General features: G+C 58.8%; 50 protein-coding genes (2 of these 50 cut by a window edge). 25 read left to right on the top strand and 25 right to left on the bottom strand.

From position 1 onward, the window contains the following. Positions 1 to 514, bottom strand: the start of a protein-coding gene (locus ACN0WV_RS04000) for a tetratricopeptide repeat-containing sulfotransferase family protein (RefSeq protein WP_417603953.1). The gene continues 947 nt to the left of window position 1, outside the view; 514 of the gene's 1,461 nt are visible here — the first part of the coding sequence; its start codon is at positions 512 to 514; the stop codon falls past the left edge of the window. A gap of 100 nt (positions 515 to 614) precedes the next feature. Further along, positions 615 to 1,595 (bottom strand): porin, encoded by a 981-nt coding sequence (locus tag ACN0WV_RS03995; RefSeq protein ID WP_417603952.1) that lies wholly within the window; start codon positions 1,593 to 1,595, stop codon positions 615 to 617. A 283-nt stretch (positions 1,596 to 1,878) separates the two neighbouring features. Here ACN0WV_RS03995 and ACN0WV_RS03990 point away from each other — a divergent pair, with 283 nt between their 5' ends. Further along, positions 1,879 to 2,376, top strand: a complete 498-nt coding sequence (locus ACN0WV_RS03990; protein WP_084350511.1) for a DUF3576 domain-containing protein — start codon at positions 1,879 to 1,881, stop codon at positions 2,374 to 2,376. A 67-nt stretch (positions 2,377 to 2,443) separates the two neighbouring features. On the opposite strand, the gene ACN0WV_RS03985 is transcribed toward ACN0WV_RS03990, so the two are convergent. Together ACN0WV_RS03985 and ACN0WV_RS03980 are read right to left on the bottom strand one after the other, a co-directional pair. After that, positions 2,444 to 3,847: an aspartate aminotransferase family protein gene (locus tag ACN0WV_RS03985; protein ID WP_417603951.1), complete on the bottom strand. Its 1,404-nt coding sequence runs from the start codon at positions 3,845 to 3,847 to the stop codon at positions 2,444 to 2,446. Between the two features lie 70 nt (positions 3,848 to 3,917). Further along, complete coding sequence (locus ACN0WV_RS03980; RefSeq protein ID WP_417603950.1) at positions 3,918 to 4,580, bottom strand: GntR family transcriptional regulator; 663 nt, start codon at positions 4,578 to 4,580, stop codon at positions 3,918 to 3,920. 162 nt (positions 4,581 to 4,742) lie between these two features. On the opposite strand from ACN0WV_RS03980, the gene ACN0WV_RS03975 reads away from it, so the two are divergent. The 5 genes from ACN0WV_RS03975 to ACN0WV_RS03955 all read left to right on the top strand — a co-directional run bounded on the left by ACN0WV_RS03975 (position 4,743) and on the right by ACN0WV_RS03955 (position 10,131). After that, entirely contained in the window at positions 4,743 to 5,825 is a 1,083-nt protein-coding gene (locus tag ACN0WV_RS03975) for a polyamine ABC transporter substrate-binding protein (protein ID WP_417603949.1), read from the top strand. Between the two features lie 63 nt (positions 5,826 to 5,888). After that, positions 5,889 to 7,013, top strand: a complete 1,125-nt coding sequence (locus ACN0WV_RS03970) for an ABC transporter ATP-binding protein (RefSeq protein WP_417603948.1) — start codon at positions 5,889 to 5,891, stop codon at positions 7,011 to 7,013. Between the two features lies 1 nt (position 7,014). After that, the gene (locus tag ACN0WV_RS03965) at positions 7,015 to 7,905 is read left to right on the top strand and encodes an ABC transporter permease subunit (protein WP_417603947.1); all 891 of its coding nucleotides are present in this window, start codon (positions 7,015 to 7,017) and stop codon (positions 7,903 to 7,905) included. Positions 7,906 to 7,987: 82 nt separating this feature from the next. Continuing rightward, positions 7,988 to 8,803 carry an ABC transporter permease gene (locus tag ACN0WV_RS03960; RefSeq protein ID WP_417603946.1) on the top strand — a complete coding sequence of 272 codons (816 nt, stop codon included), beginning with the start codon at positions 7,988 to 7,990 and terminating at the stop codon, positions 8,801 to 8,803. Then, positions 8,800 to 10,131: an NAD(P)/FAD-dependent oxidoreductase gene (locus ACN0WV_RS03955; protein WP_417603945.1), complete on the top strand. Its 1,332-nt coding sequence runs from the start codon at positions 8,800 to 8,802 to the stop codon at positions 10,129 to 10,131. Before ACN0WV_RS03960 ends, ACN0WV_RS03955 begins: the two co-directional genes overlap by 4 nt. A 4-nt stretch (positions 10,132 to 10,135) precedes the next feature. On the opposite strand, the gene ACN0WV_RS03950 is transcribed toward ACN0WV_RS03955, so the two are convergent. The 5 genes from ACN0WV_RS03950 to ilvD all read right to left on the bottom strand — a co-directional run bounded on the left by ACN0WV_RS03950 (position 10,136) and on the right by ilvD (position 14,906). After that, positions 10,136 to 11,056, bottom strand: a complete 921-nt coding sequence (locus ACN0WV_RS03950; protein ID WP_417603944.1) for a DMT family transporter — start codon at positions 11,054 to 11,056, stop codon at positions 10,136 to 10,138. Between the two features lie 78 nt (positions 11,057 to 11,134). After that, complete coding sequence (locus tag ACN0WV_RS03945; RefSeq protein ID WP_084350525.1) at positions 11,135 to 11,512, bottom strand: hypothetical protein; 378 nt, start codon at positions 11,510 to 11,512, stop codon at positions 11,135 to 11,137. A 19-nt stretch (positions 11,513 to 11,531) separates the two neighbouring features. Then, complete coding sequence (locus ACN0WV_RS03940; RefSeq protein ID WP_417603943.1) at positions 11,532 to 12,302, bottom strand: DUF6478 family protein; 771 nt, start codon at positions 12,300 to 12,302, stop codon at positions 11,532 to 11,534. Positions 12,303 to 12,367: 65 nt separating this feature from the next. Then, positions 12,368 to 13,192 (bottom strand): dihydroxy-acid dehydratase, encoded by an 825-nt coding sequence (locus ACN0WV_RS03935; RefSeq protein WP_417603942.1) that lies wholly within the window; start codon positions 13,190 to 13,192, stop codon positions 12,368 to 12,370. After that, entirely contained in the window at positions 13,173 to 14,906 is a 1,734-nt protein-coding gene (ilvD, locus tag ACN0WV_RS03930) for a dihydroxy-acid dehydratase (RefSeq protein ID WP_417603941.1), read from the bottom strand. The genes ACN0WV_RS03935 and ilvD overlap by 20 nt, the downstream gene beginning before the upstream one ends. Positions 14,907 to 15,397: 491 nt before the next feature. Here ilvD and accD point away from each other — a divergent pair, with 491 nt between their 5' ends. Both accD and ACN0WV_RS03920 read left to right on the top strand, forming a co-directional pair. Continuing rightward, positions 15,398 to 16,321, top strand: a complete 924-nt coding sequence (accD, locus tag ACN0WV_RS03925; RefSeq protein ID WP_417603940.1) for an acetyl-CoA carboxylase, carboxyltransferase subunit beta — start codon at positions 15,398 to 15,400, stop codon at positions 16,319 to 16,321. Then, positions 16,318 to 17,628, top strand: a complete 1,311-nt coding sequence (locus tag ACN0WV_RS03920) for a bifunctional folylpolyglutamate synthase/dihydrofolate synthase (protein ID WP_417603939.1) — start codon at positions 16,318 to 16,320, stop codon at positions 17,626 to 17,628. The genes accD and ACN0WV_RS03920 overlap by 4 nt, the downstream gene beginning before the upstream one ends. A 353-nt stretch (positions 17,629 to 17,981) precedes the next feature. Here ACN0WV_RS03920 and zapE read toward each other — a convergent pair whose 3' ends face one another. The 4 genes from zapE to mbfA form a co-directional block, all read right to left on the bottom strand. Further along, complete coding sequence (gene zapE / locus ACN0WV_RS03915) at positions 17,982 to 19,046, bottom strand: cell division protein ZapE (RefSeq protein ID WP_417603938.1); 1,065 nt, start codon at positions 19,044 to 19,046, stop codon at positions 17,982 to 17,984. A 152-nt stretch (positions 19,047 to 19,198) separates the two neighbouring features. Continuing rightward, complete coding sequence (locus ACN0WV_RS03910) at positions 19,199 to 19,669, bottom strand: YaiI/YqxD family protein (RefSeq protein ID WP_417603937.1); 471 nt, start codon at positions 19,667 to 19,669, stop codon at positions 19,199 to 19,201. Between the two features lie 88 nt (positions 19,670 to 19,757). Further along, positions 19,758 to 20,687 carry an AEC family transporter gene (locus ACN0WV_RS03905; protein WP_417603936.1) on the bottom strand — a complete coding sequence of 310 codons (930 nt, stop codon included), beginning with the start codon at positions 20,685 to 20,687 and terminating at the stop codon, positions 19,758 to 19,760. Positions 20,688 to 20,822: 135 nt separating this feature from the next. Next, on the bottom strand, positions 20,823 to 21,797 hold the full coding sequence (mbfA, locus tag ACN0WV_RS03900; protein ID WP_143514485.1) for an iron exporter MbfA: 975 nt from the start codon (positions 21,795 to 21,797) through the stop codon (positions 20,823 to 20,825). 152 nt (positions 21,798 to 21,949) lie between these two features. Between mbfA and ACN0WV_RS03895 the strand changes: the two genes are divergently transcribed. Together ACN0WV_RS03895 and ACN0WV_RS03890 are read left to right on the top strand one after the other, a co-directional pair. Beyond that, the gene (locus ACN0WV_RS03895) at positions 21,950 to 22,117 is read left to right on the top strand and encodes a hypothetical protein (protein WP_179141422.1); all 168 of its coding nucleotides are present in this window, start codon (positions 21,950 to 21,952) and stop codon (positions 22,115 to 22,117) included. A gap of 63 nt (positions 22,118 to 22,180) precedes the next feature. Then, on the top strand, positions 22,181 to 22,795 hold the full coding sequence (locus ACN0WV_RS03890) for a TetR/AcrR family transcriptional regulator (protein ID WP_084350546.1): 615 nt from the start codon (positions 22,181 to 22,183) through the stop codon (positions 22,793 to 22,795). A 27-nt stretch (positions 22,796 to 22,822) separates the two neighbouring features. On the opposite strand, the gene ACN0WV_RS03885 is transcribed toward ACN0WV_RS03890, so the two are convergent. From ACN0WV_RS03885 to ACN0WV_RS03875, 3 genes are read right to left on the bottom strand one after another with little or no spacing between them, the layout of a single operon-like run. Further along, complete coding sequence (locus ACN0WV_RS03885) at positions 22,823 to 23,536, bottom strand: NYN domain-containing protein (RefSeq protein ID WP_084350548.1); 714 nt, start codon at positions 23,534 to 23,536, stop codon at positions 22,823 to 22,825. 45 nt (positions 23,537 to 23,581) lie between these two features. After that, positions 23,582 to 24,073 carry a GNAT family N-acetyltransferase gene (locus tag ACN0WV_RS03880; RefSeq protein ID WP_417603935.1) on the bottom strand — a complete coding sequence of 164 codons (492 nt, stop codon included), beginning with the start codon at positions 24,071 to 24,073 and terminating at the stop codon, positions 23,582 to 23,584. Then, positions 24,070 to 24,834: a potassium channel family protein gene (locus ACN0WV_RS03875; RefSeq protein ID WP_417603934.1), complete on the bottom strand. Its 765-nt coding sequence runs from the start codon at positions 24,832 to 24,834 to the stop codon at positions 24,070 to 24,072. The genes ACN0WV_RS03880 and ACN0WV_RS03875 overlap by 4 nt, the downstream gene beginning before the upstream one ends. A 361-nt stretch (positions 24,835 to 25,195) precedes the next feature. Between ACN0WV_RS03875 and ACN0WV_RS03870 the strand changes: the two genes are divergently transcribed. After that, a complete protein-coding gene (locus tag ACN0WV_RS03870; protein ID WP_417603933.1) occupies positions 25,196 to 25,534 on the top strand; it encodes a DUF2794 domain-containing protein in 339 nt (112 codons plus the stop codon). Between the two features lie 39 nt (positions 25,535 to 25,573). Here ACN0WV_RS03870 and ACN0WV_RS03865 read toward each other — a convergent pair whose 3' ends face one another. The 3 genes from ACN0WV_RS03865 to ACN0WV_RS03855 form a co-directional block, all read right to left on the bottom strand. Then, positions 25,574 to 26,443, bottom strand: coding sequence for a C40 family peptidase (locus ACN0WV_RS03865; protein ID WP_417603932.1), 870 nt, complete (start codon positions 26,441 to 26,443; stop codon positions 25,574 to 25,576). Further along, positions 26,440 to 27,822, bottom strand: a complete 1,383-nt coding sequence (locus ACN0WV_RS03860) for a leucyl aminopeptidase family protein (protein ID WP_417603931.1) — start codon at positions 27,820 to 27,822, stop codon at positions 26,440 to 26,442. The genes ACN0WV_RS03865 and ACN0WV_RS03860 overlap by 4 nt, the downstream gene beginning before the upstream one ends. A 67-nt stretch (positions 27,823 to 27,889) precedes the next feature. Then, entirely contained in the window at positions 27,890 to 28,228 is a 339-nt protein-coding gene (locus tag ACN0WV_RS03855) for a hypothetical protein (RefSeq protein ID WP_417603930.1), read from the bottom strand. Positions 28,229 to 28,417: 189 nt separating this feature from the next. Here ACN0WV_RS03855 and ACN0WV_RS03850 point away from each other — a divergent pair, with 189 nt between their 5' ends. Further along, entirely contained in the window at positions 28,418 to 29,068 is a 651-nt protein-coding gene (locus tag ACN0WV_RS03850; RefSeq protein ID WP_084350563.1) for a carbonic anhydrase, read from the top strand. Here ACN0WV_RS03850 and ACN0WV_RS03845 read toward each other — a convergent pair. Then, the gene (locus ACN0WV_RS03845) at positions 29,065 to 29,208 is read right to left on the bottom strand and encodes a hypothetical protein (protein ID WP_417603929.1); all 144 of its coding nucleotides are present in this window, start codon (positions 29,206 to 29,208) and stop codon (positions 29,065 to 29,067) included. The two genes, ACN0WV_RS03850 and ACN0WV_RS03845, sit on opposite strands and share 4 nt — an antisense overlap. 363 nt (positions 29,209 to 29,571) lie before the next feature. Next, complete coding sequence (locus ACN0WV_RS03840; RefSeq protein WP_417603928.1) at positions 29,572 to 30,594, bottom strand: aspartate-semialdehyde dehydrogenase; 1,023 nt, start codon at positions 30,592 to 30,594, stop codon at positions 29,572 to 29,574. Between the two features lie 576 nt (positions 30,595 to 31,170). On the opposite strand from ACN0WV_RS03840, the gene ACN0WV_RS03835 reads away from it, so the two are divergent. Together ACN0WV_RS03835 and ACN0WV_RS03830 are read left to right on the top strand one after the other, a co-directional pair. Further along, positions 31,171 to 32,979 (top strand): polysaccharide biosynthesis protein, encoded by a 1,809-nt coding sequence (locus ACN0WV_RS03835; RefSeq protein ID WP_417603927.1) that lies wholly within the window; start codon positions 31,171 to 31,173, stop codon positions 32,977 to 32,979. A 204-nt stretch (positions 32,980 to 33,183) separates the two neighbouring features. Next, a complete protein-coding gene (locus tag ACN0WV_RS03830; RefSeq protein WP_417603926.1) occupies positions 33,184 to 34,626 on the top strand; it encodes a calcium-binding protein in 1,443 nt (480 codons plus the stop codon). Positions 34,627 to 34,881: 255 nt separating this feature from the next. Here the strand turns inward: ACN0WV_RS03830 and ACN0WV_RS03825 are convergent, their stop codons facing one another. Continuing rightward, positions 34,882 to 36,294 (bottom strand): nidogen-like domain-containing protein, encoded by a 1,413-nt coding sequence (locus tag ACN0WV_RS03825; RefSeq protein ID WP_417603924.1) that lies wholly within the window; start codon positions 36,292 to 36,294, stop codon positions 34,882 to 34,884. Between the two features lie 207 nt (positions 36,295 to 36,501). Next, positions 36,502 to 40,599 (bottom strand): beta strand repeat-containing protein, encoded by a 4,098-nt coding sequence (locus ACN0WV_RS03820; RefSeq protein WP_417603923.1) that lies wholly within the window; start codon positions 40,597 to 40,599, stop codon positions 36,502 to 36,504. Between the two features lie 360 nt (positions 40,600 to 40,959). Here ACN0WV_RS03820 and ACN0WV_RS03815 point away from each other — a divergent pair, with 360 nt between their 5' ends. From ACN0WV_RS03815 to ACN0WV_RS03770, 10 genes are all read left to right on the top strand, one after another. After that, positions 40,960 to 42,063 (top strand): DegT/DnrJ/EryC1/StrS family aminotransferase, encoded by a 1,104-nt coding sequence (locus ACN0WV_RS03815; RefSeq protein ID WP_417603921.1) that lies wholly within the window; start codon positions 40,960 to 40,962, stop codon positions 42,061 to 42,063. Then, complete coding sequence (locus tag ACN0WV_RS03810; protein ID WP_417603919.1) at positions 42,060 to 43,040, top strand: NAD-dependent epimerase/dehydratase family protein; 981 nt, start codon at positions 42,060 to 42,062, stop codon at positions 43,038 to 43,040. Before ACN0WV_RS03815 ends, ACN0WV_RS03810 begins: the two co-directional genes overlap by 4 nt. A gap of 55 nt (positions 43,041 to 43,095) precedes the next feature. Next, positions 43,096 to 43,920: a sulfotransferase family 2 domain-containing protein gene (locus tag ACN0WV_RS03805; RefSeq protein WP_417603917.1), complete on the top strand. Its 825-nt coding sequence runs from the start codon at positions 43,096 to 43,098 to the stop codon at positions 43,918 to 43,920. 16 nt (positions 43,921 to 43,936) lie between these two features. Beyond that, positions 43,937 to 47,650 (top strand): glycosyltransferase family protein, encoded by a 3,714-nt coding sequence (locus ACN0WV_RS03800; RefSeq protein WP_417603916.1) that lies wholly within the window; start codon positions 43,937 to 43,939, stop codon positions 47,648 to 47,650. 64 nt (positions 47,651 to 47,714) lie between these two features. Continuing rightward, a complete protein-coding gene (locus ACN0WV_RS03795; RefSeq protein WP_417603915.1) occupies positions 47,715 to 49,649 on the top strand; it encodes an O-linked N-acetylglucosamine transferase family protein in 1,935 nt (644 codons plus the stop codon). Positions 49,650 to 49,745: 96 nt separating this feature from the next. Then, positions 49,746 to 50,492, top strand: coding sequence for a hypothetical protein (locus ACN0WV_RS03790; protein WP_417603914.1), 747 nt, complete (start codon positions 49,746 to 49,748; stop codon positions 50,490 to 50,492). 26 nt (positions 50,493 to 50,518) lie between these two features. Beyond that, positions 50,519 to 50,758 (top strand): hypothetical protein, encoded by a 240-nt coding sequence (locus ACN0WV_RS03785; protein WP_417603913.1) that lies wholly within the window; start codon positions 50,519 to 50,521, stop codon positions 50,756 to 50,758. 3 nt (positions 50,759 to 50,761) lie between these two features. Next, complete coding sequence (locus ACN0WV_RS03780) at positions 50,762 to 52,021, top strand: AMP-binding protein (RefSeq protein WP_417603912.1); 1,260 nt, start codon at positions 50,762 to 50,764, stop codon at positions 52,019 to 52,021. Between the two features lie 16 nt (positions 52,022 to 52,037). Then, on the top strand, positions 52,038 to 52,772 hold the full coding sequence (locus ACN0WV_RS03775) for an SDR family NAD(P)-dependent oxidoreductase (RefSeq protein ID WP_084350589.1): 735 nt from the start codon (positions 52,038 to 52,040) through the stop codon (positions 52,770 to 52,772). Further along, positions 52,753 to 53,172 (top strand): hypothetical protein, encoded by a 420-nt coding sequence (locus tag ACN0WV_RS03770; protein WP_417603911.1) that lies wholly within the window; start codon positions 52,753 to 52,755, stop codon positions 53,170 to 53,172. Before ACN0WV_RS03775 ends, ACN0WV_RS03770 begins: the two co-directional genes overlap by 20 nt. A 65-nt stretch (positions 53,173 to 53,237) precedes the next feature. Here the strand turns inward: ACN0WV_RS03770 and ACN0WV_RS03765 are convergent, their stop codons facing one another. Together ACN0WV_RS03765 and ACN0WV_RS03760 are read right to left on the bottom strand one after the other, a co-directional pair. Beyond that, positions 53,238 to 55,457, bottom strand: a complete 2,220-nt coding sequence (locus tag ACN0WV_RS03765; RefSeq protein ID WP_417603910.1) for a glycoside hydrolase family 99-like domain-containing protein — start codon at positions 55,455 to 55,457, stop codon at positions 53,238 to 53,240. A 78-nt stretch (positions 55,458 to 55,535) separates the two neighbouring features. After that, positions 55,536 to 56,336 (bottom strand): ABC transporter permease, encoded by an 801-nt coding sequence (locus ACN0WV_RS03760; RefSeq protein WP_084350595.1) that lies wholly within the window; start codon positions 56,334 to 56,336, stop codon positions 55,536 to 55,538. Between the two features lie 533 nt (positions 56,337 to 56,869). Between ACN0WV_RS03760 and ACN0WV_RS03755 the strand changes: the two genes are divergently transcribed. Then, positions 56,870 to 57,671: the 5' portion of a KpsE/RkpR family capsule polysaccharide export protein gene (locus ACN0WV_RS03755; protein ID WP_417604119.1), read on the top strand. 329 nt of this gene lie beyond the right edge of the window; only the first 802 of its 1,131 coding nucleotides appear in the window; it begins with the start codon at positions 56,870 to 56,872; the stop codon falls past the right edge of the window.

Genomic DNA, 57,671 nt, shown 5'->3' with positions numbered 1-57,671 from the left:
TCCAAGCGTTTTGCATATCGCGCAGCAGCTTGTCGCCACGGGTCAGTTTTTTGGTGCCCAGGAACACGCGGTAGAGTTCGCCGTCCAAAGGATGCGCTTTCAGCAGGCGGCGGTAGATTTTTTCTGCCGCGTCGAATTCCCCCAAGCGTTGCAGATAGGCGGCCTTTTCGGCCTGTGGCTTTATCGCCTTGGGGGTCAGCGCGATCAGCCTGTCCAGCGCCGACAGCGCGCCCTTGAGGTCACCGGCGGCCTGACTGGCCTGTGACAGTGCTTGCAGGATCATCGGCTCGCCCGGTTTCAGCGCATCGGCCTCGGCGTAAAGGTCCGCGGCTTGCGTCTGGGCGCCGGTTGCTTCGGCGATCCGGGCCAGTTGAAAGGGCAGTTCCGCCATTTTCGGCGCGGCAACGCGCAAGGATTGGTACAGCGCCTTGGCCTCTGCCAACCGTCCCGCTGCGTGGAATTGCTTGGCCCGCTTGTACTGTTCGGAAATCTGCGCGCGGTTGATCGGGAACATCGGGGCCTCTCTTGCTGGCCCATGTGCTACTGCGCTGCGGCACAAAAGAAAAGAGCGGACACCAAGGCCCGCTCTCTCCGTAACCAAGATTGGCTTGAGCTTAGAAGCTCATTGCCAGACCCAGCGAGTAGGTGTCGCCTTCGAGGTCAACACCACCGATTTCGGCTTCGGAGTCGCCATAGCCGAACTGAGCTTCGATACCGCCGCCCAGGTCGTAGTTGGCGATCAGGCCCCAGCCTTTGGATGTGTCGCCGTCAACGCCAGCAAGGTTGTCGAACTCACCGTAGTTCACAGCAACGGTCAGAGCGTTCATCGTGTAGCCGAACGCAACACCCCAATGCTCCATGTCTTTCGCGCCAGGTGCAGTGAAGTTCATCGACGAGTAGTTGGCGATGGCAACGATGCCGTTGGCGAATGTGGTGTCAAGACTGATACCCCAAACTTCGTCAGCAGGGTTGTCTTCGTCTGTGGTCTGGTAACCAAGACCAACACCGATGGTCAGGCCAGCAAGCTCACCCGAGTAGCGACCACCCAGACCCCAGACAGGATCCCTGCTGCCGGTGTCGTCGATTTCGGCCGACAGGTAACCGGTGAAGGCGTCAAAGCTGTAATCGAAACGTGCGATCTGGCCGTCATACATACCGTCGAGACCGGCACCGTCGTTATAGCCTGCATGCTCGTGGTTGTCGCCCAGCGAGTCGCCGATGATCGCTTCGTTCATTGCTGCGTCGAACGCACCGTCGGTGTCGCCCATGGTCAGCTTGGCGCCGCCATATGCAACAAACATTGTCGCGCCGCCATGGGCGGTGTCGTCACGAGTTGCGCCGGATTCGGCACCACCGCCATAAGTGGCGTTGGTGTCGCCGATTTCTTCGTCCAGATCAACGGATGCACCGAAGGACAGACCGTTGTCTGCTTCGCCGGACATGCCGAAAGTCACGTCGATATCTGTGTGGAACTGGTCAGCGATACCGTCGCCGCCCATGATGCCCATTTCAGCGGAACCGGTCAGGTTGACGTCTGCAGCGGCGATGCCGGCAGTTGCGACCAGTGCCGTGGTAGCGAAAAGAATAGATTTCATAGTTTTCCCTCATGTGTTCGAAAGGCACGCATCAAACCGGCTTTCCGGTCTCGATGGATGATCTATGCTCCCGAGCGGGCCTCGTTTGCAAGACATCCGGTTGGGGCCGCGCCAACAAGCGTTTTAGTGATGCGCTTTTGTCACAAGAATTGCACCGACCGTCGGTCCGGCTCGGCAAAGCCCGTCCAAGCCCCCCCGCCTTATAAACAATCTGCGCCTTGTCGTGACGGGCGGCGGCAGGTATGGAAAGGTACAAGACGCCACGCGGGCAGGAGCACACTATATGGCATTCACGCGCTACGGACTGGCCATCGGCCTTATCGCCACGCTTGTTATGACAAGCGCGTGCAGCCGATCTGGCAGCCGCACCACTGTCGACACGCCTCCGGCAGATGAGATTCTGGATCAGAACATCTATGGGGATCGCGGGCGGCCACGCTCGACCATCTGGGATATTTTCAGGGGCCGCGACGATGTGGGTCAGGTTGGGGCCGTCAACAAATACATCTGGAATGCCTCGCTGGAGGTGCTGAACTTCCTGCCGGTGCAATCGGTCGATCCGTTCACCGGCGTGATCTCGACCGGGTATGGCACACCGCCGGGTGGCGGGCGCGCCTATCGCGCGACGATCTATGTCAGCGATCCCGCACTTGATGCGCGGTCGCTAAACGTGGCGCTGATGACGCGGTCCGGTCCGGCCAGCGCATCCACCGTGCGCGCGGTAGAGGATGCCATCCTGACCCGAGCGCGCCAGTTGCGCGGACGCGACAGCCGCCTGTAGGACCGCCACAACATTTACTGCGTTACGAATCGGCCCGCAAATCTGCGGGCCGTTGTCGTTGCGGGGCTCAGTCGCGGGTGCCTGCCTTCATCAAACCCTGCTCTTTCAGCGCAGCAAGGGTTTCATCCAGCGACCTGCGGGCGCGTTCAACCAGCGTGTCGATTTCCTGTTTCGAGATCACCAGCGGCGGCGAAATGATCATCCGGTCGCCGACATGGCGCATCACCAGATTATTGGCAAAGCACCGCTCGCGGCAGATATAGCCCACGGTCCCGGCCTCGGCGGCAAAGGGCGCACGGGCGGATTTGTCCGGGGTCAGCGCGATAGAGGCCATCATGCCAATGATCTTCGCCTCGCCCACCAATGGATGATCGGCCAGTGATTCCCAGGCGGCGCGCAGATGGGGGCCGGTATCCTCGGCCACGCGGGTCACGATACCTTCCTCATCAAGGATGCGCAGATTCTCCAACGCGACCGCTGCCGCGACGGGGTGGCCGGAATAGGTATAGCCGTGGTTGAATTCTTCGCCGCCAATGACAGACGCAACCTCGTCACAGACAATAGATCCGCCGATCGGCTGATAGCCGGAGGACAGCCCCTTGGCGATGGTCATGATATGCGGCCGCCATCCGGTGGTTTGCGAGCCAAACCAGTTGCCGGTGCGGCCAAATCCGCAGATCACCTCATCCGCGATCAGCAGGATGTCGTGGTCGTCGCAGATGCGCTGGATCTCGGGCCAGTAGGTCGCGGGCGGGATGATGACGCCGCCCGCGCCCTGCACCGGTTCGGCGATAAAGGCGGCAACCCGGTCGGCGCCCAGGGTTTCGATGGCCTGTTCCAACTCGCGTGCACGGGCGAGGCCAAACTCTTCGGGGCTTTGTTCGCCGCCCTCGGACCACCAGTCTGGCTGGTTGATGTGGTGAATATCCGGAATCGGCAAGCCGCCCTGTGCGTGCATACCCTTCATCCCGCCAAGGCTGCCCGACCCGACGGAGGACCCATGATAGCCGTTCCAGCGCGAAATGATGATATTTTTCTGCGGCTGGCCTTTGATCTGCCAATAGGTTCGCGCCATGCGGATATTGGTATCATTGGCCTCGGACCCCGATCCGGCAAAGAAGACGTGGTTCAAATCACCCGGAGCGAGCTCTGCCAGCCGCTGCGCCAGCGCGATGGCCGGTATATGCGTTGTCTGGAAAAACGTGTTGTAATAGGGCAATTCACGCATCTGGCGCGCGGCAACATCGGCCAGTTCGCTGCGGCCATAGCCGATATTCATGCACCAAAGCCCCGCCATCCCGTCAAGGATGCGGTTGCCGTCGCTATCGGTCAGCCAGACGCCATCGGCGCGTGTGATGATGCGCGCGCCCTTCTGCGTCAGCTCGTCATTGGTGGTGAAGGGATGCATGTGGTGCGCGGCGTCCAGCGCCTGCAATTCTGCGGTCGGCATATGGTTGGAAATCTGGGGCATGGGACACCTGCGGATAATGGAAAGGTTGGCTGGCCGTAAAATATGATCAAATTCTGCACTGTCAATCGAATCAAGCCTGCAAGGCGGCACGGACCTGATTCATTCCCTGTTCGACATCGCGCCTGATCGCCCCTGCGGCGGCATCGGCATCGGCTGATTTCAGCGCCTCGATCAGCTCTTTATGCCGGTCCGGCAGATTGAGCGTACCGAACTGTCCGCACACGACGCGCAGCGACGGTCCGAATCGCAGCCACAACCCATCGGCCAACGAGCGCAGGATCGGCGCGGCAGCCTGCGCGTAAAGCGCGTCGTGGAAACGGTAATTCTGTTCGAGATAGCCACGCACATCCCCCCCCGCGATTGCCCTGTCCAACTGCGCGTCAATCGTTTCAAGCTGACGCACTGCCCTGACGTCCGCACGCAATGCCGCACGTCTGGCAAGCTCTGGTTCCAACGCATTCCGGGCGATCACAAGCTCTTCAATCGCGGCCGCATCCAGTTGCGGCACGATAACGCGGCGATTGTCCTGAAACACCAGCGCGCTTTCGGCGATCAGCCGCCGGATGGCCTCGCGGACCGGGGTGATTCCGGCATTCAGTGTCTCGGCGATGCCCTGAATGGTCACGGCCTCCCCCGGTGCCATCTCTCCGAACAGGACGCGCGCGCGAAGCGCGCGGTAAACAATTTCATGCGCGGGCAGCTTGCTTTGACAGTGATTTGCATGGCCGTTCATCACAACATCCCTCCTATTCGCAGTTTTCGGATCTTGAGCCGCACCTTGCGTTGATTTTCCCGTCATGGAAACATCCAGTTGTTGCCAGACGGTAGAAAACTTGATCAAATCCACGCAGAGGCTGCCGACAAAAGGCGTCCCAGATCCAACAGGAGCAAATTTATGAAGACAGCGCTGCTGAGTTTCACCGCAACACTCGCCCTGACCGCCGCGGCACAGGCGCAAGAGGTGCGTGTCTATAACTGGTCCGATTATATCGACGAGGACCTTCTGTCGAAATTCGAGGAAGAGACCGCGATTGACCTGATCTACGACGTGTTCGACAGCAACGAGTTGCTGGAGACCAAGATGCTGTCCGGCGGATCGGGCTATGACGTGGTGGTGCCGACCGGCACATTCCTGCAACGTCAGATCATGGCCGGCGCTTTCCAGAAGCTCGACAAATCCAAGCTGCCCAATCTTGAGAACATGTGGAGCGTGATCTCGGACCGGACCGCGAAATACGACCCCGATAATGAATACTCGATCAACTACATGTGGGGCACCACAGGTATCGGCGTGAATGTCGCCAAGGTCCAGGAGGCGCTGGGGCCCGATGCGCCGATCGATTCCTGGGATCTGGTCTTCAAGCCCGAGAATATGGAAAAGCTGGCCGAATGCGGCGTGCATTTCCTTGACGCACCCGCCGAGATGATCCCCGCGGCGCTGAAATATATCGGCGAGGATCCCGACAGCCACGACCCCGAGGTGATCGCCAAGGTAGAACCGGTCTATGCGGCCGTGCGGCCCTATATCCAGAAGTTCCACTCGTCCGAATACATCAATGCGCTGGCAAATGGTGACATCTGCGTTGCCGTGGGCTGGTCCGGTGACATCCTGCAATCGCGTGACCGTGCGGCCGAAGCTGAAAACGGGGTCGAGGTCGCGTTTAACGCGCCCAAGGAAGGTGCCCAGATGTGGTTTGACCAGATGGCGATTCCGGTGGATGCCCCCAATGTGGACGCGGCGCACACTTTCCTGAATTTCATCATGGATGCGCAGAACGCGGCGGCGGCCTCGAACTACGTTTATTACGCCAATGGCAACAAGGAGTCGCAGGAATTTCTCAACGAGGATGTGATCGGCGATCCGGCGATCTATCCGTCCGAGGATGCGTTGAACAACCTGTTCACCACCACGCCCTTCGATCCGCGCGTGCAGCGGACGGTCACGCGGCTATGGACCAAGATCAAGTCGGGCACCTAGGCCTTTTGACGGCCCGCGCACCTGTTGCGCGGGCCTTACCCTGACAATTTGCTGGACGATTGCATGAACCAGACGGTCTTTGCCCCTTGGAACGACCCCGAAGCGAAACCTTTGATTCAGTTCAAGCAGGTGACAAAGAAATTCGGAGAGTTTGTCGCGATAGACTCGCTGTCGCTGGATATTTTCGAACAGGAATTCTTTGCGTTGCTGGGGCCATCCGGGTGCGGAAAGACCACGATGATGCGGATGCTGGCAGGGTTCGAATCGCCAAGTTCGGGCAGCATCCTTCTGGCTGGCAAGGACATTGCGCCCGTGCCGCCGAACAAACGCGCGGTGAACATGATGTTCCAAAGCTACGCGCTGTTTCCGCATCTGTCGGTCTGGGACAATATCGCCTTCGGTCTGCGCCGTGGTGGCGGCTCGAAAGAGGAAATCGCGGCACGGGTCGAGGAAATGCTGCGGCTGACACGGTTGACCAAGTTCGCCCGGCGCAAACCGCACCAGATTTCCGGCGGCCAAAGGCAGCGCGTGGCGCTTGCCCGCAGCCTTGCCAAGGCACCAAAGCTGCTGTTGCTGGATGAACCGCTTGGTGCGCTGGACAAAAAGCTGCGACAGGACACCCAGTTCGAGTTGATGGACATTCAGGAAAAGACCGGCACCACCTTCGTGATCGTCACCCATGATCAGGAAGAGGCGATGACCGTCGCCAGCCGCGTAGCGGTGATGGATGAAGGCAGGCTGATACAGGTTTCCACCCCGGATGTGATCTACGAGGCACCCAATTCGGTCTATGTCGCGGATTTCATCGGCGATGTGAACATCATCGAAGGTGCCGCCGCGCAGGAAGGCGATGCCGTCACGATCACCTGGGCGGAAGGGCAGCCACCGATCAGGGCGCGTAGCACGCAAAGCCTGGCACCGGGCCAGAGGGTGCATTTCGCCATTCGGCCCGAAAAGCTGACAATCTCTGCGGAACGCCCTGTTGATGCGGCCAATGCAGTAACCGGCAAGGTGCTGGACATCGCGTATCTGGGCAATATCTCGACCTATCACGTCGAACTTCCATCCGGTCAGGTGCTCAAGGCGCAATCTGCCAATACCCGCCGGATCGCCCGCCGGTCCTTCACCTGGGAGGACACTGTTTGGCTAAGCTGGACCGATACGGCCGGCGTGGTGCTGGAGCAATGACATGCGGCGTCTGATCCTCATCGGCCTGCCCTATCTGTGGCTGCTGGCGCTGTTTTTGGTACCGTTTCTCATCGTCCTGAAGATCTCGCTGTCCGATATTGCGCTGTCGATTCCGCCCTACACGCCGCAGCTTGACCTGTCCGAAGGCTGGACCGGGTTCCGCGCTTTTCTGGCCGCGCTGGATTTCGAGAATTTCACCTTCCTGACGACAGATGATCTTTACTGGAAAGCCTATCTCAGTTCGTTTCAGATCGCGCTGCTATCGACGCTGATGACGCTGGCCACCGGTTTTCCCATTGCCTACGCGCTGGCCCGCGCGCCGCGCGAATGGCGGCCAACGCTGCTGATGCTGGTGATCCTGCCGTTCTGGACAAGCTTTCTGATCCGCGTCTACGCGTGGATGGGCATCCTGAATACCGAAGGGCTGCTGAACCAGTTACTTCTGGCGCTTGGTCTGATTTCAGAACCGCTGACCATCCTCAACACCAATACGGCTGTCTATATCGGCATCGTCTACACCTATCTGCCGTTTATGATCCTGCCGATCTATGCCGCGCTGGAAAAGCTGGACGACAGCCTGCTGGAAGCCGCCGAGGATCTGGGCTGTTCGCGCATCTCTGCCTTCTGGCTGGTGACTGTGCCGCTGTCCAAGTCGGGCATCGTCGCCGGGTGCTTTCTTGTGTTCATCCCGGCCTTGGGTGAATTCGTGATCCCGTCGCTTCTGGGCGGATCGCAGACGCTGATGATCGGCAAGGTGCTGTGGGAAGAGTTCTTCTCCAATCGCGACTGGCCGGTTGCCTCCGCTGTGGCGATCATCCTTCTGCTGATCCTGATCGTGCCGATCATCCTGTTCCAGCGCAACCAGCAGAAACAACGCGAGGCCGAACGATGAGGGCGCAAACATTTTCACAGGGCCGTCGGCAGAGGATCTGTAACGCCACCTGGCTTCGTGCGTTCATGCCGGAGTGGGTCATATGAGACGTTTCAGTTGGTTCAACGCCACATCACTGACACTCGGGTTCGCGTTTCTCTACCTGCCGATGGTCATCCTGATCGTCTACAGCTTCAACGCGTCAAAGCTGGTCACCGTCTGGGCCGGCTTCTCGACCAAATGGTATGGCGAACTGATCCGGAACGAGGCGTTTCTGGATGCAGCCTGGGTCACTCTGCGCGTGGCATTTTTTAGTTCGACCCTCGCAGCGATTCTGGGAACGATGGCCGCCTATGTGCTGGTGCGCGCCAACCGCTTTCCGGGGCGTACGCTGTTTTCCGGCATGATCTACGCGCCACTTGTCATGCCGGAAGTCATCACCGGTCTGTCGTTGCTGCTCTTGTTCATCGGTATCGGGCTGGACAGGGGCATTCTGACTATTGTTCTGGCCCATACAACGTTTTCGATGTGCTACGTCTCGGTTGTCGTTTCGTCGAGGCTGGCAAGTTTTGACATTTCCCTCGAAGAGGCGGCGCTGGATCTAGGCTGCTCGCCGTTCGAGGCTTTCCGCCTTGTCACCCTGCCGATCATTGCGCCTGCGGTGATTTCCGGATGGCTTCTGGCCTTCACCCTGTCGCTGGATGATCTGGTGATCGCGTCCTTTGCCGCCGGTCCGTCTTCGACCACCTTGCCGATCAAGATCTTCTCGGCCGTGCGGCTTGGCGTCTCGCCCGAGATCAACGCATTGTCGACCATCATGATCGCAATTGTCACGGTCGGGGTGATTTCTGCCTCGCTCATCTCCAAACGCTCTGCCGTCCGGCAAGAGGCAGAAACCCGCGCCGCCGAACGCATATGAGGCATCTTTACGGGGCCTACGCCCTTTCCGACGAGCCGAACCGGCTGAACTACTGGGCGCGAGACGTGCCCGAAGACGCGCTGGCCGCTGCCTCGGCGCAGGGTGACATATCGGCCGATGTGCTTGTCATTGGTGGCGGGTACACCGGGCTGAACGCGGCATTGCATCTGGCCAAAGACGGCGTTTCTGTCTGCCTGATTGACGCCCGCCACCCCGGCTGGGGCGCGTCCGGGCGCAATGGTGGATTCTGCTGTGCGGGCGGCACGCGTGCGCCGGACAAGGTCCTGACGCGCCGTTTTGGCGAAGGCGCGACGCAAGAGGTCCGCGACGCAGAGCTTGCAGCAATCGACCATGTGGCGTCCCTGACGGAACGTCTGGGCGTTGCTATCGACCGGCATTCTGATGGCGAAACGATCCTCGCCCATTCCCGGAGTGCCCAAAAACATCTGCGCGCCCAACAGCCGGATCTGGACCACGCTTACAACACAAACACGCAGATCTATGACACAAGGCAGCTGAAAACGCTTGGCATGGCGTCATCCCATCACGGCGGGCTGACTTTGCCGGTCGGGTTCGCGCTGCACCCGCGTAAATACCTGTCGGGCCTCGCGCGAGCGGCGGCATCGGCAGGTGTCGCGCTCTACGGCGACAGCCTTGCGCTTGACGTCGCGCGGGATGGCAATGACTTTGTCGTGACCACGCCCCAGGCGCGCATCAAGGCCGACCGGCTGATCGTGGCCACTAATGGCTACACGACCGAGGATCTGATCCCCTGGCTGCGGGGGCGCACCCTGCCCGCGCAAAGTTCTGTCATCGCCACGGAACCGATGAACGCGGAAACGTTGAACGCGCAGGGTTGGACCAGCCACCAGATGGCCTATGAGGACCGGCGGTTGCTGCATTATTTTCACCTGACGCCGGATAACCGCATGGTCTTTGGCATGCGCGGCGGTCTGGTCAGCTCGGCCGCCAATGAACCACGCATACGCGCCCGCGTCCGCACGGATTTCGACCGGATCTTTCCGGCTTGGGCGCATGTTCCCACCCCCTACTACTGGTCCGGGATGGTTTGTCTGACGGCGTCGCTGACACCATATTGCGGCGAGATCCCGCAGATGCCCGGCGCTTTCACGGCCTTCGGTTATCACGGCAACGGCGTGGCGATGGGCAGCTATTGCGGCACGATCCTTGCCGATCTGGCACAGGGCAAGCCACCCCGCCACCTGCGCCCGCGCGCCTTTGCAGCACCGCCTCCGCGCTTCCCGCTTGGCCGCTATCGGCGGGGCTTCCTGGCCGCGGAATATGCCTGGGCGCGGCTGACCGACTGATCCCTCAGCCTTGCGGGGTCAGGCTGCGGCGGGCCTTGCCACGCTCCAGCCCCAACTGCCGTTCCCGCCAGATGATCAACGCGCCCGCAGACATCACGATGGCAACGCCGATCATCATTGTACCCGTCGGCACCTCGCCAAACAGGACATAGCCGAAAATCAGCGCGAAGAGCATCGAGGCATAGTCGAACGGCGCAAGAACCGATGCTTCGGCAAATCGGTAAGAGGATGTCAGGAAGATTTGGCCGACCCCGCCGATCAGCCCCGCGCTGATCAGCATCCACAGCACCGGCGTAGATGGCATCACCCAACCGAACGGAATGGTGAACAGCGAAAGCACTGTCGCGGTCAGTGAAAAGTAGAACACAACGGCAGAGGTCTGTTCGGACTGCACCATGCGGCGGATATGGATCTGGGCAACCGACCGCAGCGCGGCGCCCGTCAGCACCAGAACCACGCCCAAGGTCGCGGCCATTTCCATATCCTTTGGAGAGATCGACAACCGCGGCCAAAGGATGACCAGCACGCCGACCAACCCGATGCCAACCGCCGTCAGACGAAAGGCGCGCACCCGTTCGCCCAGCAAAACCGCCGCAAGCAGCACCGTAATCAGGGGCGAGGCAAAACCGATCGCCGTAACCTCGGGCAGTGGCAGAAGGCCCAACGCCGCAAATCCGCACCCCATCGCTGACGTGCCGATGATCCCGCGCCAGAAATGCGCGGCCGGGTTCCGGGTGCGCAGACCTGTCGAAAGTTCCTTACGGGCAGCCAGCCAGATCACAATGATCGGCAGGGCAAAGAAGGACCGGAAGAACACCGCCTGAAAACTGGGCACTTCGGCCGAGCTTGCCTTGATCAGCGAGGACATGGCCATGAACAGAAAAAGCGCAAACAGCTTCAGCGCCATGCCACGAGCGGGGGACATTCAAACCTCGGGAAAGTTCAGTGTCCGGCGACATTGGACCCGAGCGCCCGAAAGGTCAATCGCGCTGACACGAAAGCGTCAGCCTGTGTCCAGGCAATGCCGCCGGAACGCGCGTTTGAGCATGTCCAGTTCGTCGCGCAAAAGCTGAAGCTCGGCGTGCAGATCGTCAGCCAGCACCTCGCCTGCAATGATGGCGAAGCTGTCCAGCAAATCGCCCGAGGCGGCATCGTTTATCAGGAACACCTGCGCACCGTCTCCCAGCATATTTGCCGGGACCGGAACCGTCAGATCCCAATGCCCTCCATCCGGGCTTTCTGTAAGTTTCACCTCGGGAAGCGCGCGGCCCTGATGGGTGACCTCCACCCTGGGCGCGGGTGAATCGGCACGTTTGCGGGTCACGATCCCTTCCCACACACCCTCGACAAAGCGCCGCTTGGCAATGTGATAGTCGCTCATGCTCTGTATGGCCTCGTCATTAGAGTTCCGCCCGTGGTCTGCGGCTGAACGTCAGGTCCCTCAGGATGACCTGATTCATAGCTGGCTCTTCGAAGATCAGGTCAAGCCATAGACGCTCTACGCGCCTTTCGTTCAGCTTTGAATAGGCCAGATCAAACTCGACAAGGGCCGCCTTGTCCGTCAACGGCAGTTCCATGACCAGCTGTTCGACATTGGGCCCGTGCTTTATGTTCATGCGCGCAAAGATGCGGAGCGGATTTTCCAGCTCGACGATCGCTTCCATGCGCAACAGATGACGACGCCGGAGGTCTTTCACCGCACTGCCCGGCAGATCGATCGCAAGCGACAGGTAGCTGCCGTCAAAACCGAACACATCCATTTGCAGGCCAAATGGGGCAAGGTCGGCCACGCGGGTATTGCGCAACTGGCGCAGCGTCAGTTCCAACCGGGTACAATCGTGAAAGATCTTCACCTCTTCGCCCATCGTCGCGTTCGAAACCACCGAGGACAGGCCAGGATTACGCAGCGGGCCGCGCCACAATTGTGGCCTATAGGCCCAATCGGTATCGTTTGGTTTGGGAAAGCGAGTAGAGCCGATCCGCGGCAGTGCCAACCGACTCTCGGCAATTCGGATCAGCTTGTCGAGATGATGACGCAGGCGGCGGGCATGTTGGCGCTGCGCCCGCAACTCTTTCAGATCCGTTGCTTCTGCGCGTCGTGCCGCGCGCGCCCACCGGCGCAAGGCAGCGCGATTGGTCAACCGGTCGAGAAATCGGTTTTGCTCTGCCATGCCATCCCTCTTACCACACATCACGACGCGTGACCCAACCGCCAAACCCGGCCGCTGCGAGACCGTTAACGCAAGGCGTCGCCTTTGAACAAACTGCCGATTGCCGCGCCAAGTCCCTGCTGCCTCGGCGATGATCCTGCGGCAGCCACTTTGCCTGCTTCGCCAGCGCCCCGAAGCACCGCCGTACGACGCGGCGCGGTTGCCGCGTTGGCAGCATCGGTTCCGACGGGCAGTGCTTCTTGTTGCGCCGTGTCGTCCACATCCGGACTGGCGGAACGAATGGCCCGTGCTGTGGCCTGTAGGAACGCGCCGCCGTTGGCAGTCGCCATTTCGCTGCCCTTCGGCGCATAGAGTGCAAGGCCGACCTGTCGTCCCGCGACCAGAAAAGCGCCCCGCCAATACCGCTGATCGCCATTCGGCAACACGCCGGTTCCGCCTTTGGCGAGTTGCACCACAGAAACACCGTTCCGCGCGCCACTTCGCAACAAACCACCCCCGGCACTGGCGGCAATCTGCTCTGGTGAGGGGAGCTGCGCGCCCGGATCCTTACCGCCGACCGTCACGGTGACAAGCACCGGAGGTACGAGGGCACCCGAGGTATCGCCGCTCAGAATCTGACAGCTTGCGATGACCGCAAAGGCGCGCGTGCGCTTGCTTTCGACAGTTTCCAGATCAATGCAATAATCGTCAGGGGCGCTCAGGACGACCTCGCCGCCGACAACAGGTAAGGTCGTGATCGGGTTGGCGTCAACCGAAGCGGTTCCGCGCGCTGACGCCAGCAAGCCGCGCTGGCCAGCTGGTTCCGCTTCACATCCGGCCAACAACGACACGATTGCGCCCAGCAGAAATGCCGGGCGCATCATCATGCGATCATAGATCCATGTAGGCATGCTTTTCAGCCTTGCCGCCCGGATGGGTGACTGCGCCCTTGTAGATTTCACCAACAAGCTGTGAGTATTTCCACAGCGCACCGGAAGCATAGATCGTCTCGCGCGGGCCTTTCCAGTTGGCCTTGCGCTCTGCCAGCTCTTCATCGGTCAGTGCGACGTCGATTGTGCCTTCGATTGCATTCAGCGTGATCACGTCGCCGTCTTGCAGCAATGCAATCGGGCCCCCATGCGCGGCCTCCGGACCAACGTGCCCGACACAGAAACCGCGTGTCGCGCCAGAGAAACGGCCATCAGTGATCAGTGCCACCTTCTTGCCCATCCCTTGCCCCGACAGCGCCGCAGTGGTCGCCAGCATTTCACGCATACCCGGACCGCCTGCGGGGCCTTCGTTGCGGATCACGAACACGTCGCCTTCTTTGTAGCTGCGGCTTTGCACGGCCTCGAACGCGTCCTGTTCACATTCGAACACCCGCGCCGGGCCGGTGAACAGCTGATGCTGCGCTTCCATGCCTGCGACTTTCACAATCGCACCTTCGGGGGCAAGGTTGCCCTTCAGCCCGACAACACCGCCGGTTTTCGTCAAAGGCGTTTCAATCGGATAGATCACACGGCCATCGGCCTCACGCGTGATCTTGTCCAGCGATTCACCAATCGTACAGCCATCGGCGGTGATGCAGTCTTCGTGCAGCAGACCCGCTTTGCGCAGCTCTTTCATCACGACCGGGACGCCACCAACCTCATAGAGGTCTTTGGCGACGAACTGCCCACCGGGTTTCAGATCGACGAAATACGGGGTGTCGCGGAAAATATCGCAAACATCATCAAGGTAGAAGTCAATTCCCGCCTCATGCGCCATGGCTGGCAGATGAAGTCCGGCATTTGTCGACCCGCCCGTGCAGGCCACGACACGCGCGGCGTTTTCCAGCGATTTGCGCGTCACGATATCGCGCGCCCGGATGTTCTTTTCGATCAGGTTCATGACCGCCACACCCGATGCTTCGGCATAGGCATCGCGCGACTCGTAAGGTGCAGGCGCACCGGACGAGTTCATCAGCGCAAGGCCGATCGCCTCGGACACACAGGCCATGGTGTTGGCGGTAAACTGACCGCCACAGGCCCCCGCCGAAGGGCAGGCCACCGCTTCGAGCTTTTCCAGCTCGCATGTGGTCATGTTGCCGGCCTGATGCTGGCCCACGGCCTCGAACACGTCCTGAACCGTCACATCCTTGCCATTCAGACGACCCGGCAGGATCGACCCGCCATACAGGAACACAGACGGCACGTTCAGACGAATCATTGCCATCATCATGCCCGGCAAGGATTTGTCGCAGCCCGCCAGGCCGACAAGGGCGTCGTAGCAATGACCGCGCATCGTCAGCTCTACCGTATCGGCAATCGCTTCACGCGACGCCAGCGAGGACCGCATGCCTTCATGGCCCATTGCAATCCCGTCAGTCACGGTAATCGTTGTGAACTCGCGCGGGGTGCCGCTGCCCGATTTGACCCCCATCTTGACCGACTGCGCCTGACGGTTCAGCGCGATGTTGCACGGGGCGGCCTCGTTCCAGCAGGTCGCAACGCCGACAAGAGGTTGATGAATTTCCTCCTCGGTCATTCCCATCGCATAGTAATAGGACCGATGCGGCGCGCGCGCCGCACCTTCGGTGACATGACGGCTTGGCAACTTGGTTTTATCGAACTGGCGCTTGAGCATGGCGCTGGCCTCCCTTGATAAATGCGTTGCAGATGGAATACCCAACGCGTTGTGCCTTCACAAGGATCTTCCTGTTTGTTGCGCGCGCCGAGCGCTGCAATCAGCAGGCCGAAGTCCGCGCCGTTGAGTTTGGTCTTCTGGGATGGCCGTTATCTGACCTTTGCGATCCCATTGCCACAAGCCCGAATTGGACGGCGTCCCTTCTCACGCGACATTTCAAATGATTGGAACGGCACAAAATAAACCTTTGACAGAAGTCGACAGGCAGAATACAACCCTAGGTGTAGTCTCGTCACAACAGACATGGGCTTCCCCTCGCCGATAGTCCGGCGATCTGCGCCGGTGCCCCTCACTCCCCGGCCAGGCGCAACACCACTCCGGACAAGGCGCGCGCTTCGCACTCCCAGCGCGCGCCTCATCCGAAGGGGCGGATTGCAATTCCCTTCGCCGGCGACTATTTCACGGTGCACACAGGCTTCGGGAAATTGCAGATGAACTGGATCACTAACTACGTCCGACCGCGCATAAACTCTATCTTTTCGCGTCGTGAAATTCCCGAGAACCTGTGGACGAAATGCGACGAATGCGGAACCATGCTGTTTCACCGCGAATTGTCGGACAATCTGAACGTCTGCACCAATTGCAACCATCATATGGCAATTTCACCGCGCACGCGCTTTGAAGCGCTGTTTGACGCGGGCATCTTCACCGAGATTGCCGTGCCTGATCCAATCCCCGATCCGCTACAATTTCGGGACCAGAAACGCTACCCTGACCGGATGAAGGCGGCGCAGAAGACCACCGGCGAAAAAGAGGCGATGCTGGTTGTCGAAGGCGACATCGGACGCACGCCGATCGTCGCCGCGGCGCAGGACTTTCGCTTCATGGGCGGATCAATGGGCATGTATGTCGGCAACGCCATTATTGCCGCCGCCGAACGCGCGGTCGCACTGAACCGGCCGCTGATCCTGTTTTCAGCAGCGGGTGGCGCGCGCATGCAAGAGGGGATTCTATCCCTGATGCAGATGCCCCGCACCACCGTCGCCGTGCAGATGCTGAAAGAGGCCGGGCTGCCCTATATCGTCGTGCTGACCCACCCGACAACCGGCGGCGTGACCGCATCCTACGCGATGCTGGGCGACGTCCACATAGCCGAGCCCAATGCCCTGATCGGCTTTGCCGGAGCGCGGGTTATTGAACAGACAATTCGCGAAAAGCTGCCCGACGGCTTTCAGCGCGCGGAATATCTGCTGGAACACGGCATGCTTGACCGGGTCACCAACCGCACGAAGATGCGCGAAGAACTTATCACAATCACCCGGATGCTGATGGGTCTTCCGCCTGCCGTCATGGGCGACCTGCCTGCGCCAGACGGCAAGACGCCCTCTGAAACCGAAGCAGTTGACGCAAAATGACCGCTGGTTCTGACGTCATCCTTGACCGGATGATGGCGCTGCACCCGAAAATCATCGACCTGACGCTTGATCGTGTCTGGCGGCTGCTGGAGGCGCTTGGCAATCCCCAGGACTCGCTGCCGCCTGTGGTCCATATCGCGGGCACCAACGGCAAGGGGTCCACCCAGGCGATGATCCGCGCCGGGCTGGAGGCGTCGGGCCACCGCGTTCACGCCTATACCTCGCCGCATCTGGCCCGGTTCCACGAACGTATCCGTCTGGCAGGCACGCTGATTTCCGAAACCGCCCTGACGGCATATCTTGACGAATGCTATGCCGCCAATAATGGCGAAAGCATCACCTATTTCGAGATCACCACCTGCGCCGCCCTGCTGGCGATGGCGCGAACGCCGGCTGATTACACGCTGCTTGAGGTCGGGCTGGGCGGCAGGTTGGATGCGACAAATGTCGTCGCCTCTCCGGCGCTGACGGTCATTACCCCGGTATCGATGGATCACGAGGGCTTTCTGGGCGACACGTTGCCAAAGATCGCCGCCGAGAAGGCCGGCATCCTGAAGCGGCGCGTGCCCTGCATCGTGGGCCCGCAGCCTGAAGCCGCGCTGGAGGTCATCGAAGCGACCGCCGCCCGTCTGGGCGCGCCTGTATTGGCCCACGGCCAGCACTGGCACGCCTACCCGGAACATGGCCGCATGGTCTATCAGGACGAGACCGGCCTGCTGGATCTGCCTCTGCCCAACCTGCCCGGCGCGCATCAGATCGAAAACGCGGGCGCGGCGCTCGCTGCTCTGCGTCAGCTTGGCACCGGCAACGCCGAGGCCGCAGTCACGGCCGCCAACTGGCCCGCCCGCATGCAGCGCCTGCGCAAGGGCCTTCTGGTTTCGTCTGCTCCACAGATCGAGCTGTGGCTGGATGGCGGGCACAACCCCGCCGCGGGCGAGGCATTGGCGGCGCATCTGCGCAGCCTGCCCCAACGGCCGACGCATCTGATCTGCGGCATGCTGAACACCAAGGATGTCACCGGCTATCTGCGCCCCCTCGCGCGCGTCGCAGACAGCCTGACCGCAGTATCGATCCCCGGCGAAGCCAACACGCTGCCTGCCGAGACCACAGCCGAAATTGCCCAATCCGCAGGCTTTGATACGTCAAGCGCGGTTAGTGTGGCAGACGCCCTGCACGCCATTGCGGCGCGCGAGCCCGAGGCACGCGTTTTGATCTGCGGTTCGCTCTACCTTGCGGGGCATGTCCTGCGCGAGAACGCGCTGATCGCGCGCCTCCCCCAAAATGGCGAATCACAAGATGTTGACTGATTCGAAAAACTACGCCTATAAATAGATCCAAGAGACCGGTGCAAAACACACAGCCCGGCTCTTGGAAGCTAGATGAATGATCGACCGGCGCAACACCGTGTCTGACCTGTTGCGGTCGGGCACGCAGGCAGGATTTTTCCGAATGATCCGCAGGCCACGCCCGACATGCCGCGCTGCGCCTGGTGCGAACAGTTTGCGCAAGGACCGCGTAACGATCTGACAGGGCCGCGCGCCTGGACCGAACAAAAAAGGCAAGAACCAACGATAACAAGAGCAGATCTTGGGGGCCCTTCGGGGCCCCATTTTTTTGCCGCCAGTTGTGACGGGAACAAGGGTTCAGGCGGCGGCTGAAATCAACCGGCCTGCCCCCAGCCGTCGGATTGCATTTCGCGCAACCGACTTGCCGTGCGCTCGAACTCGAATGTGCCCTCACCTTCGACATACAGCATCTCCGGCTCTGCGGCGGCGCTGGCAATCAGGCGCACTTTCGCCTCGTACAGTGCGTCTATCAGCGTGACGAACCGCTTCGCCTCGTTGAAATTCTGTCGTGAAAGACGCGGAATATCCTCGACAATCAGGACACGCACCGCGTCAGCAATCGCCAGATAATCCGCCGGACCCAGCATATGTCCACAAAGCTGGTAGAAAGAGACCCTCGCGACACCGTTGTGATACCGTGGCAACTCTATCCGTCGGCCTTTGACAACAATCTCCAGCTCTTCAGAGCGACCACCTGTCAGATCCTGCCAGATTGCTTCAATCTCTTGCCGCGCAGCCGCATCCGGCGGGGTGAAGTATGTTTTCGACCCGCTCAACCGATCCTGCCGGTAATCCGTGTCAGAGCGCAACTCGTGAACCACCATCCGTTCGTTCAGAAGGTCTATGAAGGGCAGGAAAAGCTGGCGGTTCAATCCATCCTTGTAAAGGTCATTCGGTACCCGGTTTGATGTCGTCACAACCACGACACCGGCCTGAAACAGCATCTCGAACAGCCGACCTACCAGCATCGCATCGGTAATGTCGGTGATCTGCATCTCGTCAAAGGCCAGCACCTTGACGCTGTCGGCCACAGATTTTGCGACGGGTTTCAGCGCATCCTCAACGCCGTCCTGACGGGCCTTGTGCAGAGCCGTGTGGATTTCCTGCATAAATGCGTGGAAATGGACGCGCCGAACGGGAATGTCATCCAGGGCTTCGACAAACAGATCCATAAGCATCGACTTGCCACGCCCGACGCCCCCCCAAAGATAAAGCCCTTTTGGCGGTTCAGGTGCCCGCCGGAACAAACCGCGCTTCGGCGCATTCTCAAGGCTGTTCTGAATGCGTTCAAATTCCGCGAGCACAGAGCGCTGAGAGGCATCCTCTGTCAGTTCACCATCGGCGACGCGGCGCTCGTATATTGTGTTCACACTGGCCATGGTTCGGCATAGCGCGCCTGCGCACGGATGTGTAGATGCTATGAATCTCGAGGAGTGCTTCGGCACAGAGGCCCCGGCTCAGGGCCGGGGCAGGCGACGCGCGCCGCCACGGCATTTACAAACCCCCTGAGCGTTGGCTTGTGGTCTTAAGGTCAAGATGCGGCGGCGCGCAATTCTCGTTCCAACGCGTTCAGAAAGCGGGACCGGTCGGCCTTGGAGAACCCTTTCCCGCCGCCCTGCCGGAATGGATCGGCGGCTCTGAGATCCGTCATCAGATCGCGCATGGCAAGCTGTGCGCCTATATTTGCCTCCGTCAACGCCTCGCCATTGTGGCGTAGTACACGCGCGCCGTTGGCCACGCATTTGGCGGCCAATGGTATGTCGCCCGTCACCACCACATCACCTTTGCCCGCCCGGTCAGCGATCCACATATCGGCAATATCGGGGCCTTCGGAAACCACCACAAGTTCAACCAGCGGATTTGCGGGCGGGCGCAGACCACCGTTGCAGACCAGCTTCATCTCTACCCGGTGACGGCTGGCGACCTGTTCCGCCTCGGCTTTGACCGGGCAGGCATCTGCATCAACGTAGACCGTCACGCGCGCACCATCGTGGCAAACCATGATTGTTTTGGACTGATTTCCACGACACCCTCCAATTGTCCAATACCGCAAGGGGCTAGACCGGATTGCATTGTCAGGGCAAGCGCCATCAGGCCACCGTCACCCAGGCAATCACGGCCGAGACTGTCAGGATGCTCGCCGCTGTCGATATCAGGATCGCGGCAGACACACGCTGCGGTGCCACCCCGTAATGCTGTGCAAGGATAAAGACATTGCCCGCCACCGGCAGCGACGCGGCACTGATCACGACAGCAGCCTTATACGGCTCCACCGGGAACAGAAACAGCGCGCCAATGGCCACAAAGGCTGGATGCAGGATCAGTTTGCAGAAGCTGATCCAGGCAGCGATGCTCATCCGTTCAGCAGATTTCGTGGCCAGTGAAGCGCCGATTGCAAACAGGGCGCCCGGCGTCGCGGCAGCCCCAAGAATGGTCATGAAATCGTTGATCGGCGCGGGCAGGGCGACCCCGGTAGAGGACCAGCCAAGCCCCAGGACCATCGACACGATCATCGGGTTTTTCAGCAATCCCAGCCCGACGCTCCGCAAGATGCCCAACGACATCCGCCCATCCCGCGATCCGGTTATCAGGATCACGATCAGGGAGGAGAACACGATCAGGTCAATCGACAACACCAGGATGATCGGGCCGACCGCGTCCTGGCCCAGCAACACGGCCAGCATCGGCACGCCCAGAAACCCGGTATTTCCGATGCACGCGCATTGTGCCTCTACGGCCGTTGTCTGAACGTCCAGCCCGCGCAGAAACCCAACGACCGACGCAATGCCGTAGACGAAGGCCGTTCCCCAAAGGTAGGCCGCCGCAAGCCGCGCATCATAGATTTCGGCGAATGATAGATTTGCCGAAAACCGGAACAACATCGCCGACAGTGCAAAGTAGAAAACGAACTTTGTGAGGTAAGCTGTCGCCTCGGCGGAAAAGAACTTCGTACGCCCCGCCCCATAGCCCAGAGCAATGAGTGCAAAGAAGGGAAGCGTTCTGAAGAAAATCTCGACCATTGGGATCTGGTAGCACGCTCCCCGGTGCCGTCAATCAGTGATTGGCGAGACGAACGACACCCTGCGCCTGGTGCCCGGCACCTTTGGTTTCGGCACAAATCCGGCGGTCGGCCGCAAATCGGGCGATGGCGCGCCCTAGCCGCTGCCGATCAGCACACCGGCAGCAAACACCAACGCCCCGCCCAGCACCACCTGAAACGCAGCCCGGAAGAACGGCGTTTGCATATAGCGGTTCTGGATCCAGGCGATGGCCCATAGCTCTACAAAAACGATGATGATGGCGATGGTCGTCGCGGTCCAGAAGGAGGGAATAAGATAAGGCAGCGCGTGGCCCAAGCCGCCCAGCGTTGTCATCACCCCTGAGGCCACGCCGCGCTTGATCGGTGATCCGCGCCCCGATAACTCTCCATCATCCGAGGCCGCCTCGGTAAAGCCCATCGAGATACCAGCCCCGACGGACGCCGCAAGCCCGACAAGGAAGGTCGTCCAGGTGTCATGTGTGGCAAAGGCAACCGCGAAGATCGGCGCAAGCGTCGAGACAGAGCCATCCATCAGCCCCGCAAGGCCCGGCTGCACCCAGGTCAGGATGAATTTGCGATGCGCGCCACGGTCCTCTTCGGCGCGGGCATCATCATTCAGATGTTGTTCCACCAACCGATCGGCCGCGTGTTGGTGTCCGGCCTCGGCAGCGGCCAGATCGCCCAGCAACTTACGGGTTTCGGCATCGGTGCTGCGCTTTGCGGCGGTCAGGTAGAATTGTTCTGCGTCAGCTTCCATCGCTGCGGCTTCATCACGGATCCGATCCAAGCCAAGGTTTTCGATCAGCCAGACCGGGCGGCGTGCGTAATAACCTGCGACATGTTCGCGACGGATCAAGGGAATGACCTCGCCGAACCGTTTGCGATGCAGGGCAATCAACGACGCGCGATGGCCGTCCTCTTCGACGGCCATACCGTCAAAGACCTTGGCTGACTCCGGAAAATCCGCGCGCAACCGCTCTGCATAGCTTCGGTAAATCCGCGCATCATCCTCTTCCGACGAAATAGCAAGCGCCAGCACTTCCTGCTCGCTCAGGTCTTTGAAATGTCGCCGCTGAGTGAAATACCGCATCACTGACTCCGTTTAGAATGGTTCTAATGTAACTCCTTCCCAGAAGGCTGCAAGCGCAAAAACGTGAACGGAACCGTTTGCCGCACTCCTTGTGAACTGAACCACCTTGTTTAGATGCCAGTCAGAGATGACAGACCTGAAAGGACGTTCCGATGATCCGCTCGACATTTCTGCTGACGGCGCTTCTGACATTGCCGGTTGCCGCGCAGGCATCGCGGGGGCCCGTCGATCCACCAGTGGCGCTTTGCCCCGATACGACCGGCCCGACGCACCCGGTGCCGACAGAGTGTCTGACGACGTTTGATGCAGTGTGCAAGTGACGCCGTCTCTTGCCTGAACTGAACTGTCCGGTCTATAGTCCAGACGATCACGGGAGATTGGGAATGAATACGCAGACTTCGATCCGCAAGGGTCGGAAATTCGATCAAGTGCTCGAAGGTGCGCGCACGGTTTTCATGGCTGACGGGTTCGAAGGCGCAAGCGTCGACGACATCGCCCGCGCGGCCGGGGTGTCGAAGGCGACGCTTTACAGCTATTTCCCAGACAAGCGGCTGCTGTTCATGGAGGTGGCCACAACCGAATGCTGTCGGCAATCGGATCAGGCACCGCAGGACATCGACATGTCCGGGCCACCGCAGCTTGTTCTCGATCAGGTCGGACGCACCTTCCTGCGTTTTATCACGTCAAAATTCGGGCAGCAGATCTTTCGGCTCTGCGTGGCGGAAGGCGACCGGTTTCCCGATCTTGCCCACGCTTTCTACGAATCCGGCCCGATGGCGATGCAGCGCATGATCATCGAGTATTTTCGTCAATCCATCGCGCGCGGCGAGTTGCGGATAGACGACCTTGACCTTGCCGCCAGTCAGTTTGCAGAGCTGTGCAAAGCCGATCTGTGGACACAGCTTGTGTTTGGCATCGCGCAGGAACACTCGAATACGGATATCGACCGGGTGGTCACCGGGGCCGTGGACACGTTCATGGCGCGCTACGGCACCTGAAACAGCGCCGCTTTTGCATCCCCTGCGCTAGTCCAGTCGCCGTACCATGATCTGATTGCCAGCTCCGCGCTTTGTCTCGAACACCTTCAGATCCGCCACAAGGTCGCTGAGTTTGCGTTTGCCATAGGTCCGGGTGTCAAAATCGGGGTTGGAGGCGACGATGAACTGGCCAAGCTGACCCAGCGTGTACCAATCATCCTCCTGCTCAATCGAATCCATCGCTGTTGCGATCAGTCGGCGCGCCTCGTCCAGCTTGCCGGAACTTGCGCGCGGCGCGTTTTCAGCGCGTGCATCGTCACCGCCAAGGTTCTCAACAAAGATGAACCTTTTGCAGGCTTTACGGAACGCTTCCGGCGTCTTGGCCTGACCAATCCCGAACACGTCCAGCCCCTGTTCTCGGATGCGGCTGGCCAAACGGGTAAAATCGCTGTCCGAGGACACAAGCACAAACCCGTCGAACCGGCCTGAATGCAGCAGGTCCATCGCGTCAATCACCAACGCGATGTCGCTGGCATTCTTGCCGACGGTATTGGCGGGCTGGTGATGCGGCACCATGCCGAATTCCGACTGAACCTTCGACCAGCCATTCATCTGCGGGCTGGAAAAATCACCATAGCAGCGCCGCACACTTGCCTCCCCCAGCGCCGCGATCTCTTCGAAGATCGCCTTGGCATGTTTCGGAGACGTGTTGTCGCCGTCGATCAGCACCGCCAGAAGCGGGGTTTGTGCCTTGTCTGCCACGGAGGGCTCCTTGTGGATGGGTAATACGGGTTTGCCCCTAGCCTGTCACAGATGGCGGTACATAACCAGCGCATCCACAAGCCCATCATCCGGGTGGCGAAAAGCCCCCGGCAACCGGCCCACCACGGCGAACCCTGCGCGCTGCCAGACGTCGATGGCGCGGGTGTTGCTGGCCACGACAAAGTTGAACTGCATCGCAAGGAAGCCAACCGTCGCCGCCCGGTCCAGCGCATGATCCAGCATCCTACGCGCCACGCCGCGGCCCTGCGCGTCAAGCGAGGTGACGAAGCCGCAATTGCAGACATGCGCGCCACCGCCCTGCTGATTGGCTTTCAGATAGTAGCTGCCCAGTGGCACGTCGTCTTCCTCGACGATCCATGCTTCGCGCCCTGTCCCCGTCCAATAGGCCAGTGCATCCCGGCGCGAGATCTGGGGGTCGATGGCATAGGTGTCACCGGCCCGGAATACCGGTTTCAGCATCGCCCAAAGCACGCCTGCATCGACAGGGTCGGCCGTTCGAAAGACAAGATCGCTCATTTCATACCTTCGGTCTCAATCCGCATGGGTTCGCCGCAATGTTTGCAATGCACTGCATCCGCATCATGCAGCAAAAGTCCGCAAACCTTGCAGGGCTGGCGCACCTTTGTGGGCCGAAACAAGACCTGTGCAAGCCGCAGGAACAATGTGACGCCGCAGATCATCACCACGACCGAGATCAGCCGCCCCCACGTCCCGTTCAGAGTAATATCCCCGAACCCGGTCGTGGTCAGCGCCGTCACGGTGAAATACATCGCATCGGCATAATTTCCGATCTGCGAATTGCTTCGATATTGCGTGGCATAGACCAGCCCCGTCATCACGAACAGGAATACCACCAGATTGATCGCGGCGACCAGAAGCTCTTCGTTTTGCCGAAACAGGCGAAAATCCTGCCGGAGCCGCCTGAGCAATTGGTAAGTGTGCAACAGGCGCAAGGTGCGCAGGATACGAAGAAAGCCAAGTCCTTCTCCGGCGAGCGGGGCCAGAAACGAGATGATCGCCACGATGTCTGCCAAGGTCACGGGCAGGATCAGAAACTTCAAACGCCGCTCTGCAAGCGTCAGTCTGGCAACGAAATCCACCAGAAAGACGATGCCGAACACCGTATCGATTGTCTCGACCACCCTGCCATGATCGCCAAAAGACGTTGTTATCACATAGCCGATTGTGAACAGGTCAAACGCCAGTAGCGCATAACGGAAGGTATGGGCGCGATCACTCTCGCCTTCGTACAGATATCGCAACCAGCTCTTGACCATCCCGCCTCCTCGCCAACGTATCCCGCGGGCCGATCCGCGCCCGATCAAGCCACCTGGCACCCACACCAATAGGCCGTTCAGGCGGCACCCTTAGTCAGCACCGTTCCGACGGCCTGTCACCCACATTGTGCGATCATGGCCTTGGTTGCAACGCGCCTTGGGTTGGATGCCGTCAAACCATGCAAGGTTGGCCAAACACACTGCGCTTGGGTCCGGTTGCACCAGTTGCCACGCAGCGCCAATCAGGAATCGAGCATCGGCTAAGCCGATACCGCTGGATTACGGCATTGTTTTCTGAAGGGTGGTCAAATCCGTGCTCAAAACGCTTGCTTTGCCGTGCGCGCAGGGCAACTGTCGGGACATGAACAGTCTCACGCCATTTCCGGGCAATCAGGCCTCGGCTCAGATATCCTTTCACCGCACCGAACTGGGGGTGATCCTGTCGCTTTACGGCCGCATGGTCGCCGCCGGAGAATGGCGCGACTACGGCATTTCCAGCCTTCGTGACGTCGCGATCTTTTCGATCTTTCGCCGCGCCGCAGAACACCCTCTCTACCGGATCGAGAAACGCCCGAAACTGCGCAATCGACAGGGCCAGTATGCGGTGATCGGCATGGACGGGCAGATCCTGAAACGTGGCCACGACCTGCGCGCCGTGCTGCGCGTGCTGGAGCGTAAGCTCATTCGTTCGGTAGACTGACCGCGACCGATCCGCCCACGATACAGGCGGATGACGGTGTCAGATGTTCTGAGAAAGCCTGGCGTGCCGGGTGACCGGCCCCTCGCCCTGTGCTTCGATGCGGGCAATCGCATCGCTCAATGGCTCGAATGCCACGGCCATATGATGCGCATTTGCATGAAGGATCGTTTCAGGATCAGCCACCCAGGCGACATGCCCTTTCCAGAACAGCAGGTCCCCGCGCCGGTAACTGTCATCGGCTTCACCTTCGCCCAGTTCCGCCGCCTGCATGTCGCTGTCACCGGGGCACGCAATGCCACAAGCCAGCAGGCTTATCTGCACAAGTCCCGAACAATCGATCCCGAACGCGGAATTGCCCCCCCACAGGTAGGGCATGCCAAGAAACAGTTCAGCCACGGCAACCGGATCGTCGGGAAGCATATTGACTGGCTGAAGATGCGCAGTCGGCACAAAGACGCGCTGACCCTCCGGATAGTTGGGGCCGCGCAAGGCGATTTCTGACCAACGACCATCTTGACCGGTGACGCTCAGCAAGCTGCCGAACGAAAGATCCATGATCGGTTCGAACGCCTTGAAATCGGGGGTGGCCTTGGCATGGCTGCGCGCCGCGCTGACATAATGCGTGGGCGTCCACGGGGGCGATGCCAGCGCGGCGCTTTTGACATATCCGACATGCCCGTCGCGTTGCAGCCTGACAAAAGCCATGCCTTCAAAGTCGTCCAATACTAGAACCGACTCACCCATCAACACTTCTCTGTCACGCGCGCCATCCGGTGCGTTCAGCAAGTCCAGTCGCGGAGTGCAGACCTGACGCCACTCGCCCTCGGTAAAGCGTTCTGCCGCGACCTGCCCTTGCAGCGACACATGCGCCACGCGAGCATTGCACATCAGGCGGCGGCGGTCTGTCATAGGCCCAGCATTTCCGGTAGCGCAGTCAGAATGGCGCGTGCGCCCTGCATGGCACCGCCTTTGGGCCGGGCAGGCGCGGCATTGGGATTCCATCCGTAAATGTCAAAATGAACGTAAGGCGCGGCTTCGACAAAGCGGCGCAGGAACAAGGCAGCGGTAATTGATCCCGCCTGCCCGCCTGACGGCGCATTATCCAGATCAGCTATGCCCGGTTCGATCATCGGCTCATAGACGTCCCAGAATGGCAGTTCCCAAACCGGATCCGCAGTAGCCTTGCTAGAGGTTCGCAAGGCATTCGCAAGTCCCGGCTGGGTTGAATAAAATGGTGCCAGATCCGGCCCCACCGCCACGCGGGCAGCCCCGGTCAGCGTGGCCATGCTGATGATCAGATCGGGTGCGCCCTCATCCGCGAGCGCCAGCGCATCGGCCAGCACCAACCGGCCCTCTGCGTCGGTATTGTTGATCTCGACGGTCAGCCCCTTGCGGCTGGTCAGGATGTCCTGCGGGCGAAACGCATTCCCGTCGATTGCGTTTTCCACAGCCGGGATCAGCACCCGCAGCCGCAGGGGCAGATCCAGCGCCATAATCATCCGGGCCAGTCCCAGCACATTGGCAGCGCCGCCCATGTCTTTCTTCATCAACCCCATCGAGGCACCGGGTTTGAGGTTCAGCCCCCCGGTGTCAAAGCAAACCCCTTTGCCAACCAGAACCAACTGTGGGCCGCTTTGTCCCCAAGAGAAATCAATCAGTCTGGGCGCCTGCGACGCCGCGCGACCAACGGCGTGGATCATTGGAAAGTTCTGCTCCAGCAAAGCCTCGCCTACGGTGACGTCGCACTGCGCGCCGAACTCGTCGGCCAATCCACGCGCCGCGGCTTCAAGAGCTTCCGGCCCCATATCGGCAGCGGGTGTGTTGATCAGATCGCGGGTAAACGCCTCGGCAGCGGCCAGAACCTCTACCCGTCTTGCATCGACACCGTCCGGGGCAATCAACCGTGCCCTGGCGGGGGTCTGCGCCTTGTAACGGTCGAAAACATATCCGGCGAGCAACCATCCCAAAGCCTCTTCTTCGGCGTGATCCTCGGGCAGTCCCGCTACGATCCGGTAGGTGGCATTGCCAAGCGCGGGAACTGCGGCGGCCAGCGCATACCGACCCCGCTGCCGCTGTGCCTGTGTGCCATACCCGGCCAAGGCCGCCACCGGCGCGCCGTCCGGACCGGGGATCACAAGCGCCTGCCCGATTGCCCCGGCAAAGCTGCTGGCCTCCACCCAGGCGCGGGTCCTCACATCCTGCGTCTCGATCCAAACAGGCACTTCCTCCGGCACCAACAAGGTAAGGGGCAACGCCTTGGCGCTATGGTCAGCGAAACTCGGCTTCATGGGTCGGATCTTTCCTGATGCGGCGGTTTGGCGACAAAGTACCTGCGCACACCCCGCCTGCAAGGGGTCAGATCGAAATATCCCGAAGATCCCAGATTGCGGTCAAGGATCGCTCCCCCACCCGCAGAAACCGGTTCAGTACCGCAGACAAGGCGACATGATCGCCATCATCGATGCAGTGCGTCACGTCCCTTGCGGTCGTTGACAGCCCGCTCAGCCCGATCTGGTCCGCAATCGACACCACAGACCGCGCATTCTTACGCAGATCTTCCAACTCCCCATCGCCAAATTGCCGAACTGCCTTGTTCATCCGCAACGCGATCTCTTCCATCGCCCGGCAGACCACATCTTCGGCCCCCGAAACACCAAGCTGCGAATACAGCCCGTCCAATTGTTCCGATTCCATCCGAACTGGTTCGGAATATGCAAGCAAAGTCACCCGTTCCACAAAATCACCCTTCTAACTTAAACCCCCACGGCACGCGCAGCTTGCGTCGGAGGCGTTCTCAAAAGGTTGAGGCGAAAGTCATTTTCCTCTCGAATTCGAGACGAAATGCAATTATCCCTGCGTCGAAATAATCTCGGAGAGACGGGCATGGAACACGCCAAACCTTTGCCAAGCTATCTTGTACAGCGCTACCAGGGCTGGAAGGCAACGACCTATACCGAGAACCGCGCTTGGTACAAACGTCTGGCGACGGACGGGCAGCGCCCACGCGCGATGGTGATTTCCTGCTGTGACAGCCGCGTGCATGTGACGTCGATTTTCGGGGCGGATCAGGGTGAATTTTTCATCCACCGCAATATCGCCAACCTGGTGCCTCCCTATGAACCCGATGGCGATCATCACGGCACCTCTGCAACCGTGGAATATGCCGTGACCGCGCTGAAGGTGGCGCATCTGATCGTGCTTGGGCATTCCAATTGCGGCGGCGTGCAAGGCTGCATGAGCATGTGCAGCGGCGAGGCCCCCGAACTGGAAGAAAAATCCAGCTTTGTCGGACGCTGGATGGACATCCTGCGCCCCGGCTATGACCGGGTCAAAGACGAGAGCAACGCAGAATTGCGTCTGCAAATGCTTGAGAAAGAGGCGGTCATCGTCTCGCTTGAGAATCTGATGACTTTTCCTTTCGTGCGCGAAGCAGTCGAGCAGGGAAGCTTGTCCCTGCACGGGCTATGGACTGAAATCGGCGAGGGCGGGCTGGAATATCTCTGCCCGTCCGACCGTAGTTTCCAACCGGTCTAGGCGCTCAATTCGCCCGATGTACCACCCCGGTGCACCGCAACGCACGGCCGACCAAACCGCTCGACAAGCGAACGCAGCGGCGTACCAATATGCTGGCCGGTACACATCACCCGGTTGGTGTCCGATTCCACGATGACCATGTGGCCCTCCTGAAACGCGAGCGAATAGCCCCGCTGTGTCAGGGTGCCGCGCAGGTGGTGCCAATCTTTCGCCTGTTCGAGAATGGGGCAAAGGAATGACCGCAAAAGCGAGACAGTCTCGCTATCTGGTTGAGTGGGAAGATGACTTTCAAATTGGGACATAGGCTTACTCACAATCTGCCAAGCTATAGTTAAACAACACGCAATAAGTTTCATAATATACAAGTCGTCGGCATTCCTGACAAAGACGTAACGTAAATGTGGTAAATTTGACGAATTTAATGGCCGCAACGACACGAATTACAACCAAAGCGGGCGCCCGCGGTCACGGACGCCCTCATAGCAATACGGATGAAAGGCGACTCAGCCCTTCTTGAGGACCTCGCGACCCAGCAATTCGGCGATCTGCACCGCGTTCAATGCAGCGCCCTTGCGCAGGTTGTCGGACACGCACCAGAGGTTCAGGCCGTTGTCGATGGTCGAGTCCTGCCGGATACGGCTGATAAACGTGGCATAGTCGCCCACGCACTCCACCGGCGTGACGTAGCCGCCGTCTTCACGCTTGTCGATCACCATGATGCCGGGCGCTTCGCGCAGAATATCGCGGGCCTCGTCTTCATCAAGGAAGTCCTCGAACTCGATATTGATCGCCTCGGCATGGCCGACAAAGACAGGTACGCGGACGCAGGTTGCCGTGACCTTGATCGACGGATCAATGATCTTCTTGGTCTCAGCGACCATCTTCCATTCTTCCTTGGTGGACCCGTCGTCCAGGAAAACGTCGATATGCGGGATCACGTTGAAGGCGATCTGCTTGGTGAATTTTTTGGCCGGCTTGTCATCGACCGGATTAAAGATGCTCTTGGTCTGATCCCAAAGCTCGTCCATGCCATCCTTGCCCGCGCCCGAAACCGACTGATAAGTCGACACCACCACGCGCTTGATCCTTGCGCGCTCATGCAGGGGCTTGAGCACCACAACCATCTGCGCGGTCGAGCAGTTCGGGTTGGCGATGATGTTCTTCTTGGCATAATCGTGGATGGCTTGCGGGTTCACTTCAGGTACGATCAGCGGAATATCGCGATCATACCGATAAAGTGACGAGTTATCGATCACGACGCAGCCTGCCTTGGCAGCGAGCGGCGCATATTTCTGGGTCGCTTCGGAACCGACAGCGAACAACGCCATGTCCCAGCCCGTAAAATCAAAGGCATCGAGATCCTGCGTCTTGAGCGTGCGCTCGCCAAAGCTGACCTCTGTGCCCAGCGATCTGCGGCTGGCCAGAACGGCGATTTCATCAACAGGGAACTGGCGTTCTTCCAGTATGTTCAGCATCTCGCGGCCCACGTTCCCGGTGGCGCCAACGACTACGATCTTGTAGCCCATGAGGCTCTCCTTTCGGTTTTTCGACGAACCGGCAGTGCCGGTCCGGATCGGCCGGGTCATATCGCACAGGCAAGATGGGTGAAAGGCCCAATTCCCGCCTGACGTGCAGCCGATCTGGCCGGTGTCGTTGCGCTCAACCCTAGAACGACCACGTTTGTTGTCAGACGGCGTTATTCTTCACGTCTCTGGGGCGCCACGGAAACGGGCAATGAACCGGCTATGTCGCGCAACTTCCCAAAAGTTCTTTCGGATGATGTGATGACGACATTTGATTGAAGGCGCTTGAAACGGCACGAATATCAACAATATCGGTGGATTATCGCCTGTTTTCGCAGTCGCAGAAAATGAATACTTGTCTAACATTCCGGCAGGGGCTTAGAAGTGTCCGTGTTTCTCAGTTCGGGCGGGATTGACATCGGTGCCTGGGATAAGCTTTACAATTTTAACGCGATAGGTACATGACCGCATATGACTGTTGGTGGAATGTTTAGAAGGGTTGGGCCAGTGTTTTACTACTTGGCGACCACATTGACGCGCCTTCAGAAGAGAGCCATTTTCGTAATTCTCGACATTCTGATGATTCCGCTGGCATTGTTTGCCGCCCTCTTGCTCAACGGCTCCACCGAAGTACAACTTTCGCTTCTGACGAAGCTGGTGCCCTTGATGGGCGCGATGGCAGTGCTTGGCACCGGGGTTTCGATCTACCTGTCCATTCCGCGAATAAAGCTGAATGCCTACGAAACGCGCGGCATTATCCGAACAGCACTGCACGGTACAGCGCTGGGGATTATCGGTGCGGTTGTGAACATGCTGTTCACGCCCTCCATTCCCGGCGAGGTCTTCTTCATTTTCTCGCTGTTCTACCTGGTGGCAAGCGCCAGCTGGCGTATCGCTTTGCGGCAATTCTTGCTGAATTACGTCTATCGCAAGGGTCAACGACGGATGCGCGTGCTGGTTTATGGCGCGGGACGAACAGGTCAGCAGCTTGTCGCAGCTTTGCGAACAGACGACGCGATCTTGCCGGTTGTCTTCGTGGACGACAACCCGACATTGCAAACCAATGTGGTCGCGGGGCTTCAAGTCCACGCACCAAGCCAAATCAAGGAGCTGATCACGCGTTTGGCCATTGATCGGGTGGTTTTGGCGATGCCGTCCTTGCCACAGGCGCGTCAGTCGCGCATCGCCTTGGATCTTCGCGAACTGGGCTGCGAGGTCCACGCGTTGCCCTCCTTCGCCGAGCTGGTCGGCCAAGGCGAGATGAGCAAGCAGGTAACGCCGGTTTCACTGGACGATCTCCTTGGACGCAATCGGCTGGAGACAGAATTGCCGGGCGTCAGCCACGCCTATTCCGACCGCCGCATTCTGATCACCGGTGCCGGCGGGTCCATTGGGTCAGAACTGTGCCGACAACTGATTGCCTGCCGTCCGCATTGTATCGTGTTGCTGGATCATTCGGAGCTGGCGCTTTACAACATCGAAAAGGAAATGCGGGATCTGGCGGGCGATCTCACACTTGTGCCGGTGCTTGGCAGCATATGTGATGACGACACCGTGCGTCAGGTCTTGACCAAATACAAAATCGACGTCGTGCTGCACGCGGCGGCCTACAAGCATCTTCCGCTGGTCGAATGCAATGCGATCGCAGGCCTGCGCAACAACGTGATCGGCACGAAAGTCATCGCCGACGCTGCGCGCGACGTCGGTGTGGAGCGGTTCATCCTTGTGTCGTCCGACAAAGCCGTGCGGCCAACAAATGTCATGGGCGCGTCGAAACGGCTGGCCGAGCTGGTGGTGCAGGATCTTGCAACACGATCTGCGAATACGCGTTTTTCCATGGTTCGCTTTGGCAATGTTCTTGGCTCTTCCGGGTCTGTCATACCATTGTTCGAAGAACAGATCGGACGCGGTGGTCCCGTGACGCTGACGCACGGGTCTGTGACCCGCTACTTCATGACCATCGCAGAGGCTGCGCGTCTGGTCCTGCTCGCCGGGTCATTTGCACGCGGTGGCGATGTCTTCGTGCTCGATATGGGGGACCCTGTGCCGATCCACAAACTGGCGCGCCAGATGATCGAAGGGGCCGGTCACACCGTGCGCGACGCCGCGCATCCGGATGGCGAGATCGAAATCATGATCACTGGACTGCGTCCGGGCGAAAAGCTGCATGAAGAGTTGCTGATCTCTCCTGACATGCTGACCACGCCACACAACAAGATCCTGCGCGCTCAGGAAAGCTATCTGTCGGAAATCGAAATGGCAAACGCCATGAAGGACCTGCGCCGCGCCATCGACAGCCTGGATGAAGACGCCGCCAAAGCGGTGATCGCGCGCTGGGTGGAACGCTCTGCCGACGATGATCGCATCGAGGACGCGCAGATCAGTTGATATAAATAGCGTTTCTGTATCAACCAGGCCTCACAATCGGGGGCCTGTTGCATTTTAACGATGCTTCACAACTTTGCCGGAATTTCGCCCGAACACGACACCCTCCCTGCGCCACGCTGACCGCTCGTAGAAGTACGTTGTAGGTGGGTGGCTAAAATGAAGCTCGGGTTTGAAAAGGTGATGGCCTTCGGGTCAGCACACCAGATGGCATTGGTTTCCGCCTTCGGAGTGTTTGAAAACGCCGGTAGGACGTGGCTTTACGGCGCCTCATCTGCCACCGGCACAACAACTGTGTTCGAACTGCGTGAGGGTCAAGGCGCGGTGCGGCGCGGTGATACGGTCATCAATGGTCTGGGGCAGACATTTGCCACCAGCGACATGACGATCATTTCACATGGGAACCAGACCAATATGCTGTCTGTCGCCAATAACGGGGCGCGCGTCGACCTTCAGGCGCTCAGCCCGACCGCACAGATGTCTTCGGCAGGGGCATTACGTCTGCCGGAAGACGCGTCCGAGATCAGCCGCATCACCGCCTTCGATATCGGTGCGCGCCAGTTTTTCGCAACTGCCGCGCATGACGATAATGGCATTCAGCTGTGGGAAGTCGCAAAGAGCGGCACTGTTTTGCACCGGTCCACCCATACGGATACCCCCAAATCCACAGCCAAGGATGTGGTCGATCTGCTGCCGGTAACCGCTGGCGGCGACACCTTTCTCATCTCGGCTTCGGTTTCTGATAACGGGCTGTCCAGCTACAGCGTCGCCGGGAACGGGGTCAGCCGCTTCGTCGATACGCTGGGTGTCAAAGACGGGCTTTGGGTCACTGGCATAGATTCAATCGCCAGCGTCAGCGTGGGAGGTCAAACTTTCGTCATCACCGCGTCCACGACCAGCAACTCCCTGACATCGGTCCGGGTGAACGACATGGGCGTGTTTTTTATCGCCGACCACATGATCGACACCCCCCTCACCCGTTTCGCCGATGCGGACGCGCTGGCCAGTTTCGAGGTCGGGCAGCGCGGCTTTGTGCTGGCGGGAGGTTCTGATGATGGTATCAGCCTGTTGGAGGTCCTGCCGGGCGGAGAGTTGTTTCACCATCACGCGTTGGAAAACCACAATGGCTGGACGATCGAAAATGTTACGGCTATCGGGACCGCTCAGGTTGGCAACGACCAGCAGATCTTTGTCGCGGGGGCCGGGAGCGAAGGCATCACTCAACTGACGCTGGATCGGACCGAAATTGGCGGCCGGTATATCGGCACCGATGGCCGCGACATGATCACTGGTTCCGCACGCGACGATTTGCTGATCGGCAACGGTGGCATGGATTGGCTTGATGGCGGTGCGGGTGATGACGTGCTGATCGCCGGAACCGGCGAAGACCGTCTGACAGGCGGCGCAGGCGCGGATACGTTTGTTCTGACGCGCGACGGCGTGCGCAATACCATCACGGATTTCGAACACGGTCGCGACATTATCAATCTGGATGACTGGGGCATGATATACGACATATCGGATCTGTTCCTGCGCGAACGGCCCTATGGCGTCGATATCCATTGGCAGAATCAGCATTTACGCGTGCAAAGCATGGACGGCCAGCCCATCGACCCGGATACATGGGTCGACAGTGATTTCATTTTCTGACGCCGACATCCTGGGCGAAACACAAGGCCTGCCATACTCGTCCATCAGGTCAAACACATTCCGTCGATCTGTAGATTGATCTCGTCCTGATCTTCGCCACCCACAAGAATCGAATGATCTGACCGGTTGGCGTGGAAGGAACTTGAGGCTCTGGTCAATACTTAGCAACAACGTCGCGAAAGCAGCTGTTGGCAGGCCATATTATAGGGGCAGCTTTTTACGCGCTTAGGATGCAATATTCCAAAGGGCGATCGTTCACAGGAACAGTTCGTATTCCTGCCCGGTCATGAACAAGGTCACACTGCTTTGCGTTCCGCCATCAATCAGGGCCCAAAGAATCTGGCCGGTCGGGCGATAGACAACAAATGCTTCGGGTACACCGTCCTCACCGGCACCGGGTGTTTCGCCGACATTCACCCGGAACAACAGCGGCGACCTGTTCTTTAAGCCAAAAACCAGTATGTCGCCCTCCGCCTGAGAGTAATCGCGGATCCAGTCGCAGCGATGCTCCGTGGCTCCACCATGGTAGAAACGATCGGCACCGGCATTCCCTCTGAGCCGATCATAGCCTACGCCGCCATTGATGAAGTCGTCGCCTGCGCCACCGTACAGATAGTCAGATAATGCGCCCCCGGTTAAAGTATCGTTGCCGTCTTGCCCCATCAGCGTGTCAATGCCGTAGCTACCCCTGAGATCGTCATCGCCATTTCCACCGTAGACGAGATCATTGCCATAGCCTGCTTCTACCAGATCATTGCCGTCTCCTCCGAAAACCACGTCGTGAAGATCGGCAGAGGTGTCACCGGCGAAAATGAAATCATCTCCGCCACCACCAACCAGCGTGTCCGACCCGTCACCGCCGTACAGATAGTCGGACCCGTCTTCACCAAACAGCACGTCATCCCCACCCAGCGCGGTCAGCTTGTCATCAAACTCTGTGCCTTCCAAAACATCGTCCTGACCTGTTCCGGTTCGCTCGATCCCATCAACGGTTCCCAGGTCAGTCACTTTGCCGTCTCGCATTTCATAGACCCAAAGCCCGCGAACACCGGTGTTGCCCACGGTATCCGGCAGGTCCATCAACGCGGCGCTGCTGCCAAAAGGCGACAGCCACTGTGGTTTCGTAAAATTTCGCGCCGCGAGAAGCGCTCGGCCGCCATCATCATAAGTGCCGGTTCCCTGCGTCCACTCGATCCTTTCATAACGCATCGCCAGATCGAAATCGCCGCCGCCTCTGTCAAAAAGCTGTACTTGGAACAGGTTTGTCTGATCTGCATTCCTTCGGTAAGCACCAACATCGGCCCAAGTGATCGTCACCACATCACGAACTGCATCCAGATCGATCCATATGCTGCCGCTTTCAGTGCCTTCGCCGTCAATCCGTGTGTCCACATCCGACCAAAGCGGGGCAATCAGATTCCGAGCGACGCTGCGATTGCCGACGTCAGGATAAGACGCGAATGGGGTCCCAAAGGAAAGTGTGCCATTCGTGTTCACAAACAGACCCCAAACGCCGTACCGCGTTCCGAAATAATTGAACCCGTCGGGGAACACACTCGACAAGTCCAACCGCAGCGCCAAGTCATCACCGCGCTGCATTTCCATTTCCCCAAACCCGGCGGAGCCACCAAGCCCACGCACGACCTTACCGCTTCCAAATACCGGCATTTTCGCACCCTCAATCCAGACCTGCCCGCAAGATGAGTGCCGAGTATTAGCCTAGAGTGAATCAGCCATCTTCAAATGCTTGGCTTTTAGCTAAACTTCGGAATGGTCACTTGAGAAACCGATCGTACCAATCAGCTCACGCGTGACGCTTGACATGAAAAAGGCGCGGTCCCCCGCGCCCTTTTCAGTATTGATGCCCAACTCGGGTCAGAGCACAAAGTCGCCTGCAACCAGCGACGTCACGCCGTTCAGCTGGATGCTGAAATCGACATTCGTGTCGCCGTCAGTGTCGCCCTGCACCCAGGTCGTGGATCCGAAGGTGACCCAGTTCAACTGGCCAGCGATACCGCTGAACGCGCCGTTCCCGATATAGGTAAACGCCTGGTTTCCGCCAGCCGTGGTGTTGGCGTCGATGCCCGCAAGATTCAGTTCGTCAACACCGCTGACGAAGTCCTGAATGATGTCGCGAGTGGCGATCGTTGACTGGTTGGAATTCGTATAGATGAACACGTCAGCCTGCGTTCCACCGTAAAGCATGTCCGCTCCGGTGCCGCCATTGAGCCGGTCGGAACCTGCGCCACCGTAGATCGAGTCGTCACCGGCCCCACCAGCAAGGTTGTCATTGTCGTTACCGCCGCCAAGCAAGTCATTGCCGTAATCACCAAGCACGGTATCGTCGCCGTCACCGCCAAGTACGGTATCGTTCCAACTCCCGCCATTCAGGTAATCGTCGCCGCCCGCGCCGTCGATATTGTCGGCACCGGCATAGCCTTGAATGACGTTGGCATTGCCGTCGCCGTCCAGGTTGTCACCATTCGAAGACCCCAGAAGATTTTCGAAATTAGTGACATAATCCGTGCCCTGACTTGCGCTGACAAACTGGAACGCGCCTTGATTTGCGAGGCTGAAGTTAACGGCATCGGACGAGAAGTAGTAGTTCAGGAAGTCATTATTGCCTGCGCCACCATCCATCGTGTCGTTGCCACCACCACCGTAGATCCGGTCCTCGCCATCGCCTGCGGCGAAATAGTTTGCGGCATTGTTGCCGAACAACCGGTCATCGTGATTAGAACCGATCACACCTTCAATACCGAAGATCGTATCCGTTCCCTGGTTTGTCGAAATGAACTGAGCCGTGGTCACGGCCAAGCGCACCTGCACCCCGTCCGACGAGGTGCCGTAATGGGCCAAGTCAAATCCGTCCCCACCAGCCAATGTGTCGTTGCCAGTGCCACCAAGCAGGGTGTCGTTGTTGGCACCGCCGTAGACACCGTCATTGGCCGCACCGCCCTCAAGCCAGTCATTGCCGCCCTGACCGGACACCGTGTCGTTGCCACCCGACCCAAGGATCGAATCGTCGCCCAGACCGCCGTAAAGCTGATCCATGCCATTACCGCCGAACAGCGAGTCATTGCCGCCGCCAGCGTTCATGGTGTCATTGCCACCATAGCCATAGATCATGTTGGCGTTGTTATCGCCGGTCAGATTGTCCCCGTAGGTAGCACTGCCGAGCAGGTTCTCGATACCCGATAGAGTGTCAGTGCCGGAGGCTCCGGTAAACTGTGCTCCAAGATTTGCAAGGCTGACCGTGACGGCACCATCGGCGTTATAGTAGCTGGCCGCGTCGATGCCACTATCGCCGACGATCAGGTCATTGCCTTCGCCGCCTGCCAACGTATCCTCACCGATGCCACCGCGCAGCGTGTCGTTGTCATCGCCACCGTAAAGCGCGTCATCACCGTTTCCGCCGAGCAACGAGTCGTTGCCCTCTTGACCATTCAATACGTCATTATCGTTACCACCGCTCATGGTGTCGTCACCAAACCCACCAAACTGCGTATCGTCGCCAGTATACGAAACGATCGAGTCGTCACCGTACGACCCTGTAAGCGTCACGTCACTCGAAGTGCCGCTTTCGATGATGTAAAGTCGATCATCGTTGAGGAGTTGCCAGTCTTGGAACGTGAAGCCGGACGCATCAAAACCGCTCGTGCCGTTGGTGTAGATGACAAGCCAGTCGTCCCCGCCGCCGTTCGAACCGTCAATCCGAAGCGTGGTGCTAAGCCCGGCGGCCGAAAATTGATCGGCGTTGACGCGAACCTGTTGAATGTTCGTGCTATCGAAATTGCCAAACTCCACCTCTTCAATCGACACCAAACTGTCATCATAGAGCTGAAGAACGCCCAACCCTTGCCAATCCAAAGTGTCCGTGCCCGCGCCGCCGTCAAAGACGTTGGCACCGCTGACATCCGCAACGGCCGAGACGATCAGACGATCGTCGCCTAGGCCACCTTCCAGCGTATCCACGCCGGCAAGCCCGGTAAGCACATCGTTGCCTGCAAGGCCGATGATGTGGTTGGCACCGGCAGAGCCGGTCAGATTGTCGCCCGACGCGGAAATATTGGTCCCGGTGACGTTCTCGAAACCGCTAATCGTGTCGGGCCCCGAAATGGTGTTGGCCCCCAGATTGACGGTGACGCCGCTCGCGTAGCCGTCACTGGCAAGGTAGAGCGTGTCGGTGCCAGCCCCGCCGTTCATGGAATCAGCACCGGTGCCGCCGAGAATGGTGTCATCCCCACTGCCACCGTTCAGCGTGTCATCGCCAGAGCCGCCCCAAATCGAATCCTGGCCCGTGGTGCCGGTGATGTTCTCGTTCGACGGGTCGCCATAGATATAGGTGTAGTCCTGCGCGCCCTGATCCTGAATGATCACCCCGGACAGGTCGAGCGTGGTCATCGTCGACATATTAACGAAGAGGCGCTCAAACGTGTTGCTGTCGGAATCGAAATCGAACCTGCCGAACTGCGTAATCTGGGTGTCGTAGAAATACGCGTATCGGCTGATCGTCGGGTTCGACGCGGTGACAAATTCCAGTTCTTCGAAGTTCTGGACCGTCTCGCCGCGGAAGTCCCAAGTGCCGGACACGGCCTCAAGCACCAGTGCATCGGCCCCGGCACCTCCGTCAAACAGGACCGCCGGGTTCACCTCGGCTGGGCTGACGATTATGCGATCGTTTCCGCCATGCCCCAAAACGTACAGGGTGTCTGCCGTCGTGGTGATGGTGTTCGCTTCTTGCGTTCCAACCTGATAGCCATTGGCATCTGCGGGATCATTTGTCTCGTTGCTGTCGCGCGGATCCCAGATCGCGGTGAAAACATCATCGGCGCTGCCGTTGGAGAATTCCGCGGTCCAGGTGATCTGCACCCGGCCATCTTCCAGCCCGACGGCGGCGAGGTGGTCAAGGGTGGTACCGCCAAAGTTCTCGACGTCGAATTCAACACCGATCCGCGCGCCGGTATTGGAATAGCGTTGGCCGTGCAGGTCGAAGGTTTCGTCGTCAGACCAGAACACGACAAAACCATTGTCGCCCACCGCCGCGATGGCCGTGTTTTCCTGGTTGCCGGCGACGCTGGTGGCCGGCGTAAAGGCACCGGTGACGGGTGCCAATGTCGAGGTATAGATACGCGCGCGAACACCTGAATTGCTGCCACCGGACCCGTCGGTCGTCCAGCTGACCACAAGGTTGCCATTCGACAGCTCTGTCACATGGGTGTCACGCGCCGTGGCCAGCCCACTATCGACCAACACGGTAGAAATAGGTGCCCCGGAAGCGGAGCGGGTTTGCAGGTAGACCTGATCGTTGCCCGGATCGACATCGACATAACTGACCGCATAGCGGCTGCTTTGCTCCAGCGCGGCGATCTCGACCCCGGTCACGCCTTCGCCGCTGCCGGTCGCCAGGTTCGCGACAACGTATTCAGTGCCCAAAGCGCCGGTGGACGGGTTGTAGGTGCGCCCCATGATGTCACCATTGGTCGTGTTCAGCCAGGTCACCATGGAATTGGTGGCCGACAGAGAGGCAATCTGCGGCGTCAACTGGAACTCGTTGTTGGTGTTGTTGTGCACGGTGGTACCGCGCACATAGCCGCCGGTGGCGTTGTAGGTTTCGGCGATGATATCGTAGTTGAAGACGACTGGCGGCCCACCGATGACTTCGGCATCGAGATAGGTGATGACGAAACCGCCACCGTCGATTGCCGTGATCGAGGGACTGCCTTCATTGTCGGCGTTGCGAAGCGTGTTGACGCGAAATTCGCCGCCGACCTCATTGCCCAGCGGGTCGAATATCTGGCCAACAATGTCGGTCCCGTTCGGCGAGCCGGCACCGGCATCGTCGCCGGTCGTCCAGGTGATCAGAACGTTTCCGTTGCTTAGCTGCGTAATGTCGCTGTCGTAATACTGATCGGTCGTGGAGCCATTGTTGACCTGAAACTCGGAGAGCCATTCAAGTGGAGTGGTGACCATAATCTGGTTCCTTTCAAAGTTGCGCCGCCCTTAAGTCAGGGCCTCAAAAAAATTACTGCCCAAAATGAGCCGAGCGCGAAATTTTGTTAAAAAACTGGCCCGATCCGGACAGCATCTATTCTGACAGAATGCTACACCACATAGGCAACCGATCACAGTAATGAATTGCTTACCTTCCGACTTGCCGCCCTCTTAGCCACGGCTCTCGGCCAGCACTGTGCCTATGGTTGTGGTGCAAAGTCCTTGATGCTCTTTTGCGGGCGCTCTCAGACAGCAGAATATCGCGTTGCAAAGATGGCTCAACCTGCGATAACGCGACCACACTGGGACGTAATCAACTATCTACGCTGCGAGGCCGCCTTGAAAAACATCAAGTTTAATGAGCTGAAGGGCCAACATGCGTATTTTGGCCAAAGCATAGAGGACGCCGTAAAACGGGTTCTGGAGTCGGGCTGGTATATCCTGGGCCCAGAGCTGGAAGGGTTTGAGCAAGATTTTGCCAAATTCAACGGCAACAAACACGCGATCGGCGTGGCCAACGGTACGGACGCGATAGAGATTGCCCTGAATGCGCTTGGAATCGGTCAGGGGGATGAGGTCATCACCGTCGCGCATACGGCCATCGCATCGGCGGTCGGCGTGTGTCAGTCAGGTGCCACACCGGTCTTCGCCGATATCGATCCCGAGACATACCTCATCGATCCTGCACATGTCGAAAGCCTGGTGACCCCGCGCACGCGCGCGATCATGCCGGTGCATCTGTACGGCCATCCAGTTGATCTGGCCGCGATGAAGGCGATCTGCACCAAGCACGGGCTGGCGCTGGTCGAGGATTGCAGCCAGGCCCATGGTGCTCTGTTCGATGGGCGCAAAGTCGGAACGCATGGCGATGTCGCGGTATTCAGCCTGTATCCAACCAAGAACCTTGGCGCTTATGGCGATGCGGGCGTGATCACCACGGACGATAGCGATCTGGCGGACAAGTGCATCAAGACCCGCAACTACGGGCAGCGTGCTACATACTATTCGGTGATGATGGGCCGCAACAGCCGGATGGACGAGATCCAGGCCGCAATCCTGCGCGAAAAGGTCAAGCGTCTGGATGACATGACGGAATATCGTCAGCGCATCGGTGCCAGCTACAAGACCAATATCAACGGTTTGGCCCTGCCCGTCACGAGTGACAATTGCAGCCACGTCTACCACCTGTTTGTTGTCCGCTCCGAGCGCCGCGATTGGTTGAAGGAACAGATGGCAGAACGCGGCGTCGGCACGCTGGTGCATTACCCGCTGCCGGTTCACATGCAGGAAAGCTTTGAATTCCTCGGCCTTAAGAAAGGCGACCTGCCCGAGACCGAGCGCGCCGCCAATCAGGTCCTGTCGCTGCCCCTGCACTTCTCGCTAGACGATGATGACATCAAATATGTGGCCGATATGGTGAACGAGGTCGTTGCAAGCTCATGAGTAACTGGGACGGCAAAAAAGCGCTCGTCACGGGCGGGCTTGGCTTCACGGGAAGCAATCTTGTACACGGGCTGGTCAATGCAGGCGTGCAGGTCACGGCAGTCGATAACATGCTGCCTGACTATGGTGCCAACCTGTTCAACCTCAAGGGCATTGAAAACAAGGTCGAGGTTCACAAAACCTCTGTCACCAATGCCGAAGCGATGAACCAACTGGTGCAGGGGCAGGATTTCGTCTTCCACCTTGCCGGGCAGGTCGACCATATTCTCAGCCAGACCAACCCTTTTATCGACATCGACTTCAACGTCGTCGGCACCACCGTGGTGCTGGAGGCCGTGCGCAAGTTCAACCCCGAAGCCCGTTTCGTCTATACCGGGACGCGCGGGCAATACGGCTCGGTCACCGATCTGCCAGTGACCGAGGATGCGCCGACCAATCCCAAGGGCGTGTACGAGCTGACCAATCTGACGGCGGAAAAGCTGGCGTCGATCTACAATGACAATTACGGCGTGAAGTCGATCATGCTGCGGATCTCGAACCTGTACGGCGAACGGGCGCAGATGAAACATCCGCGCTACGGCGTGGTGAACTGGTTCGTGCGCCAGATCATCGACGGCGATACCGTCAAGATTTTCGGCCCCTCGATCCTGCGCGACTTCCTCTATGTCGGCGATTGCGTGGACGCGATCATGCAATGCGCCCAGACCGAAGCCGCATATGGCGAGGCGTTCAACCTTGGCGGCGACAGGCCGTTCAGCTTTGGCCAGCTTGCCGACACGATCGTCGAAGCCGGTGGGACTGGTCGCTGGGAACCTGCCGAATTCTCGAAAGAGCGCAAGATCCAGGAACCCGGCGACTTCTACCCCAGCCTTGAAAAGATCAAGCGGATCTCCGGCTGGGCACCGCAGACAACCCTGTTGGATGGGCTCAGCCGTACCTTTGATTATTACCGAGAAAACAAGAGCCACTACTGGTAAGCGCTGCGTAGCAGGCCGCAGTTGGCACGAGAAAATACGAGGAAACATTCCGCCAATGTCACAGAACCGCAACCTGTTCCTGCACCCCCCGTTGCCGATGATCAATGGCACCAAGCGCTATGCCATCATCTGGACACCGAAGGTTGCCAGCAACATCGTTCTGACGTGGTATTTGCGCGACATTGGCCTGCTTTACGCTGCGAACTTCTACAGCGAGTGGTCGCACAGGTTTCGCGGCGACGTATTGGTCAAATCGCAAACATACAAAGCGTGGCTCGCCGACGCCGCTGCCAACTACCTAGAGTATAAATACGTCAAGGTGATGCGCGATCCGTTCCGGCGGTCTGTCAGCTCTTATCGTCATGCGCTGCGCTTCGATGACACTCGGGTGCAGGTGGAACAGAAGATGGGCATCGACGCGTCGGAAGGGTTTTCCTACAACACGTTCCTGAACTTTCTCAGCCAATTGGATATTCGCAACTGCGATATTCATTTCCGCCAGCAACACCACCCCGTCGAGGATGTGGTCGGACGTGAACGCATTGACTACATCCTGCTGGACGCGATGGAAGGCGAGCTGATCGAGCACCTGGATCAGCGTCTTGGTGATGCGGGAAATGCCGACACGTCGGCAGATGAAGATGCAGAACTAAAGGCCCGCGTGGCGCATAATCTTACCCATATCAGCGCGCTGCATCACGCCAGCTATGACGGCGACGCGTTTGATGGCGAAAACTATGCTGACCACAAGTTCGCCTGCATCGACCACAAGGAATTTCCGGGTTTCGAGAAATTTGTCACGCCCCAAACTGAACAACTGGTACGACAAATCTATGCGGCGGACTTCGCCGACATGGAACATGTGCTGAGCAAAAGCTGACGGCGGACCGGCCCCAATGGCACCGAATTTGAAAGAACAGCGCGACCTGCTTTACCTGGCCGCGCTATACGAGCGTTACGGCCATGACGACGCAGCCGCGCGATGTATCGCCCGCGCGATGCGGACGATGACGCCCGATCCTGAATACGTCGAGGGCGATCAGGTCAACCGGCTGGCAAGTTTCGGCGATCAGCTGTGTCGCCGCCTGTCCAAACGTGACGCCTACATCCTGCCCGAGCAGCGTCCGGACGACAAAACAGTGATGTTGCTTGCCACGCAACTTTACCCGACCGGCGGGCACACCGCACTTGTCTCCAATTTCGTGCGCGCCAATGGGGACCGGCGTGTGATCATTCTGGTGACCCAGTTCGACGGCGGCGAAACTGACTTGAATACAGTCAACTGGAAATATCCCGGCCTGACGGACAGCAACGTCGAGGTGATCCTTCTGGATCCGGCGAAAACCCTGCCAGAAGCCATCGGCGATGTGCTTTGGGTCGCCAGGGAGAATCGTCCGTCAGAAATTCACCTGTTCAACCATCCGCATGACGTGGCAGCCGTAACAGCCGTCGCCGCGATCAACCGGGGACGCAAAGAACCCAAAAAAACAATACTCAAGCGCATGCAGCGGCGCACTTCTCCGGATGTATTTTTCTACCACCACGCAGACATTCGGCCAACTTTGGGGCTTGCTCAACCCGGCTGCATCTACCTCGCGCATAAACGTTCGATGGTGGATGATTTCGCGCTGCCGGGGTCGCGCGGCAAACATTACATACCGCTGTCTCCTGCGACATTTACCCACGAGATGCCCGCGCTGACCGCCGTGCAGGAAACCGCGCTTGCGGATGCCGGGTTCATTTCTGTCTCGATCGGCAACAGGATAAAGTTCTTCCCGCCGTTCAGCTATCCGGTGAAGTACAAGGAAATCGTCAGCCAGTTGCTGTTGCGCGATGACTCTGTGCATGTGCATATCGGCGATCTTTACCCTGCCGATCTGATTGCGATACGCGAAGAGTTGCGCCGCCACACAATCGACGAAGATCGCTTCCTGCACATCGCATTCTATCCTTCTCTGGCAACTTTCCTGAAAAAATACGCCGCCGACCTGTTTGTCTGTACCTTTCCGATTGGGGGCGGCATGTCCCTGATCGAGGCACTGTCCCACGGTATCGCCGTCGCGGCGCATAACCAGCCCTTCGAAGCTTTCAGTGAACTGGTCTATTGCCCGCCCGGCGTCATGATCTGGGATACGCCCGACGAATTGGGGCAGCTTGTTGCCAATCTGGACGAAACGCGGCTGAAAATGTTTCGGAACCAGGCGAAAGAACACTTCGCCAAAGAGTTTGGCTACGATGTGTTCAGGACGGCCTTGGCCAATGCGGTCAAAGCCGACCATCACAGCCCTGACATCCCATCCGATCCGGACCACAAGCTGCAACAAACGGAAGTGGACTGGCTTGTAAATCTGGTCAAGCGCAGTTGTTCGCCCAAGTTCCACAAGCAGGACATCAAGGCAACTCTGACCACAATCACCCAAGAGGCGCACGTTCCGGGTGACAATCTCTCGGTGTATTTTGACGACGATTTCTATCGTTTGTTCGTGCTGGAAGACGATAGTTACTGGAACGCGCCGTTGCTGCATTACCTGCGGGTCGGGCATATGCGTGGATTGCAGCCTCATCCGCTTCTGGAACCAGACTGGCTTGCCGACAGCGGCACCCCGCCCGAAGGCACCGACCTTCTGACATGGTATGCACAGCGCAATCACGCAGACCCTGCACATACACATCCACTTTTTGACGGTGCGCGCTATTTCGAAAGCTCGCCGGATGTGCGCGATGCCGCGATTGATCCGCTGCGTCACTATCTTGAATATGGCTATGCCGAGTTTCTAGGTAGCCGCATTTACTGCACGCTGATTGACCGTGCCTTGTTTTCTCACAATTGCGGCCAGACGCTGACCCAGGTGCCCGACCTGCTGTATTATCTTTATTCGCCTGACGCTGCCCAAAAGACGCATACCGCCTTTGATCCCAATTTTTATCGGCATATCGCGCGCCCTCCCGCCAACGCCAAAGCGTTGTTGCACTACTACCGGCACGGCATGTCCGAAGGTCTGGATTTTCATGCGATGGTGTCCAATGACTTCCTGTCGCGGCAACACGGGTTCCGCATAAATTCGTCCGCGGCGCTGAACATGTTCTTCCATGAATGGAAGACCATGGGCGAGCATATCAATCCGCATCCGCTTTTCGATACCGCGTTTGTACTTCAGCAATATCCGCATTTATGGCAGGAACCATTGCACCCGCTCACCTACTATCTGGCCGGCCGTGGCGGCGACCAGCCGCGCAGCGACTTTGTCGCCTCTGCCATCAAGACCCGCGCCCAATGGGAAACTGAAGGCCGCTCGACAATGGAATCCTTCGCCCGCGACGGCTTTCAGCACCGGTTGCGTCTGCCGGACGCCCATCCGCTGCGCGACGCGGTAGAATTGCAACTGTCCCGCGCGATCAGCGAAGGCGACAGTGCGATGGCGGATGCGATCACCGGCGCACACACGCGATTTCCATTTGCGAAAGGCGCAACGAAGCATTTTGCCAATACCCTTCTGACCCGCTGGAGAACATACACCCCCGCACCCTCCCGGATCTATCCATCAAAGATCCCAGCGGCACCGCAGCCTGCGTTTTTCGACAAGCCCCGGTCTTTGGGCTGGGCATATTTTGCGACCCACACGACTCGCAACCAAAGCCAGCCAATCCATATCCATGAGATGAACAAAGTGGCCGTTGTCGGCGGTTATCCTGGCGTGATTGATCTTGAGACCAACGAAATCCTGCTGCCCCAGGCCCCCAACCAAAGCCAAAAGACCCCGTGGCCCGAAGATCTGATTGGCGTGGAAGCTCAAGGCGACTGCGTTCGGTGGTCTTATGCGGATGTCGGGACCGAGACGATTTCCCATGGCGTGCTCTTGCGTACGGCAAATGAGCCGCAGGGCAACTGGGCGATTGATGTGATCGGGTCCTTGATGGCCCTGCTTGAGACCGGCCTGCCCCCGCGCGCGCGCCTTCTGGTTGATGAGACCATGGATTCGCGTTGCATCGAAGTGCTGCGCAGGCTGTGCGATAACCGTATCACGATCCTTCGGCGTGGGCATGTCACCAACGTCACGCGCTTGACCATCGTCACCCCGCCTGTTGCCTATGTAAACGCGCCTGACAAGGGCAAGGGGGAAGAAACCGACAGCTTCCTGAACATGGATGCACTGCAAGCCGCCCGCAACGTCCTGCAAGCGACCTATATAAACCGGCCGCAATCCAAGCGCCCGTCTGATCTCGTTCTCAGCAAAAGCGGTGTACCGAGCTGGATCACCAACTGGCACGACGTGAGCACGCTTTTCGGGGCGTCCGGGTTCGACACGGAAACCCTTGCCCATCGCAGCATTGCCGATACCGCGCAGTTGATCGGGGATGCGCGCACGCTTGTCATCTGTGAAGCCGAACTAGCCGGACCGGCCCTGATGCTGGCGCGGCCGGGGACCCGAATTTACCTGATCAGCAATCTTGACGACTCGCAGGACCATAACAGTTGGCACAACATCGCCACCCTGTTCGGGCTGGATCTGCAATGGATCCCATGCGCAACGCTTATCAACCCCACCAGCGGTACTGCGACCCTGCCACCTATCCTTTACAAGGCTGTCATCAACCACCGGTTTAGCTAAGCCTTGCCAGAGCCGAACCATATACGTCTGTTTTTCTGTGTGTTTACCAGCGGAGGCGCTTCCGATGCCGATAAGAGCAAAGCTGATTGATTGCCTCAACAGCCGACTGATTGAGGACCTGCAACTTTATCAGACCGCCCTGTCGACATTCGGCATCGTCGCGCATGCCGTTGGGACGTCGCAAATTACTGCCATCCGGAAATCGCGCAGCAACGTCGCACGCATGTTGTTCGACTATCTCAGCCCCGCTACGTCGAACAACGGCAAGGGGGATCACCCAAAAGACGAGCCGCCGGACAGCGAGACGATTTGCCGAACGGTTTTCATGGCGCAACCGCATTTCCGGATCTGGCTGGGCTATCCGGTTCTGGAACGGGACGAAGCCGACAAAGCGTTGATTGACACCTGCCTGAAATCGTTGACCACAGCCGAGGGCGTGACTGTATTCCGGGACATCGCAGTGCTGACGATGTATCTTTCGCCGCATGAATTGCCGTTGCTCTCGCCTGCGCAGATCGCAAAAATGCCGCGTTATGAACTGGGATTTTACCTCGGCATCCTGCTCAACCGTCCGGTTCTGCTGACCGAAGAGGACGAAGTCCAATATGGCAAATTCACCCCGGACCTGATCGACTGGATTTGCGACCTGCTTGAAGACCCGCAAATCGCGCCAATCCAGAAAAGTCTTCTGGATCTTGTGCAGAAAATTAATCTGGGCGAATACTATGTGGCCGAAATCGATGCGCCGCCACTTCTTGAAAAGCGCAAGAAAATGATCGACCTGATCCGAAGGCTTGATCCCACACTTCGCAAAATCCCGCCCTATCAGCCCCCGGCCCGTGCCAATGATCCCACTCGCAAAATCCGTGTCGGATTTTTGGCGCGGACATTGAAGAAAGGCCCGGACAGCGAGTCGCTTTACGCGCTATTTCGTGATTTCGATACTGATCGGTTCGAGATTTACGCCTACACGATCGATCATTTCGACCGCGTCGTGAAAGCCGACAAGGCGTTTGACGAAGCCTTCGACAAAGTGCTGTCCGGACGCCGCCTGCTGCGCTATGTTCAAGGCACGGCGCATATCGTGTACAAGCTTCGCGACGACGAGTTGGACATTTTCATCCTCGCCAACTCCACGCATTTTGGGGTTGGAACAGCGGATCTGCTGATCTCGCACCGGGTGGCACCGATCCAGATTTCTTCCAACACGGTGAACCCGTTGCCAACTTCTGTAGGCGCGTTTGATCATTTTCTGACCTCCAGCTGCCCTGATACATCCGACGAAATCGCCTATTCCGACATCATGGAGCCGCCGATCTTTCTGGACCCGACGTCGATCTGCTACCCGTTCGGTCTTGGGAAAGAGACGCGCACCGTGCTGGACCGTGCGACCATCGGGCTGCGCGACGACGATGTGATGTTCTACAATGGCAGCTCCGTCGACCGTCTGCGCGCGCCCTGTCTGCGCACCTATATGCGCGCCGTGGCGCAGGTGCCAAATGGCAAGCTGGTGCTGGCACCGTTCAACTCTGGCTGGTCCGGCAATCTGCATTCCAACATCTTCTGGGAACGTCTGCGGCGCGTGGCCGCAGAAGAAGATTTCAGCCTCGAAGATATCGTCATCACCAACGAACTGACGCTGGCAGAGGCCCGCAACCTTGTGCAGATCTGCGATGTCTATCTGACCACCTGGCCGCATGGCGGGGCGACGACCGTGACACTGGCGCTGGACAAGGCCAAACCCGTGGTGGTGACCAAACGTGTGTCGTCCCGGTCCATTGACCAGTTCCTCGTCGGATCTGTCGGGCTGAATGAATTGGTGGCGAAGGATGATGATGATTTCATCCGCATCGCCTCTGATCTGGGGCGCTCACCGGAAACGCGCGCCGCAATTGGCGACCGGCTGAGCAACTACGACGGCAAAATGCCATTTTTTGACGTGGACAATTACTCCACACAGTTTCAACAGCTGCTGCTCGAAGTCTGGGACCGCAATTAACATGCAGTGAAACGGGATTTGTCAAAGGACCGGCCCTGCGGTAATGGGTGGCCCGGACAAACCGTCGCAAGAGACGCTTCTGAGGACGAAGAAAATATGGATGCAATGATTGATCCCAAGGCCAGCATCGGCGCGAATGTGCGCTTCGGTGCAGGTGTCCGTGTCTACGCCAATGCCGAGATTGGCGATGATTGCACGATTGGTGATTTCTGCATCCTCGGCCATCCCGGACCGGACGAAAACGGCCCGCTGCGCCTTGGCGCCGGGGCAACGGTACGGTCACATTCCGTGCTCTACGAAGGCTCGACCATTGGGCCGAAGCTGGAAACCGGCCACCACATCGTCATCCGCGAGAAAAGCCAGATCGGCGAGAACCTGCGGGTGGGCAATTTCTCGGACATCGAAGGCACCTGCAAGATCGGCGATTTTACCCGGTTGCACGGCTACGCCCATGTTGGCAAGGGCACGCAAATCGGCGATTTCGTGTGGTTGTTTTCGTTGACCACCACGATGAACGACCCGCTCCCGCCTAGCCATATCCATGACCCCGTCACGATTGGCGACATGGTCACCGTCTGTGTGAACGCGCAATGTATGCCCGGCACGCAGATTGGGCGAGGCTGCCTGATTGCGGCCGGCGCTCTGGCCGAGGGCGAGATCCCCGAAGGCCAGATCCTTGGCCGCAACGGGATCGAGGGGCCGGTGAACTTTGCCATGCATATGGCCACCCGCACACGCCATCCGTGGCACAAGCATTTCGCCGACGCTTATCCGGACCATGCACAGGACCGGATCAAGGCGCTTGGCACCGAAATCGAGGCCGCCCTGCTGGCGGCCATGTAAGCAAACCACTCCAAAGGACTGAGTAAATGGAACGCCAGGAAATCCTCGACACGATGAACCTTGTGATGACCAACAAGGGACGCGCGCCAATCACAGATGAAACCGTTGCCACCCGCGACGCCAATTTCCGCAGTCTCGACTTTTCCGAAGTTGCCCTGCGGATCGAAACCAAGCTGGGCCGCGAACTGACCTTCGATGCCGCGGCTATGCGCAACATCGACACGGTCAAGGACGTGCTGGATTTCTTCGAGAAGGCCACGGCCTGAACCATGCCCGACGTCGCCCATAACAACACGATCATCTTTCCAGATGGTCAGTCCAACTGGACCGCCCTGCTGAAAAATGCCGATGCCCGGATCGGTGCACCTGACCGGTTCGACGGGCAGCGCGTGGTGTTCGTGGTCGACACGATGCAAGAAGCATTCGGCGCGATCATCTACGGGCTGACGCATGGCTTGGATTACGGCGTGGTGGAACGCCACCGCGTCTCGCCCGAGGTGGCGGGACGCTTTGCCGAGAACGGCGTGGTCCTGTTCGATTGGGCGGCGGTCGCTGACATGGGCGATACACAACACGCGGGCGACACGCTGGAGCCGGGTCGCGTCACGGTGTTGACCTCCGGCACCACCGGGTTACTGAAACTGATCCCGCATAGCTGGGATACGCTCAACACCTTCGACCGGGTGGCTGAACTACCCGCAAACACTTGGTTCCTGCCCTACCAGATCGGCAGCTACGCGTGGTTTCAGATGGTGGCACTTGGGCTGTTCAAGCCTGGCCAGAACTTGGTTTGCGGTGATTTCAACGACCTTGCCGCCAGCTTTGAGGCCGCGCTGCGCACCGGGCAGATCACCGCGATCTCCTCTACCCCGACATTCTGGCGCCATGCGCTGATGAATATCGACTTCGACCTGATACAATCGGCCCCTCTGACGTCCATTTCGATGGGCGGCGAGATTGTCGACCAAGCCATTCTGGACGAGCTGAACGGAATTTTCCCGAATGCCACGATCCGCCACATCTATGCCAGCTCCGAGGCTGGGGCAGCGATTGTCGTGACGGATGGCAAAGCCGGGTTCGACGTCAAGTTGACCGATCCCGCCCGCGCCATCGGCGTGAAGGTGGAAGAGGATCGGCTGTATATCCGCTCGCCCTATTCCAACAAGGCCGACGCCTCCGGTTGGGTCGATACCGGCGACATCGTCGAACGCCGTGACGACCGGTTTCTGTTTTGCGGGCGCGCTGGCAACACCATGATAAACGTGGGCGGCCAGAAAGCCTTTCCGCCGGATATTGAATCCTATCTCAACGCGCACCCGAATGTGGTCTGGTCGCAGGTCACCGCCCGCCGTGCGCCGCTGATGGGCAACCTGCCGGTGGCGAAAGTGGTGCTGACGAAAGAGGCAGACAAAACGACCGCCGAGCGCGATCTGACTGAATATTGTAGCAAAGGGCTGGCCGAATATGCCGTGCCGCGCATGTGGGAGTTTCTTGACAGCATCCCCATGCGCGCAAGTCTGAAAAGCTGAACCAAGGAACGAGAACATGCATACCAACGGACAGAACATCATCGTCAGCGGCGGCTCTCGCGGGCTGGGCCTGCATCTGGTCAGCCAGCTTCTGAAGAACGGCAACAAGGTCGCGACCTTTGCCCGGACGCGTACACCGGAAATGGACGCCCTGGACAAGGAGTACGGTGACAGTTTTCATTTTGCTTCGGTCGATGCCGTGGATGCCGACAAGGTCAACGGCTTCGTGGCCGAGGTTTGCGACAAGTTCGGCGGGCGGCTGGACAGCATCGTCAACAATGCGGCGATTGGTCAGGACCAATTGCTGATGCACACGGATCTGGACACCATCCAGCAAATCGTGAACATCAACATCGTCGGCCCGACCATTCTGATCCGCGCGGCGATCAAGCGCATGATGCTTCAGGGCGGCGGCAATATCTGCAACATCTCGTCGATCTGTGGCTCGCGCGGTTATGCGGGCCTGTCGGTTTATGCCGGCTCCAAGGGCTATCTGGACGCGATGACCCGCGCGCTGGCGCGTGAAGTGGGCGAGGCGGGCATCTTCATCAACTGCGTGGCCCCCGGTTTCTTCGAATCCGAGATGTCGTCGGTCCTGCGCCCCGAACAGTTGAACACGATCAAGCGTCGGACGCCGTCGGGATCGCTGTCCAATGACGAGAACATCTTCAAGGTCGTTGATATGGTGATTTCTGGAACGACCAACATGCAGGGTCAGGTGGTGTTCGTCGATGGCGGGATCACCAGCTGATCTATCTCTGAAAGTCTCGGGCGGGCGCATCGTTGCGGCCGCCACCCCCGGCCCAGCCACCTATCTGCCCTGCGGAACCCGGCTGGTTTTCGTCTCTGACACCGACGCAGGCAACGCGGTTGCGATTGACGCAGAACCGCGCGGGGACCCGCTGCCCGACGTGATCGCTCGCGCCTTGCCGAAGCTGTCCCCAGGGTCAGCTTTGCGGGCGTGGACCGTTCTGGAAGTTGTGGCAAAGCTGACCGGTACGCCGATCCTGACCGTGTTGCGTACTGTCCCGGCCGAAACGCTGACCCGACTGGATAGGCGGAATGTCGAGCTGCTCTGGCACGGGAAAACAATCAAGATCGAACGCCACGACACGGATGATGTCTGGCTGGCGATGGGGCGGTTGGCCTGACGACATGTCGGCCGGACCGTCCTGCGATTACGCTTGTCGCTTTGCAGAACGAAGCTACAAGCCCTCTACTTCCCGATATGACGTTTCAAAACGTCCAGATACAGGGTCCCGAAGGTCTGACTGGGTTCCAGAACGGCCTTTTCTGCCCACTCGTTCCAGGCATTCAGGAACAGCTCTTTCCGGTAGGATTGCGGCACACGCTTTTCCAGAAGTTGGGGCAGCCAGCGGTTGAAAGAGCCGGGGTTCGCGCCATACGCGATGTGGGCCATGCGCCCGCGCCGGGCGGTATTGTCCCAGCTTGGCATCGCGCCGCAGATCGTGTTTTTCGGCAACTTCTTGTAATAGGCTGGCGTGGTCGAATTGTTTGCCACCGCGTTATAGTCGTAGATCAAGCCCTCGAATCCTTCGGCAGGCTCAAAGCCCAGCTTATTGCCGTCGGGACCGCCGAACAGGTAATCACTTCCCGAGACCATGCCATGCGGGGCCATCTCGATCCAGAAGTCGAACAGATCGTCCGCGACCTGATTTTCGCCGGAAATGTGGAAACAGACAGCCCCCAACTCGACCTCGCCGATACCCGCCTCGCGCCACGCGTCGCGCATCGCGGCGACGCTTGCAGCCGGGTCTGGCATATCTTCGGGACGGTAGATGACAAACCTGGGCCGGGTGCCATCGGGGCGTTGGTAGCGTGGATCACGCATATAGGGCAGGCTGTCCTCAACCAGTTGCTTCTCAAAACCCTTGGCATAGGTTTGTTCCAGAAGTACGGTTCCCGACAACCCATCCCAATTGCGACGCCAGCTTTCATTTGCCCAGCATAGGTAGAAAGGAAAGTCGATCTCTGGCTGTTCCAGAAGCTTGTTGAGAGGCGCCTCCAGCACCCGCTTGCCGTCAAACCAGTAATGGTAGACGCAAAACGCGTCGATGCCCGCGTCTCGGGCCAACTCTGCCTGTTCGCCCATCACTTCGGTCGCGCGCAGATCGTAATATCCCAGATCAGAGGGCAGCATTGGTTGCAGATGTCCCGGAAACAGCGACTCGGCCGATACGGTGGACCGCCATTCGGTAAAGCCCTTGCCCCACCATGCATCGTTTTCCGGAATCGGATGGAATTGCGGCAGGTAAAAGGCACTGACATATTCCGGCGGTTCGGGTCGCTTGACCTGCGCCTTCGGGTCAATCTGGCTGGCCTGCACCACCTTTTGCCCGGTGGCGGCACATAAAAAGCCCAATGCGCGCTCGATCGAATGGGCCAGTGTGCCGTCAACCTGAACCTGTTCCGGTTCAAAGGTATTTTCATTAAGCTTCAGGCCTTTGATCATGCCCAGCAGCAAGGGTTTGACCCAGTAGATTGAACCGGCGGGAAACGACAGCTTGCCATGATCAACGGGAACCTCGATCCGCCGCATCAGGCTGCGCGTCGTCTCAAAGTTCGAACCCCACCATTCCTCGCCAGTGAAGTGCTGACCATCAGCGACCCAGAAACCAGCACTGTCATCCGCAACGAAAGCATCAAGCTTCTCTTGCAGGCCCTGTTTTGGCAGAATCCCCTCAATCAGATGGCGGCGCCATTTGTCGCCATCCGCGCGGTGCGGGGATTTCTTGGTGTGAAACTTGGCAACAGCTTTGTAGCTGTCCAGCATGCCGGAATTCACCAGATGCACGAATGGCAGAATGTCACGGCCACGGTTGGGCATTGACGCCACCAGCGCGTTTGGAAACTGTTTTTTGATCTTGCTGGCCAAGTCGTCAGTTTCGTCACCGCGATAGGTGATTGTGATGTAAAGATCGTGATCGATCTTTACCTGTTCGAGCGTCTCGCGGAACTCCTCCCACAGGTCGGGGTAATAAATGTGAATGACGATGGCATAGGGCGCGGTTCCGCCCGTATCGTGACCGCGCAAAACCGGCATTTTTGTCTGCGGGACTTCCACCACCTCTGGCAGTTCCTTGTGGACACGGGTTTCCTTGTGCCCACCTCTGACCCAATGCTCGAAGGCCGGAACGCCAATCGCCGCCACATCGGGATTGTAACGCAGATAGGCGGAGGGTGAAAAATCGGGGTTCGGTCGAAAGCCCATTCTCTCGCCGTATACGATATAATGGCGCAGCGGCAGCCTATGATAGAGCGGGTGGATGTGCGGATAGGCCCCGCGATAGTAGATTGGGTCAAAGAGACCGCTTTTTGAAGCCTCGGCCAGGTAGCGCTGCTCGCTGGGCTTCAGGAGAAAAAGGCGCGCAAAACGGGCGATACGTTGGGCGGTAAACTTCGAAAAAAATGACATTGACGGTCCTGGATGCGGCTTCACGATCCCTTACCAATCCGGACACCCCCCTGCAAATGGGAATGTGAAGCTACGGCGTCATGGCGCCTCATTCAGTATATAGCGATTGTAACGCGACAACAGCAACAGCCCGAAAAACAGGCATATTGCCGAAATCATGTAAACGTAGGCCGGCGATACAAAGACCGCATCATAGGTTACGAAGAACCCAGCCCGAAATTCCATGATGATATGCGCAATCGGGTTAAACAGCAGGATCGTCCGGTACGGTTCGCTGATCTCGTCGACCACGAACAGAACACCTGACAGGATGAACGCAGGACGGTTGATGATGCCCCAGATCTGGTCCCAGACCGGGAACATGTGGATCAGGAAACAATTCAGCATGCCCAATCCCAATGCGATTGCCGCGGCCATTCCCATGGCCTGCGCAATCGCACCCCAATCCAGAATCGCGTTCACACCAAGCGCCACGATAAGCCCGGACATGAACAGCAGAGCGACCATGGCTTGCGTCAGATAGTTGAGGATGAACCGGCTCAGGACCGCATCAACGAATGTCACGCTGGGATAAGCCAAAAGCTGTTTGGAAAACCGGATCGACACCCCGATTTTCCGGGTAACATCGTTGTAGAGCATAAATGGTATGAAGCCCGTGCCGTAAAACAGCGCAAAATCATTTCCGAGAGGTGGCTTGCGGAACGCAAAGGAGAACACGATTGAAAGAAGGGTAACCGCAGCGATCGGCTCTGCGATCGCCCAGAGATACCCGCCGGGTGATTTGCCGTAGGTTGTGGACATCTCGCGCAGCAACAGCGCAAAGATTGCCCGCAATCCAGGGAACCTCCGGGTCTTTCGCGCCAGTAGCTTGCTTGACATCGCTTTCGAACTCCCTCCCCGGCATTGCCGGTCTTTCCTGCCCAGCTGCGGACATGTTAAGGTTTGCCGTATTGCACCCGGCGTGTGAAGGTGTAAACCATCCCTACCACCCCGGCCACGGGCAACCAGTATCGAGCGAGTTGACCATTTCCAAGACGCCACCATCTTCCGCAGCATCCAAGGGCGACACCCCATCAAAGCCGAAAGCGAGCGCTTCGGCAGCCAAGGAAGCTGTGACGCAGACGCGTCCGTCGCAGGCCGCCGAAAAGCCGACACAACCTCAGACATCCGCGCAACCCGATCAACCGCGCCTTACTCCGAAGCAGCGGGCAGCGGCGAAGCAGCGCGCTGCAGCGAGGCAACGCGTCAATGCCAATGCACAACAGGCCAATAGTGGCGAAGCTCCGGCAGCCCCCGCGCAGGCCGCGACGAATCCGGCGGCGGATGCGGCACACAGCGACAACGCCAAAAGCCAGCAACCGGCAGACGAGGCCAAACCCGCCCCCCAGCCTAAGGCTTCATCAGACCGAACAATCCCGCAAGCTGTTACCGCCGCAGACGTGAAACCACGTCATTTCGGGCTGTTAGCGGCATTCTTGGTGATCGTGGTCGCGCCGCTGATTGTCGCCGCCTATTATCTTTTCGTGATTGCAGAGGACCAATATACCTCGACGGTCGGATTTTCCGTTCGATCAGAAGAATTGAATTCCTCCCTCGACTTGCTGAGCGGATTGAACAGCCTATCCGGCACCAGCTCGTCTGATACCGACATCCTGTATGAATTCATCCAGAGTCAGGACCTCGTCAAGCGCCTTGATGAAAGGCTTGATTTGCGCGCAATCTATTCGAAACCCGATTTCGACCCGATATTCGCCTATGACGAGGCCGGGTCAATCGAGGATCTGGTGGCTTACTGGCGACGCATGGTGCGGATTTTCTACGACAGTGGCACCGGTCTGATCGAACTGCGTGTCCACGCATTCGAGCCGCAGGACGCACAGGATATTGCAACGGAAATCTTTCAGGAATCGTCTGCGATGATCAACCAACTCTCCGCGATCGCCCGCGACGACGCCACCGGCTATGCAGAAGAAGAACTGGTGAAAGCCGAGGAACGGTTGAAAGTTGCACGACAGGCGCTGACACGGTTCCGCTCTGAAACACAGATCGTCGATCCCTCTGCCGATATTCAGGGGCAGATGGGACTGCTTAATTCACTGGAAGCACAGCTTGCCGAAGCCATCATCGAGATGAACCTGCTGCGCGAAACGACCCGCGCCGCCGACCCGCGCATCGAGCAAAGCGAGCGGCGCATCGCCGTCATCGAACAGTTGA

The sequence above is a fragment of the Primorskyibacter flagellatus genome, from assembly GCF_048268605.1.
Classification (GTDB): domain Bacteria; phylum Pseudomonadota; class Alphaproteobacteria; order Rhodobacterales; family Rhodobacteraceae; genus Primorskyibacter; species Primorskyibacter flagellatus.
Note: the sequence above shows the minus strand (reverse complement) of the source record. Positions and strands in the feature narration are given on the sequence as shown.

Coding starts and splice junctions, on each gene's coding strand:
- ACN0WV_RS03775 (WP_084350589.1), top strand. CDS start 52,038: ATGCATACCAACGGACAGAACATCATCGTCAGCGGCGGCTCTCGCGGG.
- ACN0WV_RS03820 (WP_417603923.1), bottom strand. CDS start 40,599: ATGGTCACCACTCCACTTGAATGGCTCTCCGAGTTTCAGGTCAACAAT.
- ACN0WV_RS03795 (WP_417603915.1), top strand. CDS start 47,715: ATGCCGATAAGAGCAAAGCTGATTGATTGCCTCAACAGCCGACTGATT.
- zapE (WP_417603938.1), bottom strand. CDS start 19,046: ATGGCCAGTGTGAACACAATATACGAGCGCCGCGTCGCCGATGGTGAA.
- ACN0WV_RS03880 (WP_417603935.1), bottom strand. CDS start 24,073: ATGAGCGATCTTGTCTTTCGAACGGCCGACCCTGTCGATGCAGGCGTG.
- ACN0WV_RS03920 (WP_417603939.1), top strand. CDS start 16,318: ATGACCGCTGGTTCTGACGTCATCCTTGACCGGATGATGGCGCTGCAC.
- mbfA (WP_143514485.1), bottom strand. CDS start 21,797: ATGCGGTATTTCACTCAGCGGCGACATTTCAAAGACCTGAGCGAGCAG.
- ACN0WV_RS03975 (WP_417603949.1), top strand. CDS start 4,743: ATGAAGACAGCGCTGCTGAGTTTCACCGCAACACTCGCCCTGACCGCC.
- ACN0WV_RS03765 (WP_417603910.1), bottom strand. CDS start 55,457: ATGTCATTTTTTTCGAAGTTTACCGCCCAACGTATCGCCCGTTTTGCG.
- ACN0WV_RS03780 (WP_417603912.1), top strand. CDS start 50,762: ATGCCCGACGTCGCCCATAACAACACGATCATCTTTCCAGATGGTCAG.
- ACN0WV_RS03980 (WP_417603950.1), bottom strand. CDS start 4,580: ATGAACGGCCATGCAAATCACTGTCAAAGCAAGCTGCCCGCGCATGAA.
- ACN0WV_RS03970 (WP_417603948.1), top strand. CDS start 5,889: ATGAACCAGACGGTCTTTGCCCCTTGGAACGACCCCGAAGCGAAACCT.
- ACN0WV_RS03850 (WP_084350563.1), top strand. CDS start 28,418: ATGGAACACGCCAAACCTTTGCCAAGCTATCTTGTACAGCGCTACCAG.
- ACN0WV_RS03870 (WP_417603933.1), top strand. CDS start 25,196: ATGAACAGTCTCACGCCATTTCCGGGCAATCAGGCCTCGGCTCAGATA.
- ACN0WV_RS03935 (WP_417603942.1), bottom strand. CDS start 13,192: ATGCCTACATGGATCTATGATCGCATGATGATGCGCCCGGCATTTCTG.
- ACN0WV_RS03845 (WP_417603929.1), bottom strand. CDS start 29,208: ATGGTCATCGTGGAATCGGACACCAACCGGGTGATGTGTACCGGCCAG.
- ACN0WV_RS03910 (WP_417603937.1), bottom strand. CDS start 19,669: ATGGTTTGCCACGATGGTGCGCGCGTGACGGTCTACGTTGATGCAGAT.
- ACN0WV_RS03835 (WP_417603927.1), top strand. CDS start 31,171: ATGATTCCGCTGGCATTGTTTGCCGCCCTCTTGCTCAACGGCTCCACC.
- ACN0WV_RS03875 (WP_417603934.1), bottom strand. CDS start 24,834: ATGGTCAAGAGCTGGTTGCGATATCTGTACGAAGGCGAGAGTGATCGC.
- ACN0WV_RS03965 (WP_417603947.1), top strand. CDS start 7,015: ATGCGGCGTCTGATCCTCATCGGCCTGCCCTATCTGTGGCTGCTGGCG.
- ACN0WV_RS03985 (WP_417603951.1), bottom strand. CDS start 3,847: ATGCCCCAGATTTCCAACCATATGCCGACCGCAGAATTGCAGGCGCTG.
- ACN0WV_RS03905 (WP_417603936.1), bottom strand. CDS start 20,687: ATGGTCGAGATTTTCTTCAGAACGCTTCCCTTCTTTGCACTCATTGCT.
- ACN0WV_RS03990 (WP_084350511.1), top strand. CDS start 1,879: ATGGCATTCACGCGCTACGGACTGGCCATCGGCCTTATCGCCACGCTT.
- ACN0WV_RS03805 (WP_417603917.1), top strand. CDS start 43,096: ATGTCACAGAACCGCAACCTGTTCCTGCACCCCCCGTTGCCGATGATC.
- ACN0WV_RS03945 (WP_084350525.1), bottom strand. CDS start 11,512: ATGAGCGACTATCACATTGCCAAGCGGCGCTTTGTCGAGGGTGTGTGG.
- ACN0WV_RS03860 (WP_417603931.1), bottom strand. CDS start 27,822: ATGAAGCCGAGTTTCGCTGACCATAGCGCCAAGGCGTTGCCCCTTACC.
- ACN0WV_RS03840 (WP_417603928.1), bottom strand. CDS start 30,594: ATGGGCTACAAGATCGTAGTCGTTGGCGCCACCGGGAACGTGGGCCGC.
- ACN0WV_RS03940 (WP_417603943.1), bottom strand. CDS start 12,302: ATGGCAGAGCAAAACCGATTTCTCGACCGGTTGACCAATCGCGCTGCC.
- ACN0WV_RS03770 (WP_417603911.1), top strand. CDS start 52,753: ATGGCGGGATCACCAGCTGATCTATCTCTGAAAGTCTCGGGCGGGCGC.
- ilvD (WP_417603941.1), bottom strand. CDS start 14,906: ATGCTCAAGCGCCAGTTCGATAAAACCAAGTTGCCAAGCCGTCATGTC.
- ACN0WV_RS03890 (WP_084350546.1), top strand. CDS start 22,181: ATGAATACGCAGACTTCGATCCGCAAGGGTCGGAAATTCGATCAAGTG.
- ACN0WV_RS03785 (WP_417603913.1), top strand. CDS start 50,519: ATGGAACGCCAGGAAATCCTCGACACGATGAACCTTGTGATGACCAAC.
- ACN0WV_RS03830 (WP_417603926.1), top strand. CDS start 33,184: ATGGCATTGGTTTCCGCCTTCGGAGTGTTTGAAAACGCCGGTAGGACG.
- ACN0WV_RS03790 (WP_417603914.1), top strand. CDS start 49,746: ATGGATGCAATGATTGATCCCAAGGCCAGCATCGGCGCGAATGTGCGC.
- ACN0WV_RS03960 (WP_417603946.1), top strand. CDS start 7,988: ATGAGACGTTTCAGTTGGTTCAACGCCACATCACTGACACTCGGGTTC.
- ACN0WV_RS03855 (WP_417603930.1), bottom strand. CDS start 28,228: ATGGAATCGGAACAATTGGACGGGCTGTATTCGCAGCTTGGTGTTTCG.
- ACN0WV_RS03810 (WP_417603919.1), top strand. CDS start 42,060: ATGAGTAACTGGGACGGCAAAAAAGCGCTCGTCACGGGCGGGCTTGGC.
- accD (WP_417603940.1), top strand. CDS start 15,398: ATGAACTGGATCACTAACTACGTCCGACCGCGCATAAACTCTATCTTT.
- ACN0WV_RS03995 (WP_417603952.1), bottom strand. CDS start 1,595: ATGAAATCTATTCTTTTCGCTACCACGGCACTGGTCGCAACTGCCGGC.
- ACN0WV_RS03950 (WP_417603944.1), bottom strand. CDS start 11,056: ATGTCCCCCGCTCGTGGCATGGCGCTGAAGCTGTTTGCGCTTTTTCTG.
- ACN0WV_RS03800 (WP_417603916.1), top strand. CDS start 43,937: ATGGCACCGAATTTGAAAGAACAGCGCGACCTGCTTTACCTGGCCGCG.
- ACN0WV_RS03955 (WP_417603945.1), top strand. CDS start 8,800: ATGAGGCATCTTTACGGGGCCTACGCCCTTTCCGACGAGCCGAACCGG.
- ACN0WV_RS03760 (WP_084350595.1), bottom strand. CDS start 56,336: ATGTCAAGCAAGCTACTGGCGCGAAAGACCCGGAGGTTCCCTGGATTG.
- ACN0WV_RS03895 (WP_179141422.1), top strand. CDS start 21,950: ATGATCCGCTCGACATTTCTGCTGACGGCGCTTCTGACATTGCCGGTT.
- ACN0WV_RS03865 (WP_417603932.1), bottom strand. CDS start 26,443: ATGACAGACCGCCGCCGCCTGATGTGCAATGCTCGCGTGGCGCATGTG.
- ACN0WV_RS03825 (WP_417603924.1), bottom strand. CDS start 36,294: ATGCCGGTATTTGGAAGCGGTAAGGTCGTGCGTGGGCTTGGTGGCTCC.